At 56.3% G+C, this 56,970-nt stretch carries 53 protein-coding genes and 1 tRNA gene (1 of these 54 only partly in view); 25 read left to right on the top strand and 29 right to left on the bottom strand.

The window, feature by feature from the left end:
• The 4 genes from pssA to trxC all read right to left on the bottom strand — a co-directional run.
• On the bottom strand, positions 1-1,209 hold the 5' portion of the coding sequence (pssA, locus tag DZE2538_RS15430) for a CDP-diacylglycerol--serine O-phosphatidyltransferase (protein ID WP_413783132.1). Its footprint begins 99 nt before the window's first position; the window shows 1,209 of its 1,308 coding nt (coding positions 1-1,209); it begins with the start codon at positions 1,207-1,209; its stop codon lies off the left edge, out of view.
• Positions 1,210-1,411: 202 nt separating this feature from the next.
• Positions 1,412-4,078, bottom strand: a complete 2,667-nt coding sequence (locus DZE2538_RS15425; protein ID WP_038916728.1) for a bifunctional acetate--CoA ligase family protein/GNAT family N-acetyltransferase — start codon at positions 4,076-4,078, stop codon at positions 1,412-1,414.
• A 33-nt stretch (positions 4,079-4,111) separates the two neighbouring features.
• Positions 4,112-4,828 (bottom strand): tRNA-uridine aminocarboxypropyltransferase, encoded by a 717-nt coding sequence (locus DZE2538_RS15420; protein WP_038916727.1) that lies wholly within the window; start codon positions 4,826-4,828, stop codon positions 4,112-4,114.
• Between the two features lie 103 nt (positions 4,829-4,931).
• Positions 4,932-5,357: a thioredoxin TrxC gene (gene trxC / locus DZE2538_RS15415; RefSeq protein ID WP_012885927.1), complete on the bottom strand. Its 426-nt coding sequence runs from the start codon at positions 5,355-5,357 to the stop codon at positions 4,932-4,934.
• 242 nt (positions 5,358-5,599) lie between these two features.
• Here trxC and DZE2538_RS15410 point away from each other — a divergent pair, with 242 nt between their 5' ends.
• The gene (locus DZE2538_RS15410) at positions 5,600-6,742 is read left to right on the top strand and encodes a tRNA/rRNA methyltransferase (protein WP_038916726.1); all 1,143 of its coding nucleotides are present in this window, start codon (positions 5,600-5,602) and stop codon (positions 6,740-6,742) included.
• 102 nt (positions 6,743-6,844) lie between these two features.
• On the opposite strand, the gene emrB is transcribed toward DZE2538_RS15410, so the two are convergent.
• The 12 genes from emrB to DZE2538_RS15350 form a co-directional block, all read right to left on the bottom strand.
• Positions 6,845-8,377, bottom strand: a complete 1,533-nt coding sequence (gene emrB, locus DZE2538_RS15405; protein ID WP_038916725.1) for a multidrug efflux MFS transporter permease subunit EmrB — start codon at positions 8,375-8,377, stop codon at positions 6,845-6,847.
• An 18-nt stretch (positions 8,378-8,395) separates the two neighbouring features.
• On the bottom strand, positions 8,396-9,571 hold the full coding sequence (emrA, locus tag DZE2538_RS15400; RefSeq protein ID WP_019845219.1) for a multidrug efflux MFS transporter periplasmic adaptor subunit EmrA: 1,176 nt from the start codon (positions 9,569-9,571) through the stop codon (positions 8,396-8,398).
• A 171-nt stretch (positions 9,572-9,742) separates the two neighbouring features.
• A complete protein-coding gene (mprA, locus tag DZE2538_RS15395; protein ID WP_019845220.1) occupies positions 9,743-10,255 on the bottom strand; it encodes a transcriptional repressor MprA in 513 nt (170 codons plus the stop codon).
• 174 nt (positions 10,256-10,429) lie between these two features.
• Positions 10,430-10,771: an L-valine transporter subunit YgaH gene (gene ygaH / locus DZE2538_RS15390; RefSeq protein ID WP_038916724.1), complete on the bottom strand. Its 342-nt coding sequence runs from the start codon at positions 10,769-10,771 to the stop codon at positions 10,430-10,432.
• Positions 10,768-11,553 carry an AzlC family ABC transporter permease gene (locus DZE2538_RS15385; RefSeq protein WP_226068657.1) on the bottom strand — a complete coding sequence of 262 codons (786 nt, stop codon included), beginning with the start codon at positions 11,551-11,553 and terminating at the stop codon, positions 10,768-10,770. Before DZE2538_RS15385 ends, ygaH begins: the two co-directional genes overlap by 4 nt.
• 112 nt (positions 11,554-11,665) lie before the next feature.
• Positions 11,666-12,868 (bottom strand): MFS transporter, encoded by a 1,203-nt coding sequence (locus DZE2538_RS15380; RefSeq protein WP_038916723.1) that lies wholly within the window; start codon positions 12,866-12,868, stop codon positions 11,666-11,668.
• A 283-nt stretch (positions 12,869-13,151) separates the two neighbouring features.
• Positions 13,152-14,162: a glycine betaine/L-proline ABC transporter substrate-binding protein ProX gene (gene proX, locus DZE2538_RS15375; protein WP_038916722.1), complete on the bottom strand. Its 1,011-nt coding sequence runs from the start codon at positions 14,160-14,162 to the stop codon at positions 13,152-13,154.
• Between the two features lie 146 nt (positions 14,163-14,308).
• On the bottom strand, positions 14,309-15,499 hold the full coding sequence (proW, locus tag DZE2538_RS15370; RefSeq protein WP_038916721.1) for a glycine betaine/L-proline ABC transporter permease ProW: 1,191 nt from the start codon (positions 15,497-15,499) through the stop codon (positions 14,309-14,311).
• Positions 15,492-16,694 carry a glycine betaine/L-proline ABC transporter ATP-binding protein ProV gene (proV, locus tag DZE2538_RS15365; RefSeq protein ID WP_019845226.1) on the bottom strand — a complete coding sequence of 401 codons (1,203 nt, stop codon included), beginning with the start codon at positions 16,692-16,694 and terminating at the stop codon, positions 15,492-15,494. The genes proW and proV overlap by 8 nt, the downstream gene beginning before the upstream one ends.
• A gap of 649 nt (positions 16,695-17,343) precedes the next feature.
• Entirely contained in the window at positions 17,344-18,060 is a 717-nt protein-coding gene (locus DZE2538_RS15360) for a GntR family transcriptional regulator (protein WP_038916720.1), read from the bottom strand.
• A gap of 17 nt (positions 18,061-18,077) precedes the next feature.
• Positions 18,078-19,880 (bottom strand): allophanate hydrolase, encoded by a 1,803-nt coding sequence (gene atzF / locus DZE2538_RS15355; RefSeq protein ID WP_038917203.1) that lies wholly within the window; start codon positions 19,878-19,880, stop codon positions 18,078-18,080.
• Positions 19,881-20,103: 223 nt separating this feature from the next.
• Positions 20,104-21,588, bottom strand: coding sequence for an NCS1 family nucleobase:cation symporter-1 (locus DZE2538_RS15350; RefSeq protein WP_012885914.1), 1,485 nt, complete (start codon positions 21,586-21,588; stop codon positions 20,104-20,106).
• 154 nt (positions 21,589-21,742) lie between these two features.
• Between DZE2538_RS15350 and DZE2538_RS15345 the strand changes: the two genes are divergently transcribed.
• Genes DZE2538_RS15345 through puuE form a run of 3 tightly spaced genes read left to right on the top strand, consistent with a single transcriptional unit; the run spans position 21,743 to position 24,227 of the window.
• Complete coding sequence (locus DZE2538_RS15345) at positions 21,743-22,486, top strand: GntR family transcriptional regulator (protein ID WP_038916719.1); 744 nt, start codon at positions 21,743-21,745, stop codon at positions 22,484-22,486.
• Positions 22,483-23,220, top strand: a complete 738-nt coding sequence (gene hpxA, locus DZE2538_RS15340; protein WP_023640595.1) for an allantoin racemase — start codon at positions 22,483-22,485, stop codon at positions 23,218-23,220. Before DZE2538_RS15345 ends, hpxA begins: the two co-directional genes overlap by 4 nt.
• A gap of 59 nt (positions 23,221-23,279) precedes the next feature.
• On the top strand, positions 23,280-24,227 hold the full coding sequence (puuE, locus tag DZE2538_RS15335; protein WP_038916718.1) for an allantoinase PuuE: 948 nt from the start codon (positions 23,280-23,282) through the stop codon (positions 24,225-24,227).
• A 204-nt stretch (positions 24,228-24,431) separates the two neighbouring features.
• Here puuE and hpxZ read toward each other — a convergent pair whose 3' ends face one another.
• From hpxZ to DZE2538_RS15315, 4 genes are read right to left on the bottom strand one after another with little or no spacing between them, the layout of a single operon-like run.
• Positions 24,432-24,827 (bottom strand): oxalurate catabolism protein HpxZ, encoded by a 396-nt coding sequence (gene hpxZ / locus DZE2538_RS15330; RefSeq protein WP_012885910.1) that lies wholly within the window; start codon positions 24,825-24,827, stop codon positions 24,432-24,434.
• Entirely contained in the window at positions 24,824-26,236 is a 1,413-nt protein-coding gene (locus DZE2538_RS15325) for an AtzE family amidohydrolase (protein ID WP_038916717.1), read from the bottom strand. The genes hpxZ and DZE2538_RS15325 overlap by 4 nt, the downstream gene beginning before the upstream one ends.
• Positions 26,233-26,430 (bottom strand): oxalurate catabolism protein HpxX, encoded by a 198-nt coding sequence (gene hpxX / locus DZE2538_RS15320; protein ID WP_012885908.1) that lies wholly within the window; start codon positions 26,428-26,430, stop codon positions 26,233-26,235. The genes DZE2538_RS15325 and hpxX overlap by 4 nt, the downstream gene beginning before the upstream one ends.
• Before the next feature lie 27 nt (positions 26,431-26,457).
• On the bottom strand, positions 26,458-28,047 hold the full coding sequence (locus DZE2538_RS15315; RefSeq protein ID WP_038916716.1) for a gamma-glutamyltransferase family protein: 1,590 nt from the start codon (positions 28,045-28,047) through the stop codon (positions 26,458-26,460).
• A 226-nt stretch (positions 28,048-28,273) separates the two neighbouring features.
• On the opposite strand from DZE2538_RS15315, the gene DZE2538_RS15310 reads away from it, so the two are divergent.
• From DZE2538_RS15310 to hpxK, 7 genes are all read left to right on the top strand, one after another.
• Positions 28,274-29,113, top strand: a complete 840-nt coding sequence (locus tag DZE2538_RS15310; protein ID WP_038916715.1) for a MurR/RpiR family transcriptional regulator — start codon at positions 28,274-28,276, stop codon at positions 29,111-29,113.
• Between the two features lie 275 nt (positions 29,114-29,388).
• The gene (locus DZE2538_RS15305; protein ID WP_019845236.1) at positions 29,389-30,180 is read left to right on the top strand and encodes a transporter substrate-binding domain-containing protein; all 792 of its coding nucleotides are present in this window, start codon (positions 29,389-29,391) and stop codon (positions 30,178-30,180) included.
• A 9-nt stretch (positions 30,181-30,189) separates the two neighbouring features.
• Positions 30,190-30,855: an amino acid ABC transporter permease gene (locus DZE2538_RS15300; RefSeq protein ID WP_012885904.1), complete on the top strand. Its 666-nt coding sequence runs from the start codon at positions 30,190-30,192 to the stop codon at positions 30,853-30,855.
• Complete coding sequence (locus DZE2538_RS15295; RefSeq protein WP_019845237.1) at positions 30,855-31,511, top strand: amino acid ABC transporter permease; 657 nt, start codon at positions 30,855-30,857, stop codon at positions 31,509-31,511. Before DZE2538_RS15300 ends, DZE2538_RS15295 begins: the two co-directional genes overlap by 1 nt.
• On the top strand, positions 31,492-32,223 hold the full coding sequence (locus DZE2538_RS15290; RefSeq protein ID WP_012885902.1) for an amino acid ABC transporter ATP-binding protein: 732 nt from the start codon (positions 31,492-31,494) through the stop codon (positions 32,221-32,223). The genes DZE2538_RS15295 and DZE2538_RS15290 overlap by 20 nt, the downstream gene beginning before the upstream one ends.
• A gap of 62 nt (positions 32,224-32,285) precedes the next feature.
• Complete coding sequence (locus tag DZE2538_RS15285; RefSeq protein WP_023640588.1) at positions 32,286-33,530, top strand: pyridoxal-phosphate-dependent aminotransferase family protein; 1,245 nt, start codon at positions 32,286-32,288, stop codon at positions 33,528-33,530.
• Positions 33,527-34,792 carry an allantoate amidohydrolase gene (hpxK, locus tag DZE2538_RS15280; RefSeq protein WP_038916714.1) on the top strand — a complete coding sequence of 422 codons (1,266 nt, stop codon included), beginning with the start codon at positions 33,527-33,529 and terminating at the stop codon, positions 34,790-34,792. The genes DZE2538_RS15285 and hpxK overlap by 4 nt, the downstream gene beginning before the upstream one ends.
• A gap of 396 nt (positions 34,793-35,188) precedes the next feature.
• Here the strand turns inward: hpxK and DZE2538_RS15275 are convergent, their stop codons facing one another.
• Positions 35,189-35,956 carry an amidohydrolase gene (locus DZE2538_RS15275; protein WP_038916713.1) on the bottom strand — a complete coding sequence of 256 codons (768 nt, stop codon included), beginning with the start codon at positions 35,954-35,956 and terminating at the stop codon, positions 35,189-35,191.
• Positions 35,944-37,101 carry a pyridoxal phosphate-dependent aminotransferase gene (locus tag DZE2538_RS15270; RefSeq protein ID WP_038916712.1) on the bottom strand — a complete coding sequence of 386 codons (1,158 nt, stop codon included), beginning with the start codon at positions 37,099-37,101 and terminating at the stop codon, positions 35,944-35,946. Before DZE2538_RS15270 ends, DZE2538_RS15275 begins: the two co-directional genes overlap by 13 nt.
• Positions 37,102-37,302: 201 nt before the next feature.
• On the opposite strand from DZE2538_RS15270, the gene DZE2538_RS15265 reads away from it, so the two are divergent.
• Genes DZE2538_RS15265 through DZE2538_RS15255 form a run of 3 tightly spaced genes read left to right on the top strand, consistent with a single transcriptional unit; the run spans position 37,303 to position 39,163 of the window.
• Entirely contained in the window at positions 37,303-37,917 is a 615-nt protein-coding gene (locus DZE2538_RS15265) for a methylthioribulose 1-phosphate dehydratase (protein WP_038916711.1), read from the top strand.
• Positions 37,914-38,624: an acireductone synthase gene (mtnC, locus tag DZE2538_RS15260; protein ID WP_038916710.1), complete on the top strand. Its 711-nt coding sequence runs from the start codon at positions 37,914-37,916 to the stop codon at positions 38,622-38,624. Before DZE2538_RS15265 ends, mtnC begins: the two co-directional genes overlap by 4 nt.
• The gene (locus DZE2538_RS15255) at positions 38,621-39,163 is read left to right on the top strand and encodes a 1,2-dihydroxy-3-keto-5-methylthiopentene dioxygenase (RefSeq protein WP_038916709.1); all 543 of its coding nucleotides are present in this window, start codon (positions 38,621-38,623) and stop codon (positions 39,161-39,163) included. Before mtnC ends, DZE2538_RS15255 begins: the two co-directional genes overlap by 4 nt.
• An 81-nt stretch (positions 39,164-39,244) precedes the next feature.
• Here the strand turns inward: DZE2538_RS15255 and mtnA are convergent, their stop codons facing one another.
• On the bottom strand, positions 39,245-40,276 hold the full coding sequence (gene mtnA, locus DZE2538_RS15250) for an S-methyl-5-thioribose-1-phosphate isomerase (RefSeq protein WP_038916708.1): 1,032 nt from the start codon (positions 40,274-40,276) through the stop codon (positions 39,245-39,247).
• 185 nt (positions 40,277-40,461) lie between these two features.
• Between mtnA and mtnK the strand changes: the two genes are divergently transcribed.
• Entirely contained in the window at positions 40,462-41,664 is a 1,203-nt protein-coding gene (mtnK, locus tag DZE2538_RS15245) for an S-methyl-5-thioribose kinase (protein ID WP_038916707.1), read from the top strand.
• A 61-nt stretch (positions 41,665-41,725) separates the two neighbouring features.
• Here mtnK and fadE read toward each other — a convergent pair whose 3' ends face one another.
• On the bottom strand, positions 41,726-44,176 hold the full coding sequence (gene fadE / locus DZE2538_RS15240; protein WP_038916706.1) for an acyl-CoA dehydrogenase FadE: 2,451 nt from the start codon (positions 44,174-44,176) through the stop codon (positions 41,726-41,728).
• A 355-nt stretch (positions 44,177-44,531) separates the two neighbouring features.
• Between fadE and lpcA the strand changes: the two genes are divergently transcribed.
• A complete protein-coding gene (lpcA, locus tag DZE2538_RS15235; protein ID WP_012885889.1) occupies positions 44,532-45,113 on the top strand; it encodes a D-sedoheptulose 7-phosphate isomerase in 582 nt (193 codons plus the stop codon).
• A gap of 66 nt (positions 45,114-45,179) precedes the next feature.
• Positions 45,180-45,947 (top strand): class II glutamine amidotransferase, encoded by a 768-nt coding sequence (locus DZE2538_RS15230; protein WP_019845247.1) that lies wholly within the window; start codon positions 45,180-45,182, stop codon positions 45,945-45,947.
• Here the strand turns inward: DZE2538_RS15230 and dpaA are convergent.
• On the bottom strand, positions 45,918-46,643 hold the full coding sequence (gene dpaA / locus DZE2538_RS15225) for a peptidoglycan meso-diaminopimelic acid protein amidase (protein WP_012885887.1): 726 nt from the start codon (positions 46,641-46,643) through the stop codon (positions 45,918-45,920). The two genes, DZE2538_RS15230 and dpaA, sit on opposite strands and share 30 nt — an antisense overlap.
• Positions 46,644-46,965: 322 nt before the next feature.
• Between dpaA and dinB the strand changes: the two genes are divergently transcribed.
• The gene (dinB, locus tag DZE2538_RS15220) at positions 46,966-48,024 is read left to right on the top strand and encodes a DNA polymerase IV (RefSeq protein ID WP_019845248.1); all 1,059 of its coding nucleotides are present in this window, start codon (positions 46,966-46,968) and stop codon (positions 48,022-48,024) included.
• A gap of 72 nt (positions 48,025-48,096) precedes the next feature.
• Here the strand turns inward: dinB and pepD are convergent, their stop codons facing one another.
• Positions 48,097-49,557, bottom strand: coding sequence for a beta-Ala-His dipeptidase (gene pepD, locus DZE2538_RS15215; protein ID WP_038916705.1), 1,461 nt, complete (start codon positions 49,555-49,557; stop codon positions 48,097-48,099).
• A gap of 266 nt (positions 49,558-49,823) precedes the next feature.
• The gene (locus DZE2538_RS15210; protein ID WP_012885884.1) at positions 49,824-50,018 is read right to left on the bottom strand and encodes a hypothetical protein; all 195 of its coding nucleotides are present in this window, start codon (positions 50,016-50,018) and stop codon (positions 49,824-49,826) included.
• Positions 50,019-50,249: 231 nt separating this feature from the next.
• On the opposite strand from DZE2538_RS15210, the gene gpt reads away from it, so the two are divergent.
• The 6 genes from gpt to DZE2538_RS15175 all read left to right on the top strand — a co-directional run bounded on the left by gpt (position 50,250) and on the right by DZE2538_RS15175 (position 55,507).
• Complete coding sequence (gene gpt / locus DZE2538_RS15205) at positions 50,250-50,708, top strand: xanthine phosphoribosyltransferase (RefSeq protein ID WP_023640577.1); 459 nt, start codon at positions 50,250-50,252, stop codon at positions 50,706-50,708.
• A gap of 213 nt (positions 50,709-50,921) precedes the next feature.
• Positions 50,922-52,172, top strand: coding sequence for an esterase FrsA (gene frsA / locus DZE2538_RS15200; protein ID WP_023640576.1), 1,251 nt, complete (start codon positions 50,922-50,924; stop codon positions 52,170-52,172).
• Between the two features lie 250 nt (positions 52,173-52,422).
• The gene (gene crl / locus DZE2538_RS15190) at positions 52,423-52,782 is read left to right on the top strand and encodes a sigma factor-binding protein Crl (RefSeq protein WP_023640574.1); all 360 of its coding nucleotides are present in this window, start codon (positions 52,423-52,425) and stop codon (positions 52,780-52,782) included.
• Positions 52,783-52,909: 127 nt separating this feature from the next.
• A complete protein-coding gene (gene proB / locus DZE2538_RS15185; RefSeq protein ID WP_012885880.1) occupies positions 52,910-54,013 on the top strand; it encodes a glutamate 5-kinase in 1,104 nt (367 codons plus the stop codon).
• A 10-nt stretch (positions 54,014-54,023) separates the two neighbouring features.
• A complete protein-coding gene (gene proA, locus DZE2538_RS15180) occupies positions 54,024-55,277 on the top strand; it encodes a glutamate-5-semialdehyde dehydrogenase (RefSeq protein ID WP_023640573.1) in 1,254 nt (417 codons plus the stop codon).
• A 154-nt stretch (positions 55,278-55,431) separates the two neighbouring features.
• Positions 55,432-55,507 (top strand) — tRNA-Thr (locus DZE2538_RS15175).
• A 168-nt stretch (positions 55,508-55,675) separates the two neighbouring features.
• On the opposite strand, the gene DZE2538_RS15170 is transcribed toward DZE2538_RS15175, so the two are convergent.
• Together DZE2538_RS15170 and DZE2538_RS15165 are read right to left on the bottom strand one after the other, a co-directional pair.
• Entirely contained in the window at positions 55,676-55,924 is a 249-nt protein-coding gene (locus tag DZE2538_RS15170; protein ID WP_012885878.1) for a helix-turn-helix domain-containing protein, read from the bottom strand.
• A 101-nt stretch (positions 55,925-56,025) separates the two neighbouring features.
• On the bottom strand, positions 56,026-56,259 hold the full coding sequence (locus DZE2538_RS15165) for a helix-turn-helix domain-containing protein (protein WP_023640572.1): 234 nt from the start codon (positions 56,257-56,259) through the stop codon (positions 56,026-56,028).
• A gap of 99 nt (positions 56,260-56,358) precedes the next feature.
• Here DZE2538_RS15165 and DZE2538_RS15160 point away from each other — a divergent pair, with 99 nt between their 5' ends.
• Positions 56,359-56,607 carry a helix-turn-helix domain-containing protein gene (locus DZE2538_RS15160; protein WP_038916704.1) on the top strand — a complete coding sequence of 83 codons (249 nt, stop codon included), beginning with the start codon at positions 56,359-56,361 and terminating at the stop codon, positions 56,605-56,607.
• The last annotated feature ends 363 nt before the right edge of the window (positions 56,608-56,970 follow it).

The following is a 56,970-nucleotide window of genomic DNA, read 5'->3' as shown; positions in this document are numbered from 1 at the left end:
CTGGTAGTGCGTGATGACCTGGGTGTGAGCGCGGATGCATTCCAGCTCCTGTTGACGCTGGTCTTGCAGCACCTGTTCCGGGTCATGAATCAGGATGGCGTTTTCCAAATCTAGCCGCCAGGCACGAGGATTGAGGTTATTGCCCGTCAGTAATTGCCAGTGATCATCTACCCACATGCCTTTAAGGTGGAAACTGTTGTCGCCATCCTTCCACAGGCGAACCACTAACTGGTTGCTGTCGATGTATTTCTGCAAGCGGCTCAGGAAGCGACGCAGGTTGATTTCATACAGGTAAGGCAGGGCACCGATAATCCGAAACGGTTGGTCTTCCGGAATGAAAAAGTCGTTTGCCGTTTTATCGCCAATAATGATCTCAATCTGCTTGCCGTCACGTAGCAGGCGAATAATGTTGCGCACCAGCAGCGCAGGCAAATTGAAATACGGCGTACACATCACCAAACGCTGATCGGTGCAGTACATCAAATGATGGATGGTCTGATTCAGCGGGCTCTGTTTTCCCAGTCCAACCAGCGGTGTGACCGTTAACTGATTGTTATTGTCGCCGACGCCCGGTAGCAGATAGGTGGCTGAACGTAGCGACTGACGGAACTGACGGATATCATTTTTGATATCGATAGTTTTGGGACGAGAAGAGGTGTCCAGACGTTGTACGGCAGGGGACACCAGCAGGTCTTGTACATAACGCGCCATCACATCGGCCAGCACCGGGTTATGAATCAATTGATAGCGGTCATAGCGGTACTTTTCATGCTGATGGAGATAGACATCATTCAGACTGGCACCGCTATAGAGCACGGTGTCATCGATAATAAAGCCTTTCAGGTGTAAGACACCCAATGCTTCACGGGTATTTACCGGGATGCCGTAAATCGGGAAAGCGGCGTCATCGTATCGTTGCGCCATCTCGTAGTACCAATCGGCGTTTGTGCTATCGGCCGCGACGCCGATGCGACCGCGTTGTGCACGGTGCCAGTCGACCAGTACGTTGAGCTCCAGTTCCGGGCATTGACGCTTGGCCTGATAGAGTGCAGACAAAATACCTTCGCCGCCATCATCGTGTTCCAGATACAAAGCCACCACATAGATGCGTTTCCTGGCCTGCAGAATCCGCTCTGTCAGCGTGGTACGGAATGCGGCCGGGCTGTGAAGCGTCTGGACGTCATCGGCAGACTGAGGAATTTTAGGCAATTGTGCAAGGTGTTGTTGATATTTAGTCCGCTTTAATTTTGACAACATCACAGTGCGATTCTTCTCTCATCGTGGGATGACCACATGGTCATGAAATACATGTTAAGGCATAGCCGAATCGGGCGATGATACCACTACTTGGCAGGCGTGTGAGCAAGTTTTACTGCCGGTAGCGAGATCTCAACCACATCTACGCTCGGGGTTATGGCTGCACTGGCGTACCCAGTGGCAGTTCCAGCGTGACAATACCGTCTTCCAGTTGCACGTCAACATTGAAGCCCAGTTTCCTCGCCAGCGAGACCATTCCCTGATTGTTCGGCATCGTAATCCCGCTAAGACGATTAAGTCCGTGGAGGCTGGCGTAGTGGATCAATTTTTCCAACAACTTTCTGCCTAATCCCAGTCCTTTCAGATCAGAACGCACCAGTACCGCGAATTCTGCGCTGATGTTGTCAGGGTCGGCAATGGCGCGTGTGACCCCGATAATTTCCGGCTCACCGGTGATATCAGCCCGGACAGCAATAAACGCCATTTCACGATCGTAGTCAATCTGGGTCATATTGGCTAAATCTTCATGAGTAAATTCATTGATTTCACTGAAATAGCGGTAGTACAGATCTTCACGCGTCACTTTGCCGATAAAATGGGCCAGCAGCGGTTCGTCTTCGGGCAGAATGGGGCGGAACAGGCAGGACGAGCCATCCTTGAGCAAAACGGTTTCCTCCAACTCCTGCGGATACGGACGAATCGATAGGCGCGATTGCGGGTCGCCGCTAAAGGGGGCCAAATGTAAGGTCACATCCAGCAACGTAAACTCCTCGCCGGAAGCCAGCAGTGGGTGAATATCCAGACGCACAATCTCCGGGCAATCCAGAATCAGGTTGGAAACCTGCACCAGTAACCGGCTGAAGGCGGCGATATCTAATGGCTTGAGGGCATTTTGGCTACGGATTTTACCGCTTTTTAATGCCTGAACGATCAGGTAGCGCGCTAGTGCCATGTTCAGCGGCGGCAAGGCTACCGCTGCCTGTGTTTCCCGGTTCCATTCCGTACCACCTTCTCCCAGCATAATGATCGGGCCGAAGATAGCATCCTGTTCGACGGCAATGCGTAACTCCAGTGCGCCGGTACGATTAGCCATGCCCTGCACCAGCAAACCGTGAACGCGTGCCTGCGGGTTGGTATGTCTGACCCGTTCCAGCATGGCCTCCGCCGCCAGTTGTACTTCCTGGGCATTTTGCAGATACAACATAACACCCTGAATTTCCGACTTGTGGGGAATATCTGGCGAGCGCAGTTTAAGCGCTACGGGATAGCCAATTTTTTCCGCGATGTACACCGCCTCGGTGCTATCGCTGGCAATCCAGGTCGGCAGGGTATTCAGGCCGTAGGCCTGCAGAATCGGCTGCACTTCATGGGTATCGAGCCGGGTGGCACCTTCCAGCAATGCCTGACTGATTAACAGGTGCGCTTGTGCGGCATTGGCGGTGAGGTCGGAGGGCAGTGCCGGGGTTTCTTTTAGCTGCTTCTGGTTACGACGGTATTCAACGATATGCATGAATGCCGTGACCGTACCTTCCGGCGTGCGGTAGGTTGGGATCCCAGCCTCGTTGAACAGGCGACGCGCTTCCTGCGAGGAAAACTCACCACACCAGTTGGTCAGCAGCGTAATACGCTTGCCACGTGGGTGTTGCTGCAACAACTGAATCAGGCTTTCTGCACTTTCCGTCCCGGGGGCGGCGGCGCTGGGGGCGTGAATGATCAGCAACGCATCATAATCGTCGCTATCGAGCAGTGCCGACAGCGTGGCCTGATAGCGTTGCGGGGTCGCGTCGTCGCGCAAATCGAGCGGATTGCCGATAGTGACATCGTCAGGTAATACGGCGCGTAACGCCTGTTGTGTCGCTTCACTCAACTTTGCCAGTTTGCCCTGGCGGGCAATCAACTGATCCAGCGCCTGGGCGGCAGGGGATGCGCCGTTGCTGACAATCAGCAAACGCTCGCCACGCAATGGGCGCAGGTGGCTGAGGGTTTCCACTGCCGAAAACAGTTCGTGGGTGTCTTGCACCCGCAGCAGCCCGGCGCGCTGGATTGCGGCGTCATAGGCGGCATCCAGCCCATGCTGGCCGTCATGCAATAGTTGCTGCGCCTGTTGGCTACGACCACTTTTGATCACCAGAATCGGTTTATTGCGAGAAGCACTGCGCGCGGCGGAAAGAAAACGTCGGGCGTCGCTGATGTGCTCCAGATGTAGCAAAATGGCGCTGGTTTTACCGTCACGAGCCAGAAAATCCAACAGGTCATCAACGTCAATGTCCAGACTGTCACCCAGCGCGATAAAGTAAGAGAAGCCAATGCCGCGTTGTTGCGCCCAATCCAGTATGGTGTTGGACACTGCTGCCGATTGAGAGATAAACGCCAGTTTGCCTTTTAAAATCGGCACCGGTGAAAAGCTGGCGTTAAGCCCTTGCCAGGGAGCCAACAGACCGAGGCTATTCGGGCCTAACAGGCGCATTGCGTAGCGGGTGGCGCAGCTTTTCAACTCGGTGAATTGTGATGGCGGCGCGGAAAGCACGATGACGGTTTTACAGCCTCGTTGTCCCAACGCCTCCAGCAGCGATAGATTACGATCAGCGCGTGTGCAGATAACCGCAAGGTCAGGCGTCATTGGCAGGCTGGCGACGTCGCGGTACGCCAGAACGCCACACACTGCCTTGTATTTAGGGGTGACAGGCAGCACCGGCCCGTTGAATCCGCCGTCAAGCAGATTGCGCATCATCAAAAAACCCGCTCGTCCCGGTTTTTCCGACGCCCCGAGCACCGCAATTGAACGGGGCCGCAGCAGTGCTTCTAATCCACGCTGGCTCATCAGTTACTCCTGTTGGAATACACCTGATTGATCTTAAACGTCAGTTGCCGATTTTGCTGTGACAGTAGGTGAAATTTTCTTTTTCGCATGATGCGCTTTGCCTGCCAGATAGTGGCGGCGAAAACGGTCAAAATGTGCCCCCAGCGCGTCGGCGGCCGTGTGGTCACCTGCCTGATGCAGCAAAGCGATGGCGATTTCCGCGGTGCAGTGCTGTCCGGCGCTACTGGCTTCTCGCAGTTGATAACAGGATAACGCGTCCACACTGAGCGACAGGATCGGTAATGAATCGAGGTACGGGCTTTTGCGGAACATTTTGCGCGCTTCCGGCCAGGTGCCGTCGAGCATCACAAACAACGGCGGTTTGTCACTGGCGGGTAACTGATGACAAACCTGGCGTCCTTCTTCGTCGGCGTCAGCCAGAAAGACCAGCCAGGGTTGATAGTCTGGGGTTTGCAACGCCTCGAGTAAGGCGGGGTCAGGTTCGGTGCGAGACCATAAAAAGGCATCCGTTTGTGGCAGAATGTCGGCTATCAGGCGACCGGTATTGCTGGGCTTTAGCGGTTCGGTGTCGAACATGACCAGACAGAAACGGCTGCGAGCGGTGCTGGATGAGAGGGTATCGCACAGGCAATGAATTTCCGGCAGCAGACAGCGCTGGCAGCGCGTCACGCGGCAACCGCGGGCGCGAAATGGGCGCGTGGAGAGAGCAAGGCGTTGCTGGCGCAGACGCAGAACAGCGTTACCGGTCATGATTTTCCGTTAAAAGCGCCATTCTAAACGACCGGGCTGCTGACCTAAAGCCCCGTGTGGCAAACGGGGCAGATTGGTGATGATGATGCGGGTCAGGGCGTACTTAGAGCGATTCGTTAAGCCAGCTCTCAAAAGGGGCTTTAGGCATCGCGCCGTTAAGCATATCGACCATTTTCCCTTGCTTGAAGAGCATGATAGTCGGGATACTGCGGATACGAAAACGGGCACTCAGAGCCGGTTCTGCCTCAGTGTTCACTTTCACAAAGCGGATCTTGTCGGCATTTTCGTCGGCGACGCTTTCAAATACTGGTGCAAAGTTGACGCACGGGCCGCACCAGGGTGCCCAGAAGTCCACCACCACTGGCAAATCGTCCTGTAGTAATTTATCCAGCGTCTTTTCCGTGGCGTTAATCACCTCCCCATTAAACAGGGGATGACCGCAACGACCGCATTTGGCGCTCTGGTTTTCATTAATACGTTCTTCTGGCAGTCGATTCGTGGCGTTGCAGAATGCACATACCGTATTCATAAACGGGCCTCTGATAGAAAAAGGGCTGTAATCAAGTGTATTGTTGATGAAGATGCGTCCATCTGGTGCAAAAGGATCAACAACTGTGATGCGAAAACAGGATAAGTATGGATAGCCTGTGGAACACCAACAAGGCGTTTTACCCAATAGTTACAATAGTTAGTGACTTTTATGATCGGGCTGGTGGCTAACCCGGTGTACATAGGGTAATCTTCGCGCCCAGCGCGTAGGTGGAGAAGATCATGAGCGATACATTGAGTGGAAAGGGCGGCAAGGTCCGTGTCATGTACGTCCGCAGTGAGGACGGGGACGAGAAAAGCAGTAAGCCAAAACGAACATCGGATAAGCGTCGTGGTGACGGGGATAGCCATCGTAGTGATAGCAACCGTGGTGATAGCAACCGTGGCAGCCGTAAAGGGCGTGATGGTGCGCCGCGTGGCGGACGCGATCGAGACAATAAAGATAATAAAGACAGCGCCGGGCGTGGTGGCAAGTGGCGCGGTGAGTCGGCTGGGCGCGAGCGTCCGGTTCGCAGTGAATCGCCAGAATATACCGATTCTCCCTGGAAAACGGTATCACGTGCGCCAGGAGAGACACCGGATCACGGCGGAATTAGTGGTAAAAGTCAGGTCGACCCAGAGCAAATTCGCCGTCAGCGTGCGGAGGAAACTCGGGTTTACGGAGAAAATGCCTGTCAGGCTCTGTTTTTGAGCCGTCCGGAAGCCATTGTGCGTGGCTGGTTTTTGCAGGAAGTCACACCGCGTTTTCGTGAAGCATTGCGTTGGATGGCGGCTAACCGCAAGGCTTACCACGTCGTGGAAGACGAAGAGCTGGCTCGTGCATCCGGTACTGAACATCACGGTGGCGTGTGTTTTCTGATCAAGAAACGCCGTGGTTTGGATGTTACTGCCTACCTGCGTGAAGCCGGTGAAACTGACTGTGTGCTGGCGCTGGAAGATGTGGGTAATCCACATAATCTGGGCGGTATCATGCGCAGCTGCGCACATTTTGGTGTGAAAGGTGTGCTGGTCAATGATGCATCGCAGCTGGAGTCTGGTGCTGCAGTGCGTACCGCAGAAGGCGGTGCTGAGCACGTGAAAGCCATCAACGCTGAGGGTCTGGTTGATGCGCTGGCGCAGTTCCGTGCTGCGGGTTACACCATCGTGACGACGTCCAGCCATAAAGGCACCACTTTGTCGCAAGTCTCGCTGCCCGCGAAGACGGTGATCGTGCTGGGTCAGGAAGGCGATGGCTTGTCAGACAGTGCCTGGCAGCAGGGCGATGTCAAAGTATCGATTGACGGTACCGGCAATGTAGAAAGCCTGAATATCTCGGTGGCTACCGGGATTCTGCTGGCAGAATGGTGGCGGCAGCATCACGGTTAAGTGATGTTCGGTTCGCCGATCGAGTGAATAAAAAAGGTGGCCTGGCCACCTTTTTTATTCCATTGTTATTCCGTTTTTATTCAGTGCTAATACGGTATCCGATCAGTGTGCGCCACCTGCTGAGTGGCTGCCAAATGGGGGTTTGGTAAACCAGACCAGCATGATGAGCGCGACAAACACTCCGGCCGACAGCCAGAAGATTTCGTTGGCGCTAATAATCAGCCCCTGTGCGGTAATCTGCTGGGCCAGATAGCTGGATACCTGCTGTTGGCTCATCCCCATCGCTTCCAACTGTTGGTAGGTTTGCTGTGCCAGCGGATTGTAGGGATTGATCGCTTCCGTCAGTTGTGCGTGATGCAGCGCCTCCCGACGTTCCCACAATGTTGTGGTGATCGATGTGCCGATGGAGCCTGCCAGCGTACGGGCGAAGTTTGACAGGCTGGATGCAGCTGCCATACGTTCCGGCGGCAGACCGGAGAGCGTGATGGTGGTTAACGGCATAAAGAAGCAGGCGACGGCAAATCCTTGTACGAACTGCGGCCAGGCGGAAGCACCGAAATCCATGGCGGGTTCGAAGGTGTAAGCCCGCCAGTAGAAACAGATCGCATACATGATGAAGCTGAACGTCACCAGACGACGCATATCCAGCTTATGCATGAATTTACCGATGATCGGCGAAAGGATGACTGGCATCAGCCCCACGGGGGCGGAAGCCAGCCCGGCCCAGGTAGCGGTATAGCCAAACACCTCTTGCAATAACTGCGGTAACAGCACAATGGCCCCGAAATAGAGCATGAAGGCCAGGCTGGTACACAGGCAACCAAGAGTGAAGTTCCGCATTTTAAACAACGACAGGTCCACCACCGGATGCTCGTCGGTGAGCTCCCACACGATCAGTATCGTTAGCGATACGACAGCAACGACCGTCAACGTCACGATTTCCGTCGAGTTAAACCAGTCCAGCTCTTTTCCGCGGTCCAGCATCATTTGCAGGCTACCGATACCGGCTGCCAGTAAAACCAACCCGACCGTATCAATCGGGCGGATCTCGGTTTTGGTCTCTCGCCCACGCAAGGTTTGCAGGGTAATCAATACGACGATAATGCCCAGCGGTACGTTGATGAAGAAGATCCATCCCCAGTGGTAGTTATCACTGATCCAGCCGCCAAGGATCGGGCCGAAGATCGGGGCGACAACCACCGTCATTGACCACAGGGCCAGAGCGATACCCCGTTTGGCGGGCGGGTAGTTGTTCAGCAACAGGCTTTGGGACAACGGAATAATCGGACCCGCGACCAATCCCTGCAACATACGACAAACGATCAACATTTCGAGGCTGGTGGAGATGCCACACAGCCAGGAGGCTAAGGTAAACAGGGCGGTGGCCCAGACGAACAAGCGCACCTCACCGAATCGCTTTGCCAGCCAACCGGTAATCGGAATGGAAATGGCGTTGGCGACCCCGAAAGATGTGATGACCCAAGTACCCTGTGAGTTCGACGCACCTAAATTCCCGGCGATAGTCGGGATAGCGACGTTGGCAATGGTTGAATCCAGCACCTGCATGAACGTTGCCAGCGACAGGGCGAACGTCATCAGAGCCAGCGTCATGCCCTCAAGCGGTTTTCTTGTCACGCTGCTCTCCTTCTGAGGTTAGCCCGCGTTAGCGCTGATGATCTGATCGATCATCTGGTTGACTGGCGCCAGGTCGAGATCCAGTGCGTCACTCTGGTAGGCCGGTGTTGTACGGCTCGCGTCGGAAAGCACTCTACCATCGGTATTCGCGGTATCCACGTTCACCAACATCGACAAACCAATGCGCAGCGGATTATCGGCCAGCTGTTTCGGGTCTAACTCGATCCGGACCGGCAAACGCTGTACGACTTTGATCCAGTTACCGGTGGCGTTCTGGGCAGGCAGCAGCGAGAACGCACTACCGGTCCCCATATCCAGACCAACCACCTTACCTTTGTACACCACGTTATCACCGTAAAGATCACTGGTGACGGTTGCAGGCTGGCCGATGCGCATATTGGCCAACTGGGTTTCCTTAAAGTTCGCGTCAACCCACAGCGGCGCTGCCGGTACGACGGCCATCAGAGACGATGACGGGGTAATGCGAGCACCCAACTGGACGCTGCGACGAGAAACATAGCCATCAACAGGGCTGACGATATGGGTACGTTTCAGCGCCAGCCAGGCGTTACGCAGGTCGGTCGCGGCTTGTGCGATAGCCGGTTGCTGCTCCAACGGCGTGTTGAGTACCAGCGCCTGAGCGGCGGCATATTGCTGTTTAGTGGCTTCCAGCGAGGCCTTGGCGCTGGCGACCTGATCGCGGGCATGTTGCAAATCTTCCCGTCCGATAGCATTTGCCCGTCCCAGTGCTTCACGGCGGTTCAAGTCGCTGATGGCTTGATCCAGCGTGATCTGTTGCAGCTCGATATTGGCTTTATACTGACGAACGTTGATCATCTGCTGATGAACCTGACGCACGCTGTTTGCCAGCGTGGTCTGCGCGCGCTCAAAGGCCTGCTCAGAATCGGTTGGGTCAAGTTCAATCAGGACGTCACCTTTTTTAACGAAGTCGGTGTTGTCGACGTTGACGCGGGTAACGCTGCCGTTGACCTGCGACATTATTTGAACCTGGTTGCCGGCGACATAGGCGTCATCGGTTTCCTGATGGTGCCGCAATACCAGATACCAATAAGCGAACCACACACAGCCAATAAAGAAAAACAGAATCATCAGCAGGGTGAGAATTCCTTTACGCGTTTTTCTGGGCTTTGATGGCACGGTGGGTGGACTTTGCTTTTCCACGTTGGCACTCATAATTCTCTCCTAGTTAAATTTCTTTTTTTCGGCCTTTCATGGCCTTTGATTGCCGTTCATGGCGGTATTAGTGCGATGGCGATTTTTTTTGGAACGTACGACACCATCTGCAAACCCGAGGGTTTGCATAGCAACGATGATGATGGTCTCTGTCAGGAATAGCGACGGGGCTTAAAAACCGTCCTGCTCCATTTCGTCAAGACGCAGTAACAACTTACGCATCAGCACTTCCAACTGCTCTCTCTCACTGTCTTCAAGGGCAGAACAGAGCGTATGCAGGCTGCGGTGCTGAGGTGGCAGCAATTCGTCCAGAAAGGCTTTACCTTTCTCGGTCATGTACAGGTACAGGCACCGGCGATCACTGTCGCTTTCGCGGCGTTCGATCCAGCCGCGTTTTTCCAGTTCATCTGCGATGCGGGTGGCGTTGGTGCGCGAAGAGCCTAACGCCGCGCTCAACTCAGAAGGCTGGATACAGTAGTTTTCCTGCGATTCCAGCGTAATCAGCGCCATGAACAGGGTCTCGTTGATGTCCTGCTCTTTCAGCATGTGATTGCGGTGTTCCAGTATTTTAGTTTGCATGTGCAGAAACAAACGCAGCAGCAAGACCTCCCGGTAAGGGAAATCAGGGCGGCGTGATGCTCTCATACGCAGCATGTCTTCGATTGGAGCGAACGAACTTTCCATAGATGTCAACCTCATTAATCACGACCTGCATAGTAACGAATGTTACTAATTAGGTAAATGCGAGAGACTTGTCGATTAGTGCTTATTTTATCACTGCTCGAACGGTATGCAGGTGAGGCGGTCTGTCGCCGCCTGATTTTTGCTGATAATGGGCACGATGTTAGCCAGTGATACTCAGGCTATTGTCTGAACCCATTTAAATACGGCGCCATAGCATAGCGCACCCAGCAGTGTCGACAGCACGATACTGCGGGTTTTATAAAAACAAAGGGTAAGCAGGGCAAACCCTACCAGTGTCGGCAACTGTCTTTCCGGGTACTGCATGATATCCGGCAGGGTGGAAACCACCAGCAGGGAGCAAATAGAGGCAATACCGATACTGTCGAGCAGCAGGGCGGTTTTGCCTCGCCGCAAATGACCGGGAGTCCGGCCTGCCCCCAGCCGTAACGGCAGGTACCGGAATAGGAAATTAACGGTTCCCACCAGTAGACCAATCAATAATACTGATGTATTCATGGCGTCTCTTCTTTTGATTGTGCTGGTTGGTACAGTGATGCCAGACATCCACCGACAATACCGGCCAGAATGGCGGCGGGAATAGACGATATCAGTAACCCCAGGCTGGCACCGCCTAGTGCGGTGGCGACCACCAGACTCTGGCGACGCCTGAACGACGCAAGCAGGAAGCTCAAAAACAGCGCTGGTAGCATGAAGGATAATGCTGCCTCAACCGCAGGGTATCCGTTTAGCGGGCCATTGCCGAAGAGGGCGCCGAGTACAGTTCCGGCGACCCACGACAACCAGGCATTTATTGCTACACCCAGCATCCAGGATTCACTCCAACGCCGGTTATCCCGTGACAGTCGTACCGTGGCGGCGGCAAACACTTCATCGGTGAGCCCAAAGGCCCACCAGACGGTTTTGCCGGTGGGGAGACGTTGTCTGATGCGGTGGCGCAATGACGGACCGTACAAGACGTGGCGCACGTCCATTGCCATGACGGTAAGAGCCGCAACCCAGATAGACGCACCCGCACTCAGCAGCGCAGTGATGACAAACTGGCTGGCACCCGCGTAGATAATGCAGGAAAGGAAAATGGCTTCCAGCGGCGTGAAGCCCAGTTTGACGGCGTTCAGACCAAACGCGAATGCGACCGGCACGTAACCGATGACAATCGGCAGGCTGTCGAACAGGCCTCTGGCAAACGAGGCCTCGGGGACTGTGCGTTCAGGCGTGTGCTCATCAGTCACGGTATTCACAGTATTGAGGTTATCCACGGGTTGAAAACATAGACTCATTAAAAAATAACATCATTGGCGTAAACCAGTGCCAGCAATGGTGTTCATCACCCAAATAATATTGGCCATCACACGAAGACATGGCCATCAACGTGCCGCCGTGCGGTAATCTTTAGTCTGCTTCCGGTAACGATAATTCGTGATGATGGTTGCGCCACCACACCAGTAACCCCAGCAAACTCAACAGCCCTCCGGCACTCGACACACCTAGCCAGCCGAAATGCTGGTAGGCGTAGGCAGAGATCAGCGAACCGAGCGCACCGCCAATAAAATAGCTGGTCATGTACCCGGCGGTGAGACGGTTGCGTGCCTCCGGGTGCATACGGTAAATCACGCTCTGATTGGTGACATGGGTTCCCTGTGCCGCCATATCCAGTAACACGATGCCGATGAGCAATGGCACCACGGCAGTGACGCCTGCGGCAATTGGCAGCCATGACAACACCAGCAGCAACCAGCCGACGGTGGTGGTGAGTTTGGCTTTGCCTTTATCAACCAGTCGACCTGCCCGACTGGCGGATAGCGCACCCGCAGCGCCAGCCAGGCCAAAAAGGCCGATCACGCCTTCGCTATAGTGATAAGGCGCGGCTGCCAGCAGAAACGCCATGGATGTCCACATGATGCTGAAGTTGGAAAATGAAATCGCCCCCAGTATCGCGCGGGTGCGCAGTACACGGGAACGGCCGAAGAGCTGGAAGATGGATGCCAGCAATTGCAGGTAATTCAGATCGGTGGAGGAGTGATACTGCGGCAGTGAACGCCACATCAATAACGCCATTCCCGTCATTAACGCGCTGGCGACCCAATATACCGTACGCCAGTCCCCCAGCGAAGCCAGTGCGCCTGCCAGTGTTCTTGCGAGCAGGATCCCCAGCAACAGGCCGCTCATGATAGTCCCAACGACCTTACCCCGGTTTTCCGGTGAGGCAAGCGTCGCGGCCAGCGGCACCAGAATTTGCGCCACTACCGAAAACAGCCCGGTGATAGCGGTACCCGCCACCATCAGCCATAGCGACGGTGCAGAAGCGGTTATCAGCATGCCGCCTGCAGCCAGCAGTGTCATGATGACAATTAAGCTGCGGCGTTCGAATCGGTCACCCAACGGCACCAGAAACATCAGGCCGCAGGCATAGCCCAGTTGGGCGGCGGTCACAATAAAACCGGCCTGATTGACCGATAAACTAAACGCATGGGCGATAGCATCCAGCAACGGTTGGGCGTAATAGTTGCTGGCGACCGCCAGGCCGGTGGCAGCGGACATTAATAACGTCATTGCCGGACTCAGGCCGACGGGCTTGGTAGAAGATACAGACATGAGGCGTGTTAACTTGATGTTGCATTAAGTGATGGTTCAGTATTGAACAGTCACATCTGAGAATCCAGCAATTTGTCTTATAAATTTCTTTGAAAATAATAAGGTGTTTTATCAGCCTTTCCTGAAAGGTCCGATGATGTTTGGCTACCGGTAAAAACGAAAGACGGCAGGATGACGGGTGGGGAAAGAGGAACGCACTCTGGTATGGCGGTGGGTGAAAAAACAGAGGATACCGGGGCGGGTATCCTCTGTGCACTCAGCGGGGGGCTTACAGCGGGATAGCTTATTGTGCGGCAGCGCGGGCAGTATTAATCCAACCGTCAAACTGTGCCTGATGAGCGTTAATCCAGCCGTTGACGTGGCGCTCGATATCTTTCTGAGAGGCTTCACCCTGATGCATTCGCAGGTTTTGGGCGTTAATGTCGGCCAGTGGTAACGTCATGATGGCGAACAGTTTTGCCGCCGCCGGGTTTTTTTGCGCCCACGACTTATTGGCGACAATGCGCATATTATTGACGGGGAAGCCATAATTCGCGCCGTTAGGCAGTTTGGTATCGGTATCTTTTTGTTTGCCCGGCAACGATGAGAACGGTACCTGCAACCAGACAACGTCGCGCCCCGGCACCAGTACGTCACTCACCCAATATGGCGTCCAGGTGAAATACAGAATCGGTTTACCCTGTTTGTAGCGAGCGATGGTGTCGGCGATCAGCGCCGCATAGTTGCCCTGATTGTGATTGACGGTACTACTCAGTCCATAGGCTTGAATCTGGTGATTAATCACACTTTCGCAGCCCCAACCGGGGTTACAGCCGGTCAGATCCGCTTTGCCGTCGCCATTGGTGTCGAACAGTGTGGCCAGTTTCGGATCTTTTAGCTGATCAAGACGAGTAATGTGGTACTGGTCGGCGGTTTTTTTATCGATCAGATACCCTTGCGCGGCACCTGCAACATAGGTTCCCTGACGATAGAAGGCGGTATCGCCCCCGGCGGCCTGATACATATCGTCGTGCAGCGGTTGCCAGTTGACGGCGGTAAAGGTGGCGTCGCCATTGGCGATCGAGGTGTAGCCGACGTTGTAATCCACTTCACTGGGTTTATCGACGGTATAGCCCAGTTTTTCCAGCGCTTTACTGACCAACAGTGTCTGGAAGGTTTCTTCAGAGATGGTGCTTTGCACCGGTTTAACGGTGATGCCTTTGCCGGGAAGGTTATCGGCGGCAAACAGGCTGGTACTGAGTACCGTCGTCACGGCAAGCGTTGCCATGCCGGTGACGAAGCGACGTGTACGCATACGGATGGTCCTCATGTGGATAGTCTTCATGTGGATAGTCCTCATGTTGTCATTCAATACAGGGTCTGGTGCGCGCGGGCGCTGATAGCCGTGTGTGCGGCGGGACGATGCCAGCCGCAGTGTCAGACGCTATCGTCCGAGTGGGGTCAGGCCCGAGGGGCGATGAAGGGGCGAAGCAATAGCCCCAGCGGCCCACGGTGGGACCAGTGGCGGTTGCCACGACTGCGGGCATCCTGCCCCAGTGATTGGGTCAGCCGGTCCAGAATGATGGCCAGTATCACGATGCCGACTCCGCCGATGGACGCCAGCCCCATGTCGAGACGGCCAATGCCGCGCAGTACCATCTGTCCCAGCCCACCGACAGCGATCATCGATGCGATCACCACCATAGAGAGCGCCAGCATCAGTGTCTGATTGATACCCGCCATGATGGTGGGCATCGCCAGCGGCAACTGGACCTTAAACAGCATTTGGCGCGGGCTGGCGCCGAAAGATTGCGCGGCTTCAACCAAATCAGCCGGTACCTGGCGGATACCGAGCAGGGTCAGACGGACGATCGGCGGCAAAGCGAAAATAATGGTGACCACGACGCCCGGCACATTACCGATGCCAAACAGCATCACGATGGGTACCAGATAGACAAACGCCGGTGTGGTCTGCATCGCATCCAGCAGGGGCCGTACAATACGAGCCGCTCTGTCGCTGTTCGCCAGCCAGATACCCAGTGGTAACCCGATGATGATGCAGAAGAACAACGCGGTCAGTACCAGCGCCAGCGTTACCATCGCTTGAGACCAGGCGCCAATAGCGCCGATGGCGATGAGCGACAACAGTGTCGCCACGCCCATGCCGAAACTGGCGATCTGCCAGGCGAGCAGTGAGAACACCAGAATGGCGATGGGGGCGGGCACACTGGTCAGCAGTTGCTGAAAACCGGTCAGGATGACATCCACCGGTACCCGGATCCCCTGAAACAGCGGGCGAAAATGCAGTACCAGCCAGTCGATGCCTTCTGTCACCCAGCGATCGAGCGGGATCCAGGCATGCTGGAACGGGTCCATCAGGCTAACATGCTCCTGCGCCGGAGCGGGGGTGTTGAGCCAGTCGCCTCCATTCTGGTGTACATCGCTGGCAGCTGGCGGCGGTGCTGTGTTCCAGGGATCTGCGTTGGTGTCCGGTGCAGGGGGATTACCTGCTGATGACGCGTCTGTCGGCGAGGATGCCGCCGCCCACGGGTCTGCAGGGGCCGGGTGGCCCGAGGTATGTGGCGTGGCCGTATTGACCACCGCATCGGGTGTTTGGGTTTCGTCCATCGAATCGTGTGTGGTATCAGTCATTGAGCGTGCTCTCCTTATCCAGTGCCTGCAACAACATCCCTTTAGAGATAATGCCGAGGTATTCATGGTGTTCACCCACAACCGGTACTGCACAGGGGGCTTGTGCCACCTGAGATATCAGCTCATTGAGCGGCATATCCGCCGGAACCGGTACTGGCGCCGACAGCAAGGCCTGCTCCAGTGACAACTGCTCACGCAGTGCCTGCTTGAGTGAATCAATGGAGACTACGCCGATAAATTTGCGGCCCCGCTCCAACACATAGCCATACTCACGATCCTCCTCTTGCAGGATCTTCAGCGCTGAGCGCGGGCCGACACCCGGCGTCTTACGGATGATCGTTACCGGACGACGGCGCGCGATATCTTTGGCGCTGAATACCTGACTGATATCCACACCGCGAAAGAAGGTGCGTACGTAGTCGTTCGCCGGGTTATTGAGGATTTCATCCGGCGTGCCAACCTGAATCACTTCGCCGCTGTGCATGATGGCAATGCGATCGCCGATGCGCATCGCTTCGTCCAAATCGTGTGAGATAAACACGATAGTGCGTTGCTGACGGGCCTGTAGCTTAATCAGCTCATCTTGCATCTCGGTACGGATCAACGGGTCGAGGGCGGAAAACGCTTCGTCCATCAACAGGATATCGGGGTCATTCGCTAATGCTCGGGCCAGACCGACGCGTTGGCGCATCCCGCCGGAGAGTTCGTCCGGATAGGCATTGGCGTATGCCTCCAGACCGACCTGTTGCAGGGCGTTATGCGCTTTTTGCTCGCGCTCCTCACGTGGAACCCCGGCGAGATCCAGGCCGAATGCGGTATTGTCGAGAATATTCAGATGTGGCATCAGTGCGAACGACTGAAACACCATGCTGAGTTTCTTGCGACGTACCGCACGCAACGCGCTATCCGGCAGGCGGGAAATATCCTCGCCATCGATCAGCACCTGGCCACGAGTGGGTTCAATCAGGCGATTGAGAAGGCGTACCAGAGTGGATTTACCGGAGCCGGATAATCCCATGATCACAAAAATCTCGCCTTCTTCAATGGCCAGACTGGCGTCTTTTACGCCAACCGTCAGACCGGTTTTCTCAAATATCTGGTCCTTTTTCATCCCTTGTTCCAGTAACTTGAATGCCCGGTTGGGATGCTCACCAAATATTTTATACAGATGTTTTATTTCAATTTTAATTGCCATGTAATTCAGGGTTTCCTGTGTGGTTTGATTTTTCTATTTCTGCCTCATGATGAACAAAACTTTTTATACCCTAACCAGAAATGGATGTTGTGACAACCCTTTGGTTATATGCTGTGTGATGTGATTGTTCATGGTGTCGATATTTTATTGTGAATGAGGGACTGATTTTTTAGGCTTTTTTGTCTTACTTTTCTGTCCTTTTGGTAATTACTTTATCATTTTAATTCAACGTATTGATTGTCTTGGTTGTTTGTTTTTGCTGGCCATTTTGTAAGGCGAGGTTTTATGTTTATAACAATGAATTTTGTAAGGTTTTTAAGTCGATAAAATGTGTTGATTTAATCATGTATTCATATTTGGCGAGTGATGTTAATGATGGGAAATAGATTATCGTTATAGTGTGTTACCCCCTGATGAGAGAGGGTGGGAGGAGGGTGAATTGTCCGAATATTGATAGCCCTCAACGTTGAAATAATAGTGGGTGAAACGATGGGTTATTTTGCGGGAATAATCGGATGATTCTGATTATTCATGAAAGAAATAAGTCACCGGCGATGCGTGTTTCCGCCAGTCAAATTGCGTCAGCCAGATAGCACCTACTGCCGGGGAGTAGGTGCTACCTATATAAAAATAGCTATCAAAAGAGAGGTCAAATCACCGTCTGACTTCTGGCCTGTTGTAGCAGATGCAGCGTAATGTTGCGCACCTCCGCTTTGCTATCAGCAATATGCTGCGTAAGGTGCTGACAGGCCTGGTCTGTATCCTGAATGAAGATAGCTTGCAGGATGGCGGCATGCTCCTGATACGTTGCCTGAATCCGGTCCTGACGGGTGAAATCCAGCCGACGAATAATACGGATTTTCTCCGTAACATCACGGTGGACACGCGCCATTTCACGGTTGCCGACGGCAGCGACTAAGGCCAGGTGAAAGGCTTCATCCTGCTGTGAAACCTGCTTGCCGTCTTCCTGTTGTGGTTCGTCTATCCAGTACTGGCGCAGAGGCTGGAGCAGTGTGGTGCAGGTGTCTGGCGGTAGTGCGCACAGCCGTTGTACCGCTTCGCGTTCCAGTACGATGCGCAGGTCATACAACTCTTCGAAGTACGCGAAGTCGAACGGCTTAACCTGCCAGCCACTGCGGTAGTAAACACGCACAAACCCTTCGGTTTCCAGCCGAAACAATGCCTGACGGATCGGTGTACGGCTGACTGACAGGCGTTCAGCCAGTTCGTGTTCCGTAAAGCGATCTCCCGGAAGTAACCGGAAATCGAAGATATCCTGTTTCAGCTGTAAATAAACCTGCTCTGCTAATACCAATGGCTTACCTTGGCGACGCGTTGTCGGTGTGTCGGGTGCGGCGAATTGCATAAGGTTTCCTCCCAACGTCAGGTCGACGAACGCTGAGCGATAAAGGCACGCCAGCCGCCGAAGGCGGTAATGTCCTCGGCACCGTCCAGTGCTGCTGGTTCACAGATGAACCCCTTGACCTGGCGTCCGTCTGCCAGTGTCAGCGTGCCGATACCGAGCGGTGGCGGGATCTCGGCAACGAATTCACCGAAACGCGCCAGCGGAATATCCCACAGTTCTACCGCAATGGGTTGCCCTTGCCCGGTATTGACCAGCCCCGGTTTAGGGGGATGGGTATTCGCCAGTGCGTACAGGCGGTAGTCAGCGCTGGTGACGGTCTCTTCCACTTTGACGGCATCGCGGGTAGTCAATTGAAAATTAAGCGGCATCCCCGTTAAGTGAGCGCCCACTACAGCCAACCGTACATGGTGGGGCGATGGCACCTGTGGTGCAGACAGTGGCGGCAGAGGTTGACCGGTGGCACCCAACGGCAGCGCCGTGGCAGATTGCCAGCGCTGACCAAACGCCGCCAACGCCGCGTCATGCCAGGCCGGTGCTATCAGCGTAATACCGGCGGGCAGGCCGTCTTCACGAAACGGTGCCGGTAATGCCAGTCCACACAAATCCGCCAGATTGGTGAAGTTGGTGTAGAAGCCGAACTGTGAGTTGTAGAGCACGGGTTGCTGTTTCATCTCTTCTTGCGTGCGAATGGTGGGCGTGGTGGGGACCACCAGTGCATCAAACCCGTTCAGCGTGCCTGCTATCTGTCGCGCCAGTTCCGCACGCAGGTATTCTGCGGCAAACACCTCACCAGCACGGTAGTCGGAACCTTTAGCGATAATACCGCGTACCACCGGGTCCATGGCTTCTGGCTGCTCATGCAGTAACGCGCCAACGGCCACGGTACGTTCTGCCACCCATGGCCCTTCATAGAGCTGGCGCGCCAGTTGTGTGAACGGGGTGAAGTTCACCGGCTCCAGTGTCGCGCCCATCGCCTGCAAACCGGATAGCGCTTGTTGAAACGCGAGCTCCGCTTGCTGGTCGCCAAAAAACTCCAGTGGATGCGGTACTGCCAGTCGTAACCGTGCGGAGACATTCGCTGGCGTGGTGCGTGGGTGGTGGCGCGAATACGCGTCACCCTCGTCATAACCGCCCGCCAGTGTGGTAACCAGCCAGGCATCCTGCACGGATAATGCAAACACTGACACACAATCGTTCAGGCGGCAGGCAGGGACGACCCCACACGTTGACAGCCAGCCTTTGGTGGGTTTCAGCCCGACGATATTATTGAAACCGGCGGGAACGCGGCCGGAACCTGCGGTGTCGGTACCCAGCGCGAACGGTACCAGCCCGCGCGCAACCACCGAGGCGGAACCGGAACTGGAGCCACCGCTGACATACTCTGGCTTGATGCTGTTAGGCACCGCGCCAAACGGTGAGCGGGTGCCCACCAACCCGGTGGCGAACTGGTCAAGGTTGGTTTTGCCAACCACGATCGCACCGGCGGCCTTCAGGCGTGCTACCACGGTGGCGTCCTGTGTGGCGGTGTAGGTAAACGCCGGGCAGGCCGCGCTGGTGGGCCAGCCTGCAACATCGATATTGTCTTTGACCGCAAACGGAACGCCATACAACGGCAAGTGTTTCGCGTCGGGTCGGCTGAGTAGGTCGGTGATTTGCTCGCGGACGTTGGCTTCGTTTGGCAGATAAATCCACGCCGGGTCTTCGGCGCGCAGTGAGCGCCAGACAGCCAGCAGCGTTTCAGTCACCTCGTCAGAAGCGAGCTGGTAGTGATGTTGCCACTGGGGGAGAGTCAGGCCGATATAAGGGGTGTGTGATGTCATCAATGCATTCCAGTTTGTATACAAGATAGAATGCAACATTCAAACCTTATGCCAATCTTTTAATTGTCTGTTTCCTTTGGGTTTATTGCTAAAGGGAGGGGCAGATCTCTGTGTAAAACGCACCGTCATGGCACAACCGAATGCAAGGCGAGGACGAAAATGGGGCAATACGGCAGGATAAAACACCGGATCGCAATATTCACGGCGATCCGGTGGTGGGGGATTATTCTTTACCCAGTACTAAACCTGACAGGCTGGCGGCCGCTGGCGTACGGGCTTTTTCCCGGCGAGCCAGATAACGGTAGCTGCCTGCGCCTAAGCCAACACCGATAAACCAACTGAAATTGGCAACCTCATGCCAGGCGGGTACAAAACTGATCACCAGCCCGATTGCGACCGATGGCAGCAGCGCCAGCACCGCATTGGGGTTAATGCCGTTACGGTACCAGTAGCGGCCGTTCGGGGTATCGTTGAACAGCGCGTCGACATCGATCTTGCCGCCTTTGATCAGGTAAAAGTCAGCCAGCAGAATGCCGAACAACGGACCGATAAATGCCCCCAGCACGTCGAGCGTGTAGTGGATTAGCTCCGGTGAATTGAACAGGTTCCACGGTGTCAGCAGCACTGAACCGACGGCGGCAATCATTCCACCGGTGCGGAAACTGATGCGTTGCGGTGCACAGTTGGAGAAATCGAACGCCGGGGAAACGAAGTTGGCGACAATATTGATACCGATGGTCGCGACAATCATGGTCAGCAGGCCCAACGCGACCGCCACACTGTTGCCGACGCGGCTAACGGTTTCGATTGGGTCGGTGATCATTTGACCGAACAGGGACTGGGTACCGGAGACAATCACCACTGTGACGATGGAGAACAGCAGGAAGTTGAACGGCAGCCCCCAGCGGTTACCGCGGTGGATTTCCTGCATGCTTTTAGCGTAGCGGGAAAAGTCACCAAAGTTCAGCAGCGGACCGGAGAAATAGGACACCACCAGTGCGGTCGCGGTGATCATCTGCCAGATCTGCTCGCCGCCGCTGAGCGATTTGCTGCTCAGGGTGAAAGAGATATTCTCCAGCCCGGTTTTGTATACAATCCACCCGGCCAGTGCCAGCATGACCACGTAAACCGCCGGACCGGCGACATCGATAAAGCGCTTGATGGCGCTCATGCCGTGCCAGAACACCATGGCCTGCAACAGCCACATCACACCAAAGCACAGCCAGCCCAGTGTCGACAGGCCCAGCCAGTGACTGGCGGTCAGCGAGGTAAGAGAAGGGGCGAATTTCAGCAACACCAGCATCAACGCATTGGCCGCCAGATACGTCTGGATGCCGTACCAGGCGAAGGCGATCAATCCACGGATGACCGCTGGAATGTTGGCACCGAACACCCCGAAGGACTGACGACAAATCACCGCATAGGGCACGCCACTGAGCTGACTGGGTTTAGCCACTAAATTGGCACACAACTGCACGATGCAAATACCGGCCAGCAAGCACAGCAGCACCTGCCAACTGGCCAGGCCCAGTGTAAAGAAGCTGGCCGCGACCACGTAGCCGCCCATACTGTGAACATCCGACATCCAGAAGGAAAAAATATTGTACCAGGACCAGTTCTGCTCGCGTGTCGGCGCCAGGTCTTCGTTGCACAGTCTCGGGCTGTAGTGTGCCGGAGCGCTTCCGGCGGGCGTCATATTTTCTGGCATGGAATCTGCTCCTTTTTTGATGACGATGAAAAATAGAGGTGAATAACCTGTCCTGTGAGGTGTTGCAGGATTTGGGCCAGATCGGTGAATTTTGTATACAATAATTTTATTTTTTGTGTACGATCTGGTGGTGACGTGATGACGGAAGAAGCCAATGAACGATATTTATGGTCTCGGACAAGAGACATTTTTCGAGCAAAAAGATGACGTTATCTATCAGGCGCTGTTAAACGCGATTGTTGAGCATCAGTTATTGCCTGGGGCTCGTCTGCCGGAAGAAGCGTTGGCAGACGCGTTTGGGGTGAGCCGTACTGGGATCCGAAAGGTGTTACAGCGTCTGGCAACGGTGCAAATGATCACGCTGTTGCCCAAACGTGGTGCACAGGTGGCGACACCGACGGTAGAAGAAGCGCGTGAGATCTTTCAAACTCGTAGCCTGATGGAGTGCGCTAACCTGCCCGCGGTGCTGGCTCACTGCCAGCCGCCGCACCTGGTGGCGCTGGAGAAACTGATGGAGGCAGAAGAAAAAGCCCATCAGGATCGTAATGGGCCGGAGGCGATCCGCCTGTCGGCCGCTTTTCATATACAGTTGCAGGCGATTTCCGGTAACACTGTACTGACCGGCATGGTGTCGCAATTAACGCTCCGATCGTCGCTGGTGATCGCCGCGTATGGTGCGCCCTGGCAGCAAGGCTGCCGTTGTCATGATCATCAGGATTTACTGACTCTGCTGCGTAAGGATGACCTGCAAGCGCTGACGACCGCAATGCAACAGCATTTCGACGACATCGTCGCCAGCCTGCGCTTTGGCGGCGACAGTGTGACCACACCGGATTTTTCACGGCTGTTCAGCCAGTTCAAATCGTCCGAACACCCTAACAAGGAGCAGGCCGAATGAGCCGATGCGTGATTCAGGTAATCAACCCTAATACCAGCCTGGCGATGACGGAAACCATCGGTGAAGCGGCACGGCGAGTGGCCTCGGCCGGTACTGAGATTCTGGCGGTGTGCCCATCGCAGGGCGTGCCGTCGATTGAAGGGCATTTTGATGAAGCCGTGGCGACGCTGGGCGTGCTGGAGCAGGTGCGGCTGGGGCGTGAGCAAGGGGTCAGCGGGCATGTCATCGCCTGTTTCGGCGACCCCGGTCTGCTGGCGGCACGGGAGCTGGCAAGCGCGCCGGTGGTGGGGATAGCGGAGGCAGCGATGCATCTGGCAACGCTGGTGGCGACGCGTTTTTCCATTGTCACCACGCTGCCGCGCACGCTTATCATCGCCCGTCATCTGTTGCAGCGTTACGGTTTCGAGCACCACTGCGCCGCGTTGCACGCGATCGATTTGCCGGTGCTGGCACTGGAGGATGGGCAAGGTCTGGCACAACATAAAGTGCGGGAAATGTGTATACAAGCGAAACGGCAGGATGGATCCGGTGCGATTGTGCTGGGCTGTGGCGGCATGGCCGATCTGGCACAGGCGCTGACGCAGGAGTTGGGGATCCCGGTGATCGATGGCGTTGGTGCGGCGGTAAAAATGGTGGAGTCACTGGTTGGACTGGGACTGACCACCAGTAAACACGGCGATCTCGACTACCCACTCGACAAGCCGTTAACCGGCGCATGTGCGCCGTTGCGCTAAGCATTGATCATGATAAGTAATGAGCGCGCCGTTGCCGTCATCATTAAAGGAAAGAGACCATGACACTTTCTCAGCTCTGGGGTACAGACCCTGACTATCCGCGCGATCTAATTGGTTATGCCGGAAAACCGCCGCATGCCCGCTGGCCCCGACAGGCACGTATCGCGGTGCAATTTGTTCTGAATTATGAAGAAGGGTCCGAAAATCATGTGCTGCACGGCGATGCCGGTTCCGAGCAGTTTCTATCCGATATTATCGGGGCAGCCAGTTACCCGGCGCGGCATATGTCGATGGATTCGCTCTATGAATACGGTTCTCGTGCCGGTTTCTGGCGTATTCATCAGGAGTTTCAACGCCGTGGCTTGCCGATGACGGTGTTTGGCGTGGCGATGGCGCTGGCGCGAAACCCGGCGGTGGTCGAGGCTATCAAGGCGGCGGACTACGACGTGGTCAGCCACGGCTGGCGCTGGATCCACTACCAGAATATGGATATCGATACTGAACGGGCGCATTTGCAACAGGCCATCGCCGTGCACACCGATTTATTCGGTCAGCCGCCGTTGGGTTGGTATACCGGCCGCGACAGCCCCCACACCCGACAGTTGGTGCTGGAGCAGGGCGGCTTCCTGTACGACAGCGACTATTATGGTGATGACCTGCCGTTTTGGTTGCCGGTGCAGCGCGCCGACGGCGAGGTGAAACCGCATCTGATCGTCCCCTACACGCTGGATGCCAACGACATGCGCTTTGCATCACCACAGGGTTTTAACAGTGGCGAGCAGTTTTTCAATTACCTGAAGGACAGTTTTGACGTGCTGTATGCCGAAGGGGATGACGCGCCGAAAATGCTGTCGATTGGTATGCACTGTCGTTTGCTGGGGCGACCGGGACGATTCCGGGCGTTACAACGCTTCCTCGATTATATCCAACAGCATGAGCGGGTGTGGGTCTGTCGCCGTCAGGATATCGCTGAGCACTGGTATCGGGTCCACCCTTATCAGGGCTGATGCGATAAGGCATTCATCGTACCGACAGCGTTACCGGTGTTAGCCAGACAATGTGACCTATAGGTTTCATTGCCTGGCTTTTTTGTCGGTGATAGCGCCTGGCTGTGTCACAACTGGGCTTGCTGGGGGCGGTGTTTCGGTTGCCACCTCTGGCGGGACGTCGGATAGCCAATACAGTCGCTATCCGACAGGGATGCGCAGGGGTTACACCATCAGGCTCACATGGGCCGCCACGATGCGCCAGCCTTGCTCGGTACGCCGCCAGGTTTGCATCTGACGGCCGATTTTCTCGCTGCCTTCACGACGAAATTCGGTACTGGCGACCGCCGTATCACGGCCGTAGGTGGTGATCACGGTGTTTTGCAACTGCCTGTCCAACCCGGCGGAGGGACGTGCGGCACGAAATTCGCGGATCTGCTCGATGCCGTACAGATTTTCAGACGCGCCGTAACGCACTGTGCGCTCATCGTGCCAGAACAACTGGTCCAGCACGTCAACATCGTTGCCGGTCAGCGCCTTTTCGTAACGGTAAAAGGCGTCGGTGACCTCAGCCAGTACTTCGGGAATATTAATGTCAGACTGCGTGTTCTCGGATGTCATGCGGAAAGTCCTTGTGGGTAAAACGTCATCGGTGGCAGCGCCTGTGCGATGCCCTGTTGTTCTAAATGCCATGCGGCGCGCAGTGCCACGTCTTCCCGCCAGGGGGCGGCGATCAACTGCACACCGATCGGTAGCCCACTGGCGGTTGCTAGCGGTACGGTGACGACTGGCAGGCCGACGAACGAAATGGGCTGGGTTAACATGCCCATGCTGGCGCGGATCGGTAAATCGGTGTGATTGATGCGCATGGTTTCCTGACCGATCGGGGTGGCCGGGCACGGGGTCGCTGGCGCAATCAGCAGATCGGTGTCGTTGAATAACGCCAGCACTTCACGGCGGAAATGATCGCGAAAGCGCTGAGCCTGTACATACCAGGCCGCCGGGATCATTGCGCCAGCCAACAGCCGTTCACGGGACAGTGGCTCAAATTGTTCCGGTGTGGCCTGTAGCGCTGGCAGGTATTGATTACCGCCTTCGCTGGCGGAAAGAATAAATGCCGCAGTACGTGCCAGCGCGGCGTTATCCAGCCTCACCTCGCTGTCGGCGTTTAAGGCGTCGGCGACGTGCTGCACGGCAGCGGTGGCTTGTTCATCGCACCATTGTGCGAAGTAACCCCCCAATACCCGACTGCGTAGCGGGGCTGCGTCAGACAATGACGGCACCGTGGATCGCAGTGGTTGATCCGCCTGAAACCGATCGGCCGGATCGCGACCTTGCAACACGTCATAGACCAGCGCCAGATCGTCTACGCTGCGTGCCAGCGGGCCGATGTGATCGAGGCTGCCGACAAATGGCTGCGTTCCCTGACGTGATAACCGTCCGAACGTCGGCTTCAGTCCGAAAATACCGCACAACGAAGCCGGAACCCGGATCGAGCCGTTGGTATCACTGCCCAGCGAGAAATTCACCAGACCGGCGGCGACCGCGGCGGCTGAACCACCGGACGACCCTCCCGCGATACGGGTCACATCATGCGGGTTGCAGGTTGCACCATAGTGCGTGTTTTCAGTGGTAAAGCCGTAAGCGTAGGCGTCCATATTCAGCAGGCCGGACAGCAGCGCACCTTGTGCCTGTAGCTGGCGCACCGCGAACGCATCCTGAGTAGCGGGAGCACGCTGGCTAAATAACCTGGCCCCGGCCAGGGTGGTTTCACCGGCGACATCAAACAGATTCTTCACCGCATAGGGTACTCCGGCCAGTGCGGGCAGCGGCTCGCCTAAGCGGTGTTTCAGGTCAATGCCGTTGGCTTCTGTCAGCATACGCTGTGCAGTGACGGCGGTGTACGCGTTGACCGCCGGGTTATGTTGCTCGATGCGCGCCAGGGTGTCGCGGGCAATGTCGGTGGCGGACAGGTGACCTGCCGCCAGTTCAGCCTGCAATGTGCGAATAGACAGTTGCGCGGGATTCATGGCTGGTAGACCCCCGCCACTTCCTGACGCTCATCCAACGTAAACGCCATCAGCGGTTGCGCCATAGCGGCGATGCGGCTGAACTGGACGTGCAATTCCTGACGGCGAGCCTCGTCCAGGTCCAGCCCCATCAGGGTTTCCATCTGTTGCAGGTACGCGGCCAGCGTGTCCTGATCGATATCCCTGTTTTTCATAATCAGCACCTTCATCGGGTTGAAAGATTAATAACCGGCTGCGCTGCCGTTGCTGCGCGGGTCGCTGGCACCTTCCAGCATGCCGTTGACGTGACGAACAATCGCACCGGCGTGACCGACGGTTTCGCTAAATCCGGTCAGCAGTTCCACATCGTGACCGAGGGTACGCAGCGCATCAATGGTAGCGGGCATGAACCTATCCTCCAGCTTGAGCGTATCGGTCGACTGCCCCCAGGTGCGCCCCAGCAACCAGCGCGGTGCCGTAATCGCCTGTTGCAATGGCACTCTTTGCATCACATGACGAATAAACAACGCGGCTTGTGTTTGCGGCTGGCCGTCACCGCCCATCGAACCATAAACCATCGTGCGCCCGTCAGACAGGCGCGCCGCCGCCGGGTTCAGCGTGTGAAAGGGTTGTTTACCCGGTTCCAGCGCCAGCAAGTGGTTCGGGTCCAGGCTGAAAGACGCGCCACGGTTTTGCCACAGCACGCCAGTACCCGGCAGCACCATGCCGCTACCGAATTCATGATAAATACTCTGAATGAACGAGACCGACACCCCATGGTGATCGCACACGCCCATCCAGACGGTATCGCCCGGCCCTTTGCCCTCGCCCCAGGGCGCAGCGGCGCGGGTGTTGACGGTTTCCGCAAGCGCTTTCAGGTGGCTATCGGACAGCAGGGCCTGAATATCCTGGGTGATCAGTTTCGGATCGGTGATGTAGCTATCGCGTAGCCCAAACGCCAGTTTGGTGGCTTCCACCACCCGGTGGATGGTCTGGCTGTCGCTGAGATCGGCCATCCCCAGCTTGTCGGTAATGCCGAGAATCGCCAGCGAGACCAACCCTTGTGTTGGCGGCGCGAGGTTGAAGACCTCGCCGTGGCTGTGTTTCAACACCAATGGCACGGTACGGCGGGCGCGGTAATTCGCCAGATCCTCCTGCGTGACCGGCATGCCCAGCGCCGCCATCTGCTTCGTCATGCGAGCGGCCAGCGCGCCGCGATAAAAGCTGTCCAGCCCGTCTTGGGCCAGTTGTTGCAGCGTATCGGCCAGATCAGGCTGGGTGAAGCGGCTGCCAGTACGAGGGATGGCACCCTGCGGCATAAAGACCCGGCAGAATTCAGAGAAATCGCGCAGTTCGTGCTGGCGACTGGTGAGCGCGTCTTCCTGCGACTGGGTAACCGGGATACCGTGGCGTGCATAGTGGATGGCATCATCCAGCAACTGTGTCAGCGGCAGGGGCGCACCCAGATCCAGTTCTGCCGCGTAATTCAGCGCTTCCTGCCAGCCGCCTACCGTCCCGGCGACGGTCAGCGCAGCGTCGGGGCCACGGTGCGGAATGCGGCTTTCACCGGCGTAGCGTGCGCGGGTCGCCAGCGAACCGGCGGCACCACTGGCGTCAATGGCGATAGGCTGGCCTTGCGGTGGCACAATCAGCCAGAAACCATCACCGCCTAAGCTGTTCATGTGGGGATACACCACGGCAATAGCGGCGGCGGCGGCGACCATCGCTTCGATGGCATTGCCTCCGGCGCGTAACACACGCTGTGCGCTGGCGCTGGCAAGATGATGCGGTGTGACCGCCATGCCCGACGGGGCGATATTACTTTGCATCATGAGGGTAAGACTCTTGGTGGACAGTAGGGTGGTCGATGCTAAGCAAAAGCCGTTCCATCTTTTCTGCTTGCTGCCGACCGACGGTTGTATGCTATGTTCATCATAGCGTCGAAAAGATGAAACAAAAGTTACAGCGCTCAAACTTACCGCGCTCAAACTTAATGCGTTCAAACCCGGCGCGCTCAAACTTATAGCGTTTAGATGTTAGATAATGACAAGGGCAGGCATGAAGCAGATTGATGAACGGTTGCGCAGCCAGTACAGCGAACTGTCGCCGCAGGAGCAGCGTGTGGCGGAGTTTATCTTTGACCACCTGGATGACCTCATCAGCTATAACAGCGCTGAACTGGCGCGGCTGAGTGGCGTTTCCAAGGCCACGGTCAGCCGCCTGTTCCGCCGCCTCGGCTACACCAGTTACCGCGAGATGCGCGATGAACTGCGCACTCTGCGCCAGAGCGGGATGCCGTTGACCGATAACCGGGACGCGGTACAGGGCAATACGCTGCTGGCGCGCCATTACAAGCAGGAGATGGCTAACCTGACGCAATGGGTCAACCAGATAGACCCGCAGCAGTTCGGTGCGGTTATCGGCGCGTTGCAGCAGGCCCGGCGCGTCTGCATTCTTGGGCTACGCAACAGCTACCCGGTAGCATTACACCTGCGTCAGCAACTGCTGCAAATCCGTCCGCAGGTGCCGTTACTGGCGCAGCCCGGCCAGACGCTGGCGGAGGAACTGGCGGATCTCGACGAGCAGGATGTGGTAATTGTGGTGGCGTTCCGTCGCCGTCCACGCTTGATTCAGCCTTTGCTGCAGCAATTGCATACCCGACAGATTCCGGTGTTGCTGCTGTGTGAGCCGCAAGTCCACGCGTTGCCGCCGCTGGCGTCCTGGGTGCTGAGCGCACCGTTGGATAGCGTGTCGGCGTTTGATAGCTATGCTGGGGCCATGAGTCTGGTCAACCTCATCAGCAACGCGTTGCTGCACCATATGCTGGCGGAAGGGCGTCAACGTATCCACGATATTGCCGATCTTTACCTGCAACTCGACGAGCTGGAACAGCGGTAGTTGCGCGCTCCACTGGTGCAAATGTTCTATTTTGGTGCAATCAATTCCCGTTTTAATGCCCTGTCATTGTGCGCTGCAGGTTGAAAGCCGGGCGCGTTTCCTGACGATGAAACTTGCCGTTATTCCCTGAATCTGCCTGTGCTGCTCTCTTCGTATCGCCGTGTCATGCCGGTTGATTATCTGGCATGCATTTTGCTTTTTAATCTGCAACAAAGGTTTCAATATTTTTATTGAAGAATCTTTGGTTTCAAATTAACTTAACCGGGGGCACAGCAATGAAGATCGGAAAACGTGTTTTGGCAGTAGTCGGTGCAGCGCTGTTGATGGTTCAGGCTGGACAAGCGATGGCGGATCAACTGCAGGATATCCAGAAGCGCGGCGTATTGCGTGTCGCGGTGCCGCAGGACTTCCCGCCGTTTGGCTCGGTCGGTACTGATTTGCAGCCGCAGGGTTACGACATCGACATGGCCCGTTATCTGGCCAGCGAGATGAAACTAAAGTTGCAGCTGGTGCCGGTGAGCAGTGCCAACCGCGTGCCGTATTTGCAAACCGACAAGGTGGATCTGGTGATTTCCAGCCTGGGTAAAAATGCGGAACGTGAAAAAGTGATCGACTTTAGCAGCGCTTACGCACCGTTCTTCCTGGGCGTGTTCGGCCCGAAAGATACGACGGTCACCGCGCCGGATGCCTTACAAGGCAAAACCGTCGGGGTAACCCGTGGCGCGGTGGAAGACATGGTGCTGACCGATATCGCGCCTAAAACCGCTGATATCAAGCGCTACGAAGACAACAACACCACGCTGTCGGCTTATATGTCCGGTCAGGTGCAGTATATCGCTACCGGTAACCTGGTAGTGGCGGCGATTGCCGAGAAGAACCCGGAGAAAGCGCCGGTCGCCAAATTCATGTTGAAAGACTCGCCTTGCTATATCGGTCTGAAAAAGGACGAGCCTGCGCTGAAAGCGAAAGTCAACGAACTGATTGAAAAAGCGCTCAAGGACAACACGCTTAACGGCCTGTCCGAAAAATGGCTGAAAGCGCCGCTGCCAGCCAATCTGGGTGCCTAAGGATACGCCATGACTTATCAGCTTCATTTCGCGGCGCTGTGGCCATACTGGCCGGAGTTACTGGCCGGTTTATGGGTCACTGTGCAATTGACGGTGATGGCAACACTGGGCGGGATTGCCATCGGTATTTGCGGTGCGGCATTACGCAGCGGTAAGCCAACCTTCGTCAGCCGCCTGTGGGGCCTGTACGTCGAAGCGATCCGCAACACGCCGTTTGTGGTGCAACTGTTTTTCATCGTGTTCGGTCTGCCGGGGTTGGGGCTCAAACTCACCGCCGGTCAGGCCGCTCTACTGGCGATGTTGGTGAACCTGGGCGCGTACAGCACGGAGATTATTCGTGCAGGCATCCAGGTGACACCGAAGGGCCAGTGGGAAGCCGCAAGGGTGCTGGGATTATCACGCACCCAGACCTTTACGCGGGTGATTTTGCCACCCGCGCTGCAACGGATTTATCCGGCACTGGTCAGTCAGTGCATCATCGTGATGCTCGGTTCCTCCGTGGTATCGCAGGTGTCGTACGAGGAACTGACCTTTGCCGCTAACTTAATTCAGTCACGGACGTTCCTCAGTTTTGAGGTGTATCTGGTGACCACGCTCTGCTATCTGGTGCTGTCGATGCTGATGCGTCAACTGCTGTTGCTGGTCGGGCGACGTTTTCTGGGGACAGCGCGCTGATGATGACATTTACTGACTGGGATATTGTGCGCAACCTGCTGCTGGCCGGGCGCTGGACGGTGTTGCTGTCGCTGGTGGCCTTTTTTGGCGGCGCGGTGGTGACGTTACCGTTGTTATTACTGCGCCTGACGAAACGCCGCTGGCCGATGCGCCTGACCCGGCTGTACGCCGATGTGTTTCAGGGCACGCCGCTGCTGATGCAACTGTTTCTGGCGTTTTTCGGGCTGGGGTTGTTCGGTATCGATGTGAGCCCGTGGACGGCGGCTTCACTGGCGCTGACGCTGTTTACCAGCGCGTTCTTGCTGGATATCTGGCACGGCAGCGTACAGGCGTTGCCGAAAGGGCAGTGGGAAGCCTGTCGTTGTCTGGGGTTGACCTTCACACAGACGTTGACCCGGGTGATCGCGCCCCAGGCGATGCGTATCGCCATTGCACCGACGGTGGGGTTTTCGGTACAGGTGATTAAAGGCACCGCACTGGCGTCAATTATTGGTTTTGTTGACCTGACGAAAGCCGGCACCATGCTCAATAACGTTACCTTCCAGCCGTTTAAGGTGTTCGGGCTGGTGGCGCTGGGTTATTTCCTGCTGTGTTATCCGTTGTCGTACTACAGCCGTTATCTGGAGAAGAAATTCAATGCCGCTCATCACCATTAATCAGGTTCATAAATATTACGGCCAGAACCACGTGCTGAAAGGGGTGGATCTGGATATTGATGCGGGCGAGGTTATCTCCATCATCGGCCGTAGCGGTTCCGGCAAAAGCACCCTGCTGCGTTGTATCAACGGGCTGGAAGGCTATCAGGACGGCAGTATCAAACTGGGCGGAATGACCGTCACCGACCGTGACTCGCAAGCGCGGGAGATCAGCCGCTCTATCGGCATGATTTTCCAGAACTTCAACCTGTTTCCGCATATGACCGCGTTAGAAAACGTGATGCTGGCACCCAAGCTGGTGCTGGGGAAAAGCGCCGCCGAGTGCCGGGAACTGGGCGTGAGGATGCTGGAGAAGGTCGGGCTGGGGGAGCGTATCGATTACTACCCGTCAAATTTGTCCGGCGGCCAACAGCAGCGTGTGGCGATCGCCCGTGCGCTGGCGATGAACCCGAAAGTGCTGCTGTGCGATGAAATTACGTCCGCGCTGGACCCGGAGCTGGTGGGTGAAGTGTTGAAGGTGCTGGAGCAACTGGCGGCTGAAGGTATGACGCTGATTCTGGTCACCCACGAGATGAATTTTGCCCGCGAAGTGGGCGATCGGGTGGTGTTTATGCATCAGGGCACCGTGTGGGAACAAGGGAGCGGCGATGCGCTGTTTGCCAACCCACAGACCGCCGAACTGAAACAGTTTATCGCCTCGGTACGGCTATAGCGCCGTGAGCGGTATCGGCTATTACGATTTTCATGTTATCAAGGACATCAGGAGTTCATCACATGCCTAACGACCTGTTTGCGCAGATCAATCCGCCCCATCGTTTGCTCATGGGGCCTGGCCCGATCAATGCCGACCCGCGTGTACTGCGCGCGATGGCCAGCCAACTGGTCGGGCAGTATGACCCGGCGATGACCGGGTACATGAACCAGGTGATGGCGCTGTACCGCCAACTGTTCCGTACCGACAACCGCTGGACCATGCTGGTAGACGGCACCTCCCGTGCGGGCATTGAGGCTATTTTGGTCTCGGCTATCCGCCCTGGTGACCGGGTGCTGGTGCCGGTGTTTGGCCGTTTCGGCCACTTGCTGTGTGAGATTGCTCGCCGCTGCCGCGCCGATGTTCACACCATCGAGGTGCCGTGGGGCGAAGTATTCACGCCCGATCAGATAGAAGACGCCATCAAGCGGGTAAAACCCCGCCTGCTGCTTACCGTACAAGGCGATACCTCCACGACGATGCTGCAACCGCTGGCGGAGCTCGGGGAGATCTGCCGTCGTCATGACGTCCTGTTTTACTCCGATGCCACCGCCTCGTTCGGCGGTAACCCGTTGGAAGCCGATGCCTGGGGGCTGGATGCGGTCTCTGCCGGGTTGCAGAAATGCCTGGGTGGCCCCTCCGGCAGCTCGCCGGTGACGCTCAGTTCGCGTATGGAAGCGGTGATCCGCCAGCGTAAATGCGTAGAGCAGGGGATCCGCACCACCGACCATCAGGACGGTGACGACGAGATGATTTACTCCAACTATTTCGACCTCGGCATGATCATGGATTACTGGGGACCGGAGCGGTTGAACCACCACACCGAAGCCACCAGCATGCTGTTCGCCGCCCGTGAGTGCGCGCGCATTATTCTGGAAGAAGGGTTGGATGCCTGTATCGCCCGTCACCAGTTGCACGGTAAGGCGCTGCTGGCTGGTATCGAAGGCATGGGGTTACAGCCCTACGGCGACATCGCCAACAAGATGAGTAACGTACTGGGCGTGGTTATTCCGTCGGGTATTCACGGCGAGCAGGTACGTAAGCTGTTGCTGGAAGATTTCGCCATCGAAATCGGCACCTCGTTCGGGCCGTTGCAGGGCAAAATCTGGCGTATCGGCACCATGGGCTACAACGCACGCAAAGACTGTGTGATGCAAACGCTGACCGCGCTGGAAGCAGTATTGAACCGTCTTGGTTTCCGTTCTGTGCAAGGGGCGGCGTTGCAGGCGGCCTGGAATGTGTACGACGCCACGCAGGCGTCGACATGAGCGAGGTGCTGATGGAAGGCATGATGACGGATTTTGATGCGCAGGCCGCCGCCCGACGGGTGATGACGCGCTGCGATCAACTGGCGGCCATCAGTGAAACCCCTGACCAGCTCACCCGCGTTTATCTGTCGGCGCAGCATATGCAGGCCAACCAGCAAACCGGCGAGTGGATGCGTGACGCCGGGATGCAGGTGTGGCAGGACAGCGTGGGTAACATCTGCGGTCGTTATGAAGGCAGTACGCCGGGCGCACCAGCGCTGCTGATGGGGTCACACCTCGACACCGTGCGTAACGCCGGACGTTACGACGGTATGCTGGGGGTGCTGGCGGCAATTGAAACGGTGTCATTCCTGCATCAGCACGGTATTCGACTGCCGGTGGCACTGGAGGTGGTCGGTTTTGGCGACGAAGAAGGCACCCGTTTTGATGTCACGCTGCTGGGCAGTCGTGGGTTAACCGGCACCTGGCCTGAGGGCTGGCTGTCGCGCCCGGATGCCAACGGCGTTACCGTGGCGCAGGCGCTAACACAGGTTGGATTGGACCCGAACGCTATCGCTCAGGCGGCACGACCAGCCACGGATATTTTGGCCTATCTGGAATTGCATATCGAACAAGGTCCGTGTCTGGAACAGGCTGGACTGGCGTTGGGCGTGGTCACGGCTATTAACGGTGCCCGGCGGCTGAACTGCACGTTTACCGGCCACGCTGGCCATGCGGGAACCGTGCCGATGTCGCAACGTCAGGATGCCCTGGCGGCGGCGGCGAGCTGGATGACGCAGGCAGAGCAGATGACACGAGAGAGTGACCCTTATCTGGTGGCGACCTTTGGTACATTGCAGTGCCTGCCCGGTGCGGCCAATGTGATTCCCGGCGAGGTACGCCTGACGCTGGATATTCGCGGGCCGGACGATACGCCGCTGGATGCGCTGCTGCAACGGTTGCTGACACTGGCGCAGGATATCGCCATGCAACGCGGGTGTACCTTCGATGCACAAGAGTACTACCGTATTGCTGCCACCCGCTGCGATGAGACGCTGCAACAGCGGCTGTCGGCGGCGGTGATGCAGGTACAAGGTGAGAACCTGTTGCTGCCAAGCGGTGCCGGACATGATGCCATTGCCATCGCCGAACGTTGGCCGGTGGGGATGCTATTTATGCGCTGCAAGGGCGGCATCAGCCATCACCCTGACGAATCGGTATTGACCGATGATGTCGCGCAGGCGTTGCAGGCGCTGCTACTCACGGTGTGGGGATACCGATAATCAAGAGTGCCTGAGCGCTCTTCAGACTGCTGACAATCGCATTAACTACAGGATGAAGCATCTTTCCGGCGTCAAAAACTGCGCTGAGGTGGGCGGCTTCGCCGGGTGAGCGACAGGACGTCGCGAAAGCCCGTGCCGTGTTGGGAACACGTCACGGGCGGCCCGAACCGCGAAGTCGAACGCCGAAGGTAGCGCGTAGCGCCGCAGTTTAGCCACCAGCCAGTGGTCAAGGAGAGGTGGCGCTTGCACCTCTCCTTGTCGTGCGTGCAATGAAGCAGCAAAGAAATTACACCGTTTATCCCGCACGAAACCATTCACTGAATAGGCAGACTTCACCGTTCACAAGACAACCCGGCTGTTTGTCAACAGCCTCAAGAGCGCCTGAGCGCTCTTGTATCACACGCTGAACTTATCGGCATCAAGCCAGGCAGGGAAGGCTTCACGATAGCTTTGCAACGCTTCCAGCGACAGCTCGGCGTCAAGACGCGCAGGTTGGTGCTCAGGCGCTGAGGCCAGAATCGCGCCTTGTGCGTCGATAATCAGGCTATCGCCCTGATAACTGTGGCCGTTGCCGTCGGTGCCGACGCGGTTACAGCCTGCGATATACGCCTGATTCTCAATTGCCCGTGCCGCCAGCAGGGTTTTCCAGTGCAGCGCGCGTGGGGCAGGCCAGTTGGCGACGTACAACGCCAGGTCGTAATCCTGACGATTGCGGGACCACACCGGAAAGCGCAGGTCATAGCAGATCAGCGGCAGAATGCGCCAGCCGCGCCACTCCACGACTTCTCGCGTCTGACCCGACTGGTAATATTCATGCTCGCCCGCCATGCGGAACAGATGGCGTTTGTCGTACTGATATACCCGGCCCTGCGGGTCAGCCAACAGAAAACGGTTAACCGCGCCCTTGCCGGTCTGCACTGCCACGCTGCCGCCGACCAATGCATTGCTGCGCTGTGCCCACTGTTTCAGCCAGTCTTCTACCACCGCTTGTTCCAGGCTGCTTTTAGCGGCTTCCATCGCAAAGCCGGTGGTGAACATTTCCGGCAATACAATCAGGTCACGGTCGGTAATGTCGCCTAACAGGCTGTCAAAATGGCTGAGGTTGGCGGGGCCATCCATCCAGACCAGCGGTTGTTGTAGCAGGGTTATCTTTAAAGTTGACATAAACGCTCCGCAGCAGCATCCAGGGTTGATTCCTGTTTGGCAAAGCATAACCGAATCAGCGTGTGAGGGAAGGGGGCGGCACAGAAAACGGACAGCGGGATCGCCGCCACACCGACATGCTCGGTCAGCCAGCGACAGAAGCTGACGTCATCCTGGCTGGAAATGGCCCGGTAGTCCGCCAGCAGGAAATAGGTGCCTTCGCAGGGCAGGATCTCCAGCCGACTGGCTGCCAGCGCGTTAACAAACCGGTCGCGTTTGGCACGGTAAAAATCGGGCAGTTCGCGCCAGTGTTGCGGTTGTTGTTGCAACATATCGGCCAACGCCAGTTGCGCTGGCGTGTTGACGGAAAACGTCAGGTACTGGTGTACTTTCCGCAATTCGGCGCTGATCGGTGCCGGGGCAACGCAATAGCCGACCTTCCAGCCGGTCATGTGGTAGGTTTTACCAAACGAGGACACCGCGATAGCCCGCTGCCGCAGCTCCGGGTGCGCCAGCACACTGGCGTGGCCGTCAGCGGCAAAGCAGATATGCTCGTACACTTCATCGCTCAGCACGTAAATAGCGCGACTGGCGATGGCTTGCCAGAGCTGGCGGAAGTCCTCCTGCTGCCAGACAGTAGCGGACGGATTATGCGGCGTGTTGACGATCACCAACCGGGTGCGGTCGTTCAGTAGGTCGCTAAACGCGGCCCAGTCGACGCGAAACGCTGGTGGTTGCAGCGCAATGCGCTTCAGCGTCCCGCCCGCCAACTGCACCGCCGGTGCGTAGCTGTCATAGCTGGGATCAAAGCAGATAACTTCATCGCCCGGGCGCACCAGCGCGCTGATGGCAGCAAACAACGCTTCAGTGGCACCGGCGGTGACGGTCACTTCACTGTCGGCGTCCGGCTGCCAGCCGTAGAGCGCGGCGGTTTTTTCCGCAATCGCCTGACGCAACGGTGCCACGCCGGTCATCGGTGCGTATTGGTTCGCCCCCTGACTGACATGATAGGCCAGACGCTGTTTCAGGTAGTCGGGGCCGTCAAAATCCGGGAAGCCTTGCGACAGGTTAATCGCCTGATGTTGCTGCGCCAGGGCGCTCATCTGGGTAAAAATGGTGGTACCGAGAGAGGGGAGTTTACTGTCTGGAATCAGTGCGGCGCTCATGGCTGAAAAAGGACTCCTGCAAGGCTGTTATTGCTGCCACTATATACAGGATGCTAGTATTTGGCAATCAAGACGCTTGGACGTTTAAACGGCTAAATTCCGTAATTTGATAAGCTAGAACTAAATATAATAAGCAGGCTCATTACCCGGTTTTATCCCAGAAGATAACCGGGTGGCAGCTTCACCTGTACAGGATGCGTTATGAGTGAAATTCCACAACTGGCCGCACTGGTGGCGGCCTGCCACTGGATCGGCGAAAAAGGCTGGTGCCCGGCGACGGGCGGCAATATGTCCGTGCGTCTGGATGAGCGGCAATGCCTGATTACCGAATCCGGTAAAGACAAAGGCAGCCTGAGCACGGAAGACTTCCTGTTGGTCGATATCGCCACCAACCATGTACCGAGCGGGCGCACACCGTCGGCGGAAACCGGGTTGCATACGCTGCTTTATCGCCTGTTCCCGACGGTAGGGGCGGTGCTGCATACCCATTCGGTCAACGCGACGGTGTTGTCGCGGGTGGAGAAAAGTGAGGCGCTGGTGTTGCAGGGATACGAAATGCAGAAGTCGCTAAGCGGCCAGCGTACTCATCTGGATGCGGTCGCCATTCCAATTTTCGATAACTCTCAGGATATTCCGGCACTGGCAGAGCAGGTTGCCGCCTATCATGCGAACTCGCCATTGCATTACGGTTTTCTGGTGCGTGGGCACGGTCTGTACTGCTGGGGAGATGATGTCAAAGACGCTCGCCGTCATCTGGAAGGGTTAGAGTTCCTGTTCCAGTGTGAATTACAACGACGTTTACTGGAGGCCAAGTGATCAAGGCGATTGTCACGGATATTGAAGGCACGACCAGCGATATTCGCTTTGTGCATAACGTGTTGTTCCCGTATGCCCGCGCGCGTCTGGCCGACGCGGTGGCACAGGCTGGGCATGACCCGGAGATCGCTGCCGCGCTGACGCTGGCGCGCCAGGAACTGGAGCAGCCGGAAGCCTCGTCCGCGCAACTGCTGGCCGTATTCAATCAGTTTATGGATGAGGACCGCAAATCACCGGCACTGAAGCTGTTGCAGGGCATTATCTGGCGCAGTGGTTACCACAACGGTGATTTTCGCGGCCATGTTTATGGGGATGTCGCCCCACAATTACAGGCCTGGCGTGAGCAGGGCATCGCGCTGTACGTCTATTCATCCGGGTCGGTGGAAGCGCAGCGTCTGCTGTTTGGGCATAGCGATGCGGGGGATTTGACCGCATTGTTTTCCGGCTATTTCGATACCGGTGTTGGTGCCAAGCGTGAGGTCGCGTCCTACCAGACTATCGCCGCTTCAATCGGCCTGACCGCGGACAAGGTGCTGTTTCTGTCCGATATTCGTCAGGAACTGGATGCAGCTGCACAAGCGGGCTGGCACACCTGCCAGTTGATCCGCGATGACGCTGATGTTGAAAGTCAGCATCGGCAGGTAAACCGTTTTGATCAGGTAGACCTGAATGCCTGTCAGAGCAACCAAACAGGAGAACCGTCATGAGTGCTTTAACTATCTTCAGTGATACGGACGCCCATCAGCCCGTCTGGCAAAGTCGCGACGCCGAGGCTATCGCCCAGCAACTGAGCGCTATTAATGTGCAGTTTGAACGCTGGCAGGCGGACAGAGATTTAGGGGCCACCCCTTCCTCTGAAGAGGTGCTGGCGGCGTATCAGCATGAAATTGATAAACTGGTGGCGGAAAAGGGCTACCAGAGCTGGGATGTGGTTAGCATCCGCGCTGACAACCCGCAAAAAGAGGCGATGCGCAGCAAATTCCTGTCTGAGCATACCCACGGTGAAGATGAAGTGCGTTTCTTTGTGGAAGGCGCTGGGTTGTTCTGCCTGCACGTAAACGGCCAGATTTTCCAGATACTGTGCGAAAAGAACGATTTACTGTCGGTGCCTGCCGGGGTGCCGCATTGGTTTGATATGGGCTCTGAGCCGCATTTCACCGCCATTCGCCTGTTCAATAACCCGGATGGCTGGATTGCGCAGTTCACTGGTGATGCCATCGCCGACGCCTACCCGAAACTGGCGTAATGCTGTCACAGGCCGTGGCGGAATATACCCGCGTACGGCCTGTTCTCTGTGCTGCTTTTATTACCCGAGTCTTATCTCGCCTTATCCCGCCAGCGGTTGCTGAAAAATACCGGCGTTAACCTGCTCAGGGGTGACCACACCACTATCCAGTACCCAGCCGCTAATCAGGGCTGCGGGAGTGACATCGAATGCCGGGTTATACACCGGGGAGTTGTGCGGTGCCCACTGGCACTGGCCGAAGCTACCGGCTACCCCGGTGACTTCACTGGCGGCGCGCTGCTCGATGGGAATCGCGCTGCCATCCGGGCAGTGAGGGTCGTGGGTGGTGTGGGGGGCGGCGACGTAAAACGGAATGCCGTGATAGTGTGCCAGCACCGCCAGGCTGTAGGTGCCGATTTTATTGGCGACATCGCCGTTGGCAGCGATGCGATCCGCACCGACCCAAATAGCATCAACCTGGCCTTGTGCCATCAGTGACGCAGCCATCGAGTCGCAAATCAGGTGATAGGGGATACCCAGCTCGCCCAGTTCCCAGGCGGTCAAACGCCCGCCCTGCAACAGCGGACGGGTTTCATCCACCCAGACGTTCTCCACTTTGCCCTGCTGGTGAGCACGCAGGATGACGCCGATCGCCGTCCCCACGCCCGCCGTCGCCAGCCCGCCGGTATTGCAGTGGGTCAACAGGCGGCTACCCGGTTTTACCAGCCCGGCTCCGTTGTCCGCGATGCGTTCGCACAGCGCCTTATCCTCTTCTATCAGCCGTAACGCTTCCTGCGCCATGGCGTTGACGAAATCGTCACTCGCCAGTGCCTGCTTCATACGGTCAAGATTGTTCATCAGGTTAACGGCGGTCGGGCGGGAGGCACGTAATGTTTCCAACGCCTGGACCAACTGCGGCCGTGACAGACCTTGCTCTGCCAGCAACGCCAGCAACAGGCTGGCGGACAGCCCGATTAACGGTGCACCGCGTACCCGCAGAGCACGAATGTGCTCGACCAGTGCGTCGACATCCGGGCAGGGGCACCAGATTTTTTCCTGCGGCAGCGCCTGCTGGTCAAGGATCCACAACTGATTATCAACGAGGTTGAGGCTGGTGGTGTTAACAGTCTGCATGGGTGGTTAAATCCGTGTTGCGTTATTGCATCAGAATTCTTATTCTGCCAATATGCTTTACAGAAGTATAGACGTCCAAACGCTTTTATGTCTATACCCGCCATACTTCAAAAGATATGGCGCTGATAACACAACAAGAAATAGCAAACACATTCATCACACTAGGTAGATAAACGAGGTTGACCATGTCACTTTACCGTACTTTTAACGCGGACGATGCCGTGCAGTACGCCCGTCAGTATGGCGGGGTTGCGGATCCGCAGTCGTTGATAACAGCCGATGAGATAGGCGACGGTAACCTGAATCTGGTGTTCAAGATCCGTGATACACAAGGCGTCAGCCGGGTGATCGTCAAGCAGGCGTTGCCCTACGTTCGCTGTGTCGGTGAATCCTGGCCGTTAACGCTGGATCGCGCCCGTATTGAAGCGGAAACGCTGCTGGCACACGCACAGCATTGCCCGCAGCACACGGTGGCGGTGTTGCATCATGACCCGGTACTGGCGGTGATGGTGCAAGAAGACTTGTCTGATCATGAGATCTGGCGGCGTGAACTGGTGAAAGGGCAGGATTATCCGCAGGCGGCGGCACAACTGGGTGAGTATCTGGCACAGGCGTTGTTCCACCATAGCGATTTCTACCAGTCTCCCCATGAGAAAAAAGCGGCGGTCAGTCGTTTCACCAACCCGGAACTGTGTCAGATCACCGAAGATCTGTTTTTCACCGACCCGTACAGGGAACATGAGCGCAATCAGTTTGACCCGGCGCTGCTGGCTGATGTGCTGGCATTACGGGATGATCGCCCGCTGCTGTGCGCCATCGCGGCGCTTAAGCATGCTTTCCTCAGCAAGGCGGAAGCCTTGTTGCACGGTGATATTCACAGCGGTTCTATTTTCGTGGCGGAAAACCGCCTGAAGGTGATCGATGCGGAATTCGGTTTTTACGGCCCGATAGGGTTTGATGTTGGTACAGTGCTGGGTAACCTGCTGCTGAATTACTGCGGGCTGCCAGGGTTGTTGCCGCCACGTGAAGCTGTCGATGCACGGGAACGCCGTCTGGCGGATATCGTGACGGTATGGCAGACCTTCGCTACACGTTTTGCGGCGTTGGCTCATGAAAAGAGCCGTGACCCGGCGCTGGCGGTGGATGGCTACGTTGAACAGTTTCTGCGACAGGTATGGCAGGACACGGTCGGTTACTGCGGCACCGAATTGATTCGCCGTACCATCGGGCTGGCGCATGTCGCTGATCTCGATACCATTGCCGATGAGGCCGCTCGTCAGGCCTGCCAGCGCCATGCGATTCAGCTTGGCAAGACGCTGGTGTTGGCCGCCGCGCATATCGATGGCCCTGAAGCCTTGCTGGCGCGCGTGCGTCAGAGTGGTGCCTGAGAATAACGCATTAATCCGGCGCTTTTTCCCGATGTTTCAACCAGAAAAAGCGCCAGACCTGTCAGGCGACGGTATCAGCATCAACCGGTACTCGTTGCCTGCTCTCCACCTTGTGTGCGCTTAGCGCGTCCGGGGCAAAGTCATCAACGTTGATAGAGCGCAGCCGACTGGTTTCCGCCTGCATCAAGAGGTTGGCTTCTTCCGGCGTAATCACCCCTTCCGCCAGCCCGTGTTCCGCCAGTTTATCCAGTTGCATAAAGGGCAGCGGGTAACCTGCCGATTGCGATAAACGCTGATAGATCGGCTCTGCAGCCAGAATATCGCGCAGTGCGTGTTCCAGTTGCGCCGCCGGGTGATGAGCACCCGTGTGCAGATACAGGCCACGTCCCAACCGGCTGCGGGTTGCGGACGGTACCTGCAACAGTCGCGCCAGTTGGTGATCTAACTGGTCGCTCGGGGCCTTGCTAACTTGTCCTAGCGGGAGAATCATCACACGCAGTAACCGCGCCACCAGTTTGTTGGGGAAATTGCGCAGCAGGTCGACGATGGCTTGTTCCGCCTGATGCAAACAGTCCTGCACACCCCAATGCACCAGCGGTAAGTCAGCCTCCTGGCGACCTTCCTCGTCATAACGCTTAAGCGTGGCAGACGCCAGATAGAGCTGGCTTAGCACATCGCCCAGCCGCGCAGAAAGACGTTCGCGGCGCTTCAGGCTACCACCCAGAACCCCCATCGACACATCGGCCAGTAGTGCCAGATTGGCACTCAGCCGGTTCAGACGCTGGTAGTAGCGGTGGGTGACGTCGTTGACCGGGGCGCGACTGGTTCGCCCGTTGGTCAGGCCCAGCCACAGGCTACGCATGGCGTTGCTGGCGACGTGGCCCAGATGGCCGAACAGCGCCTGATCGAAGGCTTTCAGGTCATTATTCTGCGCCGCGTTCATCTCTTTGAGTATGTAAGGATGGCAGCGAATCGCGCCCTGCCCAAAGATGATCATGCTGCGGGTCAGAATATTGGCACCTTCGACGGTGATGGCGATCGGTGCCCCCTGATAGTGACGGGCGACAAAATTAGACGGGCCGAGGCAAATGCCTTTACCGCCGGTGATGTCCATCGCATCGATGATGCCGCGCTGGCCGCGATGGGTACAGTGGTACTTGACGATTGCTGACAGCACCGATGGCCGCGCGCCTTGCATGATGCCGCTGGTAATGAGGGTCGCGGCGGCATCCATCACGTAGGCGTTGCCTGCTATGCGGGCCAGCGGTTCTTCAATCCCTTCCATTTTGCCGATCGGCAATTTGAACTGGCGGCGGATACGGGCGTAAGCACCGGTCGCCAGCGCCACGCTTTTCATGCTGCCGGTCGAATTGGACGGCAGGGTAATGCCTCGGCCAACGGACAGGCACTCCATCAGCATCCGCCAGCCCTGACCTGCCATGCCCGGCCCGCCAATGATGTAATCCAGCGGAACGAAAATGTTTTCGCCCTGCGTCGGACCGTTTTGGAACGGAATATTAATGGGGAAATGACGACGGCCGATTTTGACGCCGTCGGTCTGTGTGGGGATCAGCGCACAGGTAATGCCGACATCGTCCTGGGAGCCCAGCAGGTGATCCGGGTCGTAAAGCCGGAACGCCAGCCCCAGCACGGTAGCGACCGGTGCCAGCGTGATATAACGTTTGTTCCAGGTCAGCCGCATCCCCAGTACCTGTTGCCCCTGCCAGTGGCCGTAGCACACCACGCCCAGATCAGGGATAGCACCGGCATCGGACCCGGCTTCCGGGCTGGTCAGCGCGAAACAGGGGATCTCATCACCACGCGCCAGCCGGGGAAGGTAGTGGTTTTTCTGCTCGTCGGTGCCGTAGTGTTGCAGCAATTCTCCGGGGCCGAGCGAATTGGGAACGCCGACGGTGATTGCCAGGATGCCGGAGACGCCCGCCAGCTTTTGCAGCACCATCGCCTGCGCGTAAGCGGAAAATTCCAGCCCGCCGTACTCTTTTTTGATGATCAGCGCGAAGAAGCGATGTTGTTTCAGGAACGCCCACAGTTCTGGCGGTAAATCGGCGCGCTCATGGGTGATCTCGAAGTCGTTTGCCATGCGGCAGGCTTCTTCCACCGGCCCGTCCAGAAATGCCTGTTCTTCCGGTGTGAGTGCCGGTCGGGGGTAAGCATGCAGGGTGCGCCAGTCTGGCGTGCCGCGAAATAATTCGCCTTCCCACCAGGTGGTACCGGCATCAATCGCCTCTTTTTCCGTTTTCGACATCGGCGGCATAACGCGGCGGAACGCCGCCAGCGCTGGTGCGGTTAACCATCGCCGCCGCCACGGCGTTGCCAGCAACGGCACGAGTACAAGAGCAAGCGGCAGCAGCAACCAGGCTGACCACACATGCAGCGACGCCATGACGGCAACCCAGAGTACAAGCACCGCACTGCTCAGCCACAGTGAAGCCCGGTGGTAGAGCAGAGCGCCGATAAGCAGCAAGACGATCAGGACACTGACTGCAACCATGATTTATTCTCCAGCCCGTTTAATCCGTTTACGTTTGTGGTCTGACCTGTTGGTATAGTGTGGTTTTAGTTCAGTAAGCTGTTTTTATCAATTCATTTACAACGCAATTACAACTTAACTCACAAACTCGCTGCCGGATGAAACCTCGGGTGCGCGATGCCGTCGTTTGGCAATTGTCTGCTTCTCGTCGTTTGGGCGATCCGCTACACTGCACGGCAATACAGGTTGCGTCTCTTTATGGCGTGGAATGGCGGGCATCGCCCGGTAACAGGGTTCATCATGGCCCGATGTTTCACCCCATGCCTCACCAGAGGCTCCGCCTACATATCATGATGTCATTGAATGAGAGGATTCCATGTACCAGGACTTAATCCGTAATGAGCTGAAAGAAGCGGCATCCACACTGAATACATTTTTAAGTGATGATGCCAATATTCAGGCGATTCAGGATGCGGCGGTTTTGCTGGCGGATGCCTTCAAGGCAGGCGGAAAGGTGCTTTCCTGCGGTAACGGCGGTTCTCATTGTGACGCTATGCATTTTGCTGAAGAACTCACCGGCCGCTACCGTGAAAACCGCCCTGGTTACCCGGCTATCGCCATTTCTGACCCAAGTCATTTGTCCTGTGTCAGTAACGATTTCGGCTATGATTTCGTGTTCTCTCGTTATGTCGAATCGCTGGGGCGTGAAGGGGATGTCCTGCTGGGGATTTCCACTTCCGGTAATTCCGGCAACATCATCAAGGCTATCAGTGCGGCCCGTGCCAAGCGTATGAAGGTGATTACACTGACTGGTAAGGACGGCGGCAAAATGGCCGGTACCGCCGATGTGGAAATTCGCGTACCGCATTTCGGTTACGCCGACCGGATTCAGGAAGTGCACATCAAGGCTATCCATATTCTGATCCAGTTGATTGAAAAGGAAATGGCTGGCAACTGATTGCCTGCCATGAGGCGCCGTCGTCATACGGCGCAGCAGCAACAGTAGTAGTGAAAGGAACCAGACATGTGTGAACTGCTTGGGATGAGTGCCAACGTCCCAACGGATATCTGTTTCAGTTTTACCGGCTTGATGCAGCGGGGCGGCCGTACCGGGCCGCACCGTGATGGCTGGGGGATTACGTTCTACGAAGGAAACGGCTGCCGTACCTTTAAAGACCCTCTACCCAGCTTTACCTCGCCGATTGCCGAATTGGTGCAGAACTATCCCATTAAATCCTGCTCGGTGGTTTCTCACATCCGTCAGGCTAACCGTGGCGCGGTCGCGCTGGAAAATACCCACCCGTTTACCCGTGAGTTGTGGGGCAGGAACTGGACGTTCGCCCATAATGGTCAGCTTAAGGGCTATCGGCGTTTGAAGACCGGCCATTTTCGCCCGGTTGGGGAAACGGATAGCGAGTACGCGTTTTGCTGGCTGTTGTACCAGTTGTCGCAACGCTACCCGCGTACGCCGTCTAACTGGCCTGCTGTGTTTCGCTACATCGCCACACTGGCCGAGCAGCTACGCAAAAAAGGCGTGTTTAACATGTTGCTGTCGGACGGGCAGTTCGTGATGGGATTTTGCTCGACGCACTTGCACTGGATCACCCGGCGGGCACCGTTTGGCAAAGCGACCTTACTGGATGACGATGTCGAGATAGACTTTCAGCAGCAGACCACACCTAACGATGTGGTCACTGTGCTGGCGACGCAACCGCTGACCGGCAACGAAACCTGGCATCGGATTCTGCCAGGCGAGTTCGTGTTATTTTGTTTTGGCGAGCGCGTAATGTGATTCAGGCTGACCAACGGGCGCGGACTGGTTAACCACGTACTGCCCGTTGAGCACTGACACCGCTGGCGGCTGATGCATGCGGTTGAAGTAAGCGTAGCCCGGCTGCAACTGACTCCAGAATTTATAGTAGTTGGAGCGGCTGTGACGTTTCATGTTCTGCTCGGTCATGCGGAACGGATAAATCGCCAGCTCGACTTTCTGCTGCCCGTTGCGCAGTGCTTTCTCCACGTACGTGTAAATCTCTTCGATGTATTTGTTGGTCATGGCGTAGCAGCCGATAGACACACACTCACCGTGAATCATCAGGTAACGACCGGAATAACCGTGCGCGCGGTCGTACTCGTTCGGAAAGCCGACATTAATGGCGCGATAATAGTGGCTGTCCGGCTTAAGCTGTTTTAAATCAACCTGATAAAACCCTTCCGGGCTTTTGAAGTCACCTTCGGTCATTTTAGGACCCAGACCGCCGGAGTATTTACAAATCGGGTAACTCTGTACCAGTTTGTATTCGCCGCCAATCATGGCATAAAGCTCCAGCACCCGTTCTTCCTTGAAGATCTGAATATAAACCGGTGAACCAGCAACCTGCTGTTTGGTTTCTGTCGCTACCGGAGAGACCTGATTGGCGTAGCTATTGCTGATGGCGACGGAAGGTAAAATAAACAACATCGCAAGCGAAAACGCGACTTTGTGCATTGTTAATCCTGATTATTGGCACTGTGATTCTGTCTGATACGGTGTGTGGCGGTGATGCCCCCGTATTCCCTTATCTGTCAGGCTTGGTCCTGCCATTAGGCTATGCCCCATAGCGAGGGATAGCCTGATGTCAAGTCGCGCCACCACATTATCACCGTATCTGTTTTATTCAGGAAGGAAAAAAGAATAAAAAATCGGACTATTCCGGCTGATGGCGTCAGGCTAATCGCGCTGCCGCATCGACAGGGTGGCATTACATAAAGAGAAGAGATTGCCTGCTGTAAAAGTTAACTGTATATTTATCCAGTTAATCGGAGGGGCGATGCGAAAAATCATTCATGTCGATATGGATTGCTTTTACGCCGCAATAGAGATGCGGGATAACCCGCGCCTGCGTGATATTCCGCTGGCGATTGGTGGCAGTGCCGATCGCCGTGGTGTGATTTGCACCGCCAACTACCCAGCGCGCCGTTATGGCGTCCGCAGTGCGATGGCGACGGCTACCGCATTGAGACTGTGCCCGCATTTGACCTTGTTGCCCGGCCGTATGGAGGTTTACAAAGCCACCTCCCTGCAGATTCGCGCGATATTTTCCCGCTATACCTCGCTGATTGAACCGCTGTCGCTGGATGAAGCCTACCTTGATGTGACGGATAGCCCGTATTGCGGGGGCTCCGCCACCCTGATGGCACAAGAAATTCGCCAGACGATTTCCGATGAACTGCATCTGACCGCATCGGCAGGTGTCGCCCCCATCAAATTCCTCGCCAAGGTTGCCTCTGAACAGAACAAACCCAACGGGCAGTGTGTGATTACTCCCACACAGATGGAGGCGTTTCTGCTGGCGTTGCCGTTGGAAAAAATTCCCGGTGTCGGCAACGTGACCGCCCGGCGGCTGGCTGAGTGCGGTTTACATACCTGTGCAGATGTCCGTCGTTACCCTCTGAGCGAGTTGCTGCGGGAATTCGGTAAATTCGGTCGGGTGCTATGGGAGCGCTGCCACGGTATTGATGAGCGCCAGGTCTCGCCGGATCGCCTGCGAAAATCCGTTGGCGTAGAAAAGACCCTGGCGCGGGATATTCACGACTGGACTGCCTGCGAAGCGCTGATTGAACGATTGTACGACGAGCTGGAACTACGCCTGCGACGTGTTCGCCCAGATCTGCATATCGCCCGCCAGGGGGTCAAACTGAAATTTGATGATTTTCGTCAGACCACGCAGGAGCATGTCTGGCCGGTACTCAACAAGCCGGATTTGCTAAGGCTGGCGCGTGAAAGTTGGGAGCAGCGGCGTGATGCACGGGGCGTGCGGCTGGTGGGGTTGCATGTGTCGTTGATGGACCCACAACTTGAGCGGCAACTGCTCTTGCCGTGGGATTGACGTTTGGCTGTAAACGAACGTGTTTCGGTATCTGGCGGTGATGCCCGCATTAGCAGGCATCACCGGCGCAGATTAGGCGCGTTCCGGAATGGCTTTCAGCAATGCTGTCAGCAGCGTCCAGTATTGACCGACGCTGGCGATATGAACCCGTTCATCCGGTGAGTGTGGGCCTCTGATGGTTGGCCCGATGGAAACCATATCCATATCCGGATACGGTTTCTTGAACAAACCACACTCCAGACCGGCATGGATCACCATGATGTTGGGGGTTTTACCGAACAGCTTCTGGTACGTTTCGCGAACCAGATGCATCACAGGTGACTGCGCATCTGGCTGCCAGCCAGGGTAGCCGCCTTTGGCCTCAGTATCAGCACCCGCCAGCTCGCCCAGCGAAGTCAGCATGCTAACCACGTAGTCTTTGCCGCTATCGACCAGCGAGCGGATCAAGCAGTGAATGTCTGCCTGCGTCTCGGTCATGCTGACGACGCCAACGTTTAGCGACGTTTCCACCACGCCTTTGATGTCGTCACTCATGCGGATAACGCCATTCGGTGTGCTGTTCAACAGCGCGATGAAACGATCCCGGCTGGCGGTAGTCAGTGCAGCCGTGGTGCTGTCTGCGGTTTCCAGCAACAAGGTGATATTTTTTTCTACGGCGGCGAGCTCATGTTTGAGGACGGCCAGATAGGCTTGCGCGGCGTCTTTCAGGGCATCGACGTGATGAGCGGATACCGCCAGGGTCACCGCACCTTCACGCGGGATCGCGTTGCGCAGGGTGCCGCCGTGCAGGTCGATAACCCGCAGATCCAGCTCGGTGGCGTAGTGCGCCAGAAAACGCGCCAGCAGTTTATTGACGTTGCCAAGCCCCAGGTGAATGTCGCAACCCGAATGGCCGCCTTTCAGCCCTTTGATGACCAGTTTTAGCGTCTGGTAACCGGCTGGAACGGCTTCGCGCTGTAATGGCAGACGGGTCATAAAATCGATACCCCCCGCACACCCCATGTAAACTTCGCCTTCTTCTTCCGAATCGGTATTGATCAGAATATCGCCCTGAAGCCAGTTGGGTTGCAGGCCGAACGCACCGTCCATACCGGCTTCTTCCGTCATGGTCAGCAGCACTTCCAGCGGCCCGTGCTCTACGCTGTCGTCAGACAACACCGCCAGCGCCGAAGCCATGCCGATACCGTTGTCTGCGCCAAGCGTCGTACCGCGCGCTTTGATCCACTCACCATCGACATAAGGTTGGATGGGGTCGGTGGTGAAGTCGTGTACCGTGTCGTTGTTTTTCTGCGGCACCATGTCCAGATGTGCCTGGATCACTACCGGTTTACGATTTTCCATGCCGGGCGTCGCCGGTTTACGCAGCAGAATATTGCCAACCTGATCGCGTTCCGTGTGAAGGCCGCGCTCCTTTGCCCATGACAGAATATACGCAGCCAGTGCTTCTTCATGGTAAGACGGATGTGGAATAGAGCAGATTTTGGCAAAAATATCCCACAGCGGCTGTGGGGAGAGTTGAGACAAAGCAGACACTATTGAACCTCTCCAGTTAGGCATTTACGCGACAAACGGCGTGTGATGCCAGAGCAACATGGTTATTGATCGCCTGAAGACGCAGGCACGTTGCTACAGAATACCACTTTCCCACGGTGGGAGAGAATGTCCGCGGTATAAGGATTATGCATGGCTGATGGGGCGGAAAGTGGAAGACGGCGGAATACGTGAGTGCGAATTCAGGCAATACAATCCTGGGAAGAAAGTTCAGAGAAGAGGGGGAGCCCTCTTCCCGGTCTGCGTGATTAGTCGGTGTGGCGTGGCGAATCGGACGTAGCGTCATGCCGATGAATTACAATTGGGGTCAAAGCTGGTTGGCGTTGGCGCAACAGGCGCAAGCTGATGCTCAGTTCGAAGCAAATCACCGTCAGTATGGTGATAACAAAGAAAGGGGCGAACACATCCAGTTGTGCAAGGAGGAAACTGTCAAACATCGTCATGGCTATTCTCCTGGCTATTTTCTGTTCTCCTTGTTTGTAACGCATCTGTAACATCGCGTCTAATAACTTTTTCACATTACGAATGGTTAATTAATTACGGTGAGTTACCAATTACCGTCGTGTACATAAATACTGGTTTTTGTCTGGTCAGCTATCTATAATCTCGCGCAACCTTATTTTCCCCTTCTGACTCTGATTAAGCCGACCTCATCGTTGGCTGGGATATGTTTTATGAGTGAAAAGTACATCGTCACCTGGGATATGTTGCAAATTCATGCCCGTAAACTGGCTCAGCGCTTGCTGCCGGCCGAACAGTGGAAAGGCATTATTGCCGTGAGCCGTGGTGGTTTAGTTCCAGGGGCATTACTGGCCCGCGAACTGGGTATTCGCAATGTCGATACCGTGTGTATCTCCAGCTACGATCATGACAACCAGCGTGAGCTGAAAGTGCTTAAACGCGCTGAAGGTGACGGTGAAGGTTACATCGTGATCGACGATTTGGTGGACACCGGTGGTACTGCCAAGGCAATCCGCGAAATGTACCCGAAAGCTCACTTCATCACTATTTTCGCCAAACCGGCTGGTAAGCCGCTGGTAGACGACTACGAAGTCGATATCCCTCAGGATACCTGGATTGAACAGCCGTGGGACATGGGCGTGGTATTCATACCGCCTTTGGTCGGCCGTTAATTCCATACCGCTGTTATCGTCGACGCGCCCGGTTATGCCGGGCGTGTTTGTTTTTGTAGGTTGATGGTTTTTGCTGGTTGATAGATTTTGTCGGCAAGATAATTTTTGTCGGCGGAATAGCGCGGTACCGCTATAGCCCGGTGCACGTTTGTTCGGTACACTTTTCCCACATACCCTCATCGTTCCGTCGTTGATTCGTCCATGGAGGCAGCTGTGGTTCAGGCCAACCTGTCCGAAACGCTATTTAAACCCTCGGTAAGACATCAGGAAACCTCTACGCTTATTCAGCGCTCCCGCAATGCGCCCGGCTCGGCCGAGATGCAGTCGGCGCTGGAAGGTGAAACCACCAACAACTGGTATCGGATGCTTAACCGGTTATTGTGGATTTGGCGTGGTGTGCACCCGTGGGAAATTGAAGAGGTGCTATCACGCATTGCCGCCAGCCAGGCGACGCGCAGCGATGAGCAGCGGCTGGATACAGTGATTGGCTATCGCGGGGGTAACTGGATCTACGAGTGGGTATCACAGGGGATGCGCTGGCAACAACAAGCGGGTCAGCATGCTCAGAGCGAACAGGCGGGGCAATGCTGGCTGAACGCCGCCAACCTGTACAGTATCGCCGCCTATCCCCATCTTAAAGGGGATGAACTGGCCGAGCAGGCGCAGACGCTGGCGAATCGTGCTTATGAAGAAGCCGCTATTCATCTTCCCTACGAACTGAAAACCCTGACCTTTCCGGTAGACGGCGGCGGGCAGTTGACCGCTTTTTTGCATATGCCCGCGCAGGGGAAGGCACCGTTTCCCACCGTACTGATCTGCGGCAGTCTGGACATGCTGCAATGCGATTATCACCGCTTGTTTCAGGATTATCTCGCCCCGGCAGGGTTCGCGATGCTGACGGTGGATATGCCGTCGGTCGGGTTTTCTTCACGCTGGAAACTGGATCAGGATTCCAGTTTTCTCCATCAACAGGTGCTGCGGGCGTTACCGGATGTGCCGTGGATTGATCACACTCGCGTCGGTGCCTTTGGTTTTCGCTTTGGAGCCAATATCGCGGTACGACTGGCGTATCTGGAAGCCAACCGGCTACGGGCGGTCGCCTGTCTGGGGCCGATTGTGCACCACCTGCTGTCGGATGCTCAGCGTCAGCGGCAGGTGCCCGACATGTTTATGGATGTGCTCGCCAGCCGCCTTGGCATGACCTATTCCTCCGATGCGGCGTTGCTGGTAGAGATGGGGCGTTACTCCCTCAAAATGCAGGGGTTGCTGGGACGACGCTGCCCGACGCCGATGCTTTCTGGCTACTGGAAAGATGACCTGATTAGCCCGCCGGAAGAGTCGATGTTGATAGTTAATTCATCGCAACAGGGGAAATTGCTGGCACTGAATTTTTCACCGGTATACCAGACGTTCCATCTGGCGCTGCAACAGATGACCGACTGGCTACAGCGCCAGTTGCGCTAACCCCCGCGCCTTTAGTGTTGTCACCCCCATGTCGGGGGTGACGGCGATTGATAAAGAAATTACTGTAAATGAGTAATTTTTCTTATCAATATCGTCTGCATTTACCCGTATAGTGTGTGGTGGTGTGACACGGCTCGCGCCCTGAAACGACGGACGCAAAAAAACTTGAACCCGTGTCAGCAGTTCTGGCAGGTTGATTGACTCCGTCGCTGTGAATGCTTGGAAGTCTTCTGATTTAAAGGAGGGTGTCATGGCAGTGAAAAGCAGGCTCATCAAGAAATTTGCCTCATTGGGGCCGTATTTGCGTGAAGATCAGTGCGAAGAAAAGCATTTTTTCTTTGATTGCCTGGCGGTTTGTGTCAATGTAAAACCTGCGCCGGAAAAGCGAGAGTTTTGGGGTTGGTGGCTTAATCTGGAATGGCAGGATCAAACCCTGTTTTATACCTACCGTATCGGTCTGTTTGATAAGGTGGGCGACTGGCGCGAAGAAACCATCAAAGATACTGAGGTACATGAGAAAGTGCTGGCTACCCGTGAAGATTTCCACACCCGCCTGCAGGCGCTGGTAGAACAACTCGACCCACCTTTTTCCCTCTCCGCACGACCATGATGCTCTCCGGCATCACGCCGGAGTCAGGGGTTTTCGCGTTGTGCTGGTTGGCATAGCGCGTTTCTCCTGTTACAACGTTTTTTTCATCCTTTTATTGTTTATTGTTCAACGCAACGGCAGAAAAATTATGAGTGGCAGCCAGACTTTGGTTGTAAAACTGGGTACCAGCGTGCTGACTGGCGGTTCACGTCGCCTCAACCGCGCCCATATCGTCGAACTGGTGCGCCAGTGCGCCCAGCAGCATGCCGCAGGGCATCGCATTGTGATTGTGACTTCCGGGGCGATTGCCGCCGGCCGCGAGCATCTGGGATACCCGGAACTGCCACCGACCATCGCCACCAAGCAGTTGCTGGCAGCCGTAGGGCAAAGCCGTTTGATTCAACTGTGGGAACAACTGTTTTCCATCTATGGCATCCATGTGGGGCAGATGCTGCTGACCCGTGCTGATCTGGAAGACCGGGAACGTTTCCTTAATGCCCGCGATACCATGCGTGCGCTGCTGGATAACCGTATCGTACCGGTGATTAACGAGAATGATGCGGTGGCGACAGCGGAAATCAAAGTCGGCGATAACGACAATCTGTCGGCGTTGGCCGCCATGCTGGCGGATGCCGATAAGCTGCTGCTGCTGACCGACCAGACCGGGCTGTTTACCGCTGATCCGCGCACGAACCCGGACGCCGAGCTTATCCGTGAAGTACAAGGCGTTACTGACGAACTGCGTCAGATTGCCGGTGGCAGCGTTTCCGGCCTGGGGACGGGCGGTATGTCCACCAAATTGCAGGCCGCCGACGTGGCGTGCCGTTCCGGTATCGAGGTGGTGATTGCCGCAGGCAATCGCGCTGGCGTTATCGGTGATGTGATTAACGATGTTTCGGTCGGCACCCGTTTCCACGCTATGGAAACCCCGCTGGAAAGCCGCAAACGCTGGATCTTCGGCGCGCCGCCTGCCGGTGAAATTACCGTGGATGACGGTGCGCTGGCCGCCATGCTGGAGCGCGGCAGTTCCCTGTTGCCCAAAGGCATCCGCGAGGTGGCGGGCAATTTCTCCCGTGGCGAGGTCATTCGCATCCGCAGCCTGAACGGCCGTGACCTGGCCCATGCTGTCACCCGTTACAACAGTGACGCACTGCGCATGATAGCCGGGCATCACTCCCAGGAGATTGCTGAAATCCTGGGTTACGAATACGGCCCGGTTGCTGTCCACCGCGACGACATGATCATTATTTAAGGAGCAGGCGATGCTTGAGCAAATGGGTAAAGCGGCTAAAAAAGCCTCTTATCAGCTGGCGGCGCTGAGCACCAGCCAGAAAAACAAGGCGTTGATGACGATAGCGGATCTGCTGGAAGCCCAGCATGACGCCATTCTGAGCGCCAACGAGCAGGACCTGGCGCAGGCCAGAGAAAACGGCATGAGCGAGGCATTGCTGGATCGCTTGCAACTGACCCCGGCGCGCCTGAAAGCGATTGCCGACGATGTGCGCCAGGTGTGCCGCCTGAATGACCCGGTCGGTGAAATCATCGACGGCCGTATTCTGGACAATGGCCTGAAACTGGAGCGCCGCCGGGTGCCGCTCGGTGTCGTCGGGGTGATTTATGAGGCCCGTCCGAACGTGACGGTGGATGTCGCCAGCCTGTGCCTGAAAACCGGCAACGCGGTGATACTGCGTGGCGGTAAAGAGACCTATCGCACCAACGCCGCCACGGTAAAGGTTATCCAGCAGGCGCTCACCGAGTGCGGTTTACCCGCCGCCGCGATTCAGGCGATTGAAAGCCCGGATCGTGAGCTGGTCAACCAACTGCTGAAGCTCGATCGCTACGTGGATATGCTGATCCCGCGCGGTGGCGCCGGGTTGCACAAGCTATGCCGCGAGCAGTCCACCATTCCGGTGATCACCGGCGGTATCGGGGTGTGCCATATTTACGTTGATGAGTCGATGGAGTTTGAACCGGCGCTGAACGTGATCGTTAACGCGAAAACCCAACGCCCCAGCACCTGTAACACGGTGGAAACCCTGCTGGTGCATCAGGGTATCGCGGCGACGTTCCTGCCTGCGCTGAGCGAGCGCATGAAGCAGGCAGGCGTGAGCCTGCATGCCTGCCCGGCGTCGCTGCCGTTGCTAAACGGTGGCCCGGCTAATGTCACGGCGGTAGAGGCCGCGAACTATGACGACGAGTGGCTTTCGCTGGATCTGAACGTCAAGCTGGTGACCGATATCGACGATGCCATCGATCACATTCGTGAACATGGCACCCAACACTCCGACGCTATCCTGACCCGTTCATTAAGCCGTGCTGAACAGTTCGTGCGTGAAGTGGACTCCTCGGCGGTGTACGTTAATGCTACCACCCGCTTTACCGACGGCGGCCAGTTTGGACTTGGCGCGGAAGTGGCGGTCAGCACCCAGAAACTGCACGCCCGTGGCCCCATGGGGCTGGAAGCGCTCACCACCTACAAATGGATTGGTTACGGCGACGATCTGGTTCGTGCGTGATTGCCTTCCATGCCCGGCAGCCGCGAGCGCGCGCCTGTCGGGCAAGACGCTTAGAAAACCATCAGACGATACGTGTAAGTATTGACTTGCCGTAATGATTTGACTAGTTTGTCACCCCGTAGTTCACGTCACGCACTCGCGGGACGATCTCAGGGCCGATATAGCTCAGTTGGTAGAGCAGCGCATTCGTAATGCGAAGGTCGTAGGTTCGACTCCTATTATCGGCACCATCTAAATCAATAAGTTACCACAAATTCCTGAATCGACTTTTACGCCGGGGTTACACCGGGGTTACGTTTCGCCGTGTGCTGAACCGGGTTTACCGACGTTGTGAACAGGATTGAAGTGCTATCGTGCCGGGCGGGTTGTTTGTGTTTATCCAGCAACAATATGCGGGGTTAACTCAGCGGCTTGAGCCTGAAAGGGATGCTGTTAAGCACCTGGGCGGGGTCAAGCGCCAGCAAACGAGCCAGTTGAACAAACTCCACCACATCCAGTCTGCGTTCCCCGTTTTCGACCTTGGCAATAAACGATTGCGGGCGTTCCAACGCCTGCGCCAGCATTTCCTGTGTGATGCCTTTGGCGATACGCGCTTCACGCAGCGTTTTGATAACGAGTTGATATTCAGCGGTGTAGGTGGAAGCCATGCGTTGAGTCTCGAAAGCGGGTCTGGTGCACTATCGGTGATAGTTCGCTTTATCCCAAAAAAGGATTTTTAACGCTGTCTGGAAAAGGGGGCTCGCTGTGACTACCTGTTGAGTAGCGGGTGCAAGAGCACGATAGGGTCGAGTGAAAGCAGGCGGCTGATGTGTATGAATTCCACAATATCAAGCCTACGCTCGCCGTTCTCGATTTTGGCAATGAAGGATTGTGGTTTACCGAGAGCTTGTGCCAGCGTTGCCTGAGTCACGCCTTGAGCGATTCTGGCTGCGCGCAGGGCTTTGATAATGCGCTGGTACTCGGCTGAATAAGTTGATGCCATAACATGATGCTCTTGACGAATATCCTAAAATCGAATATCTGTCATGTTTCGATATATCCCAAAGTGGGATATTTGGTTGCGGGCAAAAGGAGAGCAGTAATGGAAACAGGTGACTGGCATCCGGCAGATATCATTGCCGCATTAAGAAAACGGGGAACCACGCTGGCGGCACTATCACGCCAACATGGGCTGGCCTCGTCAACGCTGGCGAATGCGTTATCCCGGCATTGGCCGAAAGGGGAAAGACTGATTGCGCAGGCAGTAGAGAAAACACCGCAAGAAATCTGGCCGTCGCGCTATCGGCGCATGACGCCGCAACGGCAGGGAAAAGACGTTAACGGCGATTAAAGCCAGGCTATACCCGAAAAATGCCACCGTAGTGCGGTGGCTGAATGAAATGAGTTGGGGTATTCCAAAATCGAGTGGGGGAGACAATCAAACTACGGGACGCGTCTAGCCCGTGGCAAACAAACACCCCCACGTGCGTGGGGAAGACAGTCCAACTGCGGCGCACGGACATCTTGCGTGGGAAACACCCCCACGTGCATGGGGAAGACGAAGTTTAAAGGTTAATGAGCTATATCTTACCGGAAACACCCCCCACGTGCGTGGGGAAGACATGATCCGTGTTGTCAGAATGCAATGCCTGTTGGAAACACCCCATGTGCGTGGGGAAGACTGTGCCATATCGCTGCAATCGCGTTGTTGCTC

This window comes from Dickeya zeae NCPPB 2538, from assembly GCF_000406165.1.
GTDB classification, from domain to species: domain Bacteria; phylum Pseudomonadota; class Gammaproteobacteria; order Enterobacterales; family Enterobacteriaceae; genus Dickeya; species Dickeya zeae.
This window is presented reverse-complemented; position numbering and strand designations above follow the sequence as displayed.

What these genes read in the sequence shown, in the direction of transcription:
- DZE2538_RS15425 (WP_038916728.1), bottom strand. Translation starts at nt 4,078, where the DNA reads ATGAGCCAGCGTGGATTAGAAGCACTGCTGCGGCCCCGTTCAATTGCG.
- DZE2538_RS15420 (WP_038916727.1), bottom strand. Translation starts at nt 4,828, where the DNA reads ATGACCGGTAACGCTGTTCTGCGTCTGCGCCAGCAACGCCTTGCTCTC.
- trxC (WP_012885927.1), bottom strand. Translation starts at nt 5,357, where the DNA reads ATGAATACGGTATGTGCATTCTGCAACGCCACGAATCGACTGCCAGAA.
- DZE2538_RS15410 (WP_038916726.1), top strand. Translation starts at nt 5,600, where the DNA reads ATGAGCGATACATTGAGTGGAAAGGGCGGCAAGGTCCGTGTCATGTAC.
- emrA (WP_019845219.1), bottom strand. Translation starts at nt 9,571, where the DNA reads ATGAGTGCCAACGTGGAAAAGCAAAGTCCACCCACCGTGCCATCAAAG.
- mprA (WP_019845220.1), bottom strand. Translation starts at nt 10,255, where the DNA reads ATGGAAAGTTCGTTCGCTCCAATCGAAGACATGCTGCGTATGAGAGCA.
- ygaH (WP_038916724.1), bottom strand. Translation starts at nt 10,771, where the DNA reads ATGAATACATCAGTATTATTGATTGGTCTACTGGTGGGAACCGTTAAT.
- DZE2538_RS15385 (WP_226068657.1), bottom strand. Translation starts at nt 11,553, where the DNA reads ATGAGTCTATGTTTTCAACCCGTGGATAACCTCAATACTGTGAATACC.
- DZE2538_RS15380 (WP_038916723.1), bottom strand. Translation starts at nt 12,868, where the DNA reads ATGTCTGTATCTTCTACCAAGCCCGTCGGCCTGAGTCCGGCAATGACG.
- proX (WP_038916722.1), bottom strand. Translation starts at nt 14,162, where the DNA reads ATGCGTACACGTCGCTTCGTCACCGGCATGGCAACGCTTGCCGTGACG.
- proW (WP_038916721.1), bottom strand. Translation starts at nt 15,499, where the DNA reads ATGACTGATACCACACACGATTCGATGGACGAAACCCAAACACCCGAT.
- proV (WP_019845226.1), bottom strand. Translation starts at nt 16,694, where the DNA reads ATGGCAATTAAAATTGAAATAAAACATCTGTATAAAATATTTGGTGAG.
- DZE2538_RS15360 (WP_038916720.1), bottom strand. Translation starts at nt 18,060, where the DNA reads ATGCAATTCGCCGCACCCGACACACCGACAACGCGTCGCCAAGGTAAG.
- atzF (WP_038917203.1), bottom strand. Translation starts at nt 19,880, where the DNA reads ATGACATCACACACCCCTTATATCGGCCTGACTCTCCCCCAGTGGCAA.
- DZE2538_RS15350 (WP_012885914.1), bottom strand. Translation starts at nt 21,588, where the DNA reads ATGCCAGAAAATATGACGCCCGCCGGAAGCGCTCCGGCACACTACAGC.
- DZE2538_RS15345 (WP_038916719.1), top strand. Translation starts at nt 21,743, where the DNA reads ATGAACGATATTTATGGTCTCGGACAAGAGACATTTTTCGAGCAAAAA.
- hpxA (WP_023640595.1), top strand. Translation starts at nt 22,483, where the DNA reads ATGAGCCGATGCGTGATTCAGGTAATCAACCCTAATACCAGCCTGGCG.
- puuE (WP_038916718.1), top strand. Translation starts at nt 23,280, where the DNA reads ATGACACTTTCTCAGCTCTGGGGTACAGACCCTGACTATCCGCGCGAT.
- hpxZ (WP_012885910.1), bottom strand. Translation starts at nt 24,827, where the DNA reads ATGACATCCGAGAACACGCAGTCTGACATTAATATTCCCGAAGTACTG.
- DZE2538_RS15325 (WP_038916717.1), bottom strand. Translation starts at nt 26,236, where the DNA reads ATGAATCCCGCGCAACTGTCTATTCGCACATTGCAGGCTGAACTGGCG.
- hpxX (WP_012885908.1), bottom strand. Translation starts at nt 26,430, where the DNA reads ATGAAAAACAGGGATATCGATCAGGACACGCTGGCCGCGTACCTGCAA.
- DZE2538_RS15315 (WP_038916716.1), bottom strand. Translation starts at nt 28,047, where the DNA reads ATGATGCAAAGTAATATCGCCCCGTCGGGCATGGCGGTCACACCGCAT.
- DZE2538_RS15310 (WP_038916715.1), top strand. Translation starts at nt 28,274, where the DNA reads ATGAAGCAGATTGATGAACGGTTGCGCAGCCAGTACAGCGAACTGTCG.
- DZE2538_RS15305 (WP_019845236.1), top strand. Translation starts at nt 29,389, where the DNA reads ATGAAGATCGGAAAACGTGTTTTGGCAGTAGTCGGTGCAGCGCTGTTG.
- DZE2538_RS15300 (WP_012885904.1), top strand. Translation starts at nt 30,190, where the DNA reads ATGACTTATCAGCTTCATTTCGCGGCGCTGTGGCCATACTGGCCGGAG.
- DZE2538_RS15295 (WP_019845237.1), top strand. Translation starts at nt 30,855, where the DNA reads ATGATGACATTTACTGACTGGGATATTGTGCGCAACCTGCTGCTGGCC.
- DZE2538_RS15290 (WP_012885902.1), top strand. Translation starts at nt 31,492, where the DNA reads ATGCCGCTCATCACCATTAATCAGGTTCATAAATATTACGGCCAGAAC.
- DZE2538_RS15285 (WP_023640588.1), top strand. Translation starts at nt 32,286, where the DNA reads ATGCCTAACGACCTGTTTGCGCAGATCAATCCGCCCCATCGTTTGCTC.
- hpxK (WP_038916714.1), top strand. Translation starts at nt 33,527, where the DNA reads ATGAGCGAGGTGCTGATGGAAGGCATGATGACGGATTTTGATGCGCAG.
- DZE2538_RS15275 (WP_038916713.1), bottom strand. Translation starts at nt 35,956, where the DNA reads ATGTCAACTTTAAAGATAACCCTGCTACAACAACCGCTGGTCTGGATG.
- DZE2538_RS15270 (WP_038916712.1), bottom strand. Translation starts at nt 37,101, where the DNA reads ATGAGCGCCGCACTGATTCCAGACAGTAAACTCCCCTCTCTCGGTACC.
- DZE2538_RS15265 (WP_038916711.1), top strand. Translation starts at nt 37,303, where the DNA reads ATGAGTGAAATTCCACAACTGGCCGCACTGGTGGCGGCCTGCCACTGG.
- DZE2538_RS15255 (WP_038916709.1), top strand. Translation starts at nt 38,621, where the DNA reads ATGAGTGCTTTAACTATCTTCAGTGATACGGACGCCCATCAGCCCGTC.
- mtnA (WP_038916708.1), bottom strand. Translation starts at nt 40,276, where the DNA reads ATGCAGACTGTTAACACCACCAGCCTCAACCTCGTTGATAATCAGTTG.
- mtnK (WP_038916707.1), top strand. Translation starts at nt 40,462, where the DNA reads ATGTCACTTTACCGTACTTTTAACGCGGACGATGCCGTGCAGTACGCC.
- fadE (WP_038916706.1), bottom strand. Translation starts at nt 44,176, where the DNA reads ATGGTTGCAGTCAGTGTCCTGATCGTCTTGCTGCTTATCGGCGCTCTG.
- lpcA (WP_012885889.1), top strand. Translation starts at nt 44,532, where the DNA reads ATGTACCAGGACTTAATCCGTAATGAGCTGAAAGAAGCGGCATCCACA.
- DZE2538_RS15230 (WP_019845247.1), top strand. Translation starts at nt 45,180, where the DNA reads ATGTGTGAACTGCTTGGGATGAGTGCCAACGTCCCAACGGATATCTGT.
- dpaA (WP_012885887.1), bottom strand. Translation starts at nt 46,643, where the DNA reads ATGCACAAAGTCGCGTTTTCGCTTGCGATGTTGTTTATTTTACCTTCC.
- dinB (WP_019845248.1), top strand. Translation starts at nt 46,966, where the DNA reads ATGCGAAAAATCATTCATGTCGATATGGATTGCTTTTACGCCGCAATA.
- DZE2538_RS15210 (WP_012885884.1), bottom strand. Translation starts at nt 50,018, where the DNA reads ATGACGATGTTTGACAGTTTCCTCCTTGCACAACTGGATGTGTTCGCC.
- gpt (WP_023640577.1), top strand. Translation starts at nt 50,250, where the DNA reads ATGAGTGAAAAGTACATCGTCACCTGGGATATGTTGCAAATTCATGCC.
- crl (WP_023640574.1), top strand. Translation starts at nt 52,423, where the DNA reads ATGGCAGTGAAAAGCAGGCTCATCAAGAAATTTGCCTCATTGGGGCCG.
- proB (WP_012885880.1), top strand. Translation starts at nt 52,910, where the DNA reads ATGAGTGGCAGCCAGACTTTGGTTGTAAAACTGGGTACCAGCGTGCTG.
- proA (WP_023640573.1), top strand. Translation starts at nt 54,024, where the DNA reads ATGCTTGAGCAAATGGGTAAAGCGGCTAAAAAAGCCTCTTATCAGCTG.
- DZE2538_RS15170 (WP_012885878.1), bottom strand. Translation starts at nt 55,924, where the DNA reads ATGGCTTCCACCTACACCGCTGAATATCAACTCGTTATCAAAACGCTG.
- DZE2538_RS15165 (WP_023640572.1), bottom strand. Translation starts at nt 56,259, where the DNA reads ATGGCATCAACTTATTCAGCCGAGTACCAGCGCATTATCAAAGCCCTG.
- DZE2538_RS15160 (WP_038916704.1), top strand. Translation starts at nt 56,359, where the DNA reads ATGGAAACAGGTGACTGGCATCCGGCAGATATCATTGCCGCATTAAGA.